The sequence below is a fragment of the Asticcacaulis taihuensis genome (assembly GCF_900100255.1).
GTDB classification, from domain to species: domain Bacteria; phylum Pseudomonadota; class Alphaproteobacteria; order Caulobacterales; family Caulobacteraceae; genus Asticcacaulis; species Asticcacaulis taihuensis.
Window position 1 is genome coordinate 1251361 of record NZ_FMTS01000001.1, and the last position, 55870, is coordinate 1307230.

A 55870-nucleotide genomic window follows, 5' to 3' on the forward strand; every position below is an offset into this window, starting at 1 on the left:
ACCGTTTTAGCCTGCTCCCTGTCCGCCGAAACCCCAGGCCAGCCCTCCCGGCCGGGTCGTTTCGGGACGAATATAGGGTTAACATGGGATTAAGTGGGATGCAATGACTCTGACTGACACCAAATGAGGATTCAGAGCATAAAAATGCCCAATAGTGGATAAGTATAGAACAAAGCAAAAACATTTATACTTACGCCTGTACGCTACGGGGATACTGGAATCATAAATGCGACCGATCATCCCGTAAGGACGAGCGGCCGCATTGCAACACCGTGAGTTGTAGGCGATTATACTTAACAGATATTTAAAACGCCGTTATGCCCAACTTAGGGAAAAGGGCCAGATGACCTGTAAGCCGGGTTCTGTTCAGGGATTACTCCCCTTGGCGATCATTCCTCTTGGCCGGCCATTACTGGACGGCTCACGCAACCTACCCGAACGGTCCGGGGCGGTAATGCCCTGCCCTTGTCACCAAAGGCGCGCCGTTCCTATTTGGTCTTGCTCCGGACGAGGCTTGCCATGCCGTCCCCGTTACCGGGAACGCGGTGCGCTCTTACCGCACCCTTTCACCCTTACCTCAGCAGGCTGAGGCGGTCTGCTCTCTGTGGCGCTGTCTCTGGGGTCACCCCCGGCGGGTGTTACCCGCCGTCCTATTACCGTGGAGCCCGGACTTTCCTCAGGCGCCCCGAAGGACGTCCCGCGATCACCCGGTCATCTGGCCCGCAGGTCTTCTAGTTTAGTTCTTGGGTTCGATCAATGGCGCAATGACGAGCGCCAGCCAGCCGAGGATGGCGATGCCGCCACCGATCGGCGCCAGTCCCGGCAGGACCACGCCGGTGGTCGCATGAATGACAATCTCGAAGGCGAACACACCGCTACCGGTCAGCATCAGCGCCATAGGCAGGGCACGGCGCCAGCCGGAGACCAGCGCTGTCGACAAAATACCGATCACGGCCGCCGCATGGAACAGCAGGAATTGGCCGCCGATGGCCAGGCTGCCGGTTTGTGGCGGATGCGAACCCGCCGCCAGCATGATCACGCCCGCCAATCCCCAAAGGGCGGCAATGGCCAGAATGATACGTTGACCGGTCATCTAAACCTCCATCAAAGCAATATGGCGCAGAAGAGCCATCAGGGTGACGCGCAGTTTCGCGTCGGCCCGCCCCTGCAAATCCGTGCCGATCTGTTCCGGCACCCAATGGCGCTGAAAGGCGGTGACAATGGTCGCCGTCTCGTCATCATAGGGCCCGCCGGCGAGGATATTATAGCCCAGTTTGCCGAGCGCCGATTGCAGCGAAAAGACGCCCAGGCCGGTATCCCCTTCGCCCAGCGGCGGCCCCATGGCGGTTTGTCCAGTAGACGGATTGGCTGGCGGCATATCCGGCGTCACCCAAAGGCCATGACCATGCGCCGCCAATTCGGCCCACGGAAAGCGCTCACCCGGATCTTGCTTCCGCTCCGGCGCGACATCGGAATGGCCCAGAATGCGGTGATCCGGGATTTCCCAGCGCTCGCGGATGCCATCCAGCAAGCCGATCACGGCGTCGATCTGCGCCATGGGGAAGTCACGATAGCCAAACTCATGGCCGGGATTGACGATTTCGATACCAATGGAACAGCCATTGATATCAGTCTCTCCCTTCCAATAACTGATCCCGGCGTGCCAGGCCCGGCGCTCTTCGTGGACCAGACGGAAAATTCGGCCATCTTCCTCGACCATATAGTGCGCCGAAACCTTGGCTTCCGGATCACACATACGCGCTAGTGCTGCCTCGCCGCTCTTCATGCCCGTATAATGGAGAACCACCATGTCCGGCGGTCCCTTGCGTTCGTTGAAATTGGGGGATGGGGTTTCGATCATATGCTGGTCTTAACGGCAATCCCGCATCTGGCCAAATAAAAACGCCGCCATCGTGAGACAGCGGCGTTTTTGAAATCTCATAGGGACAGGCTTAGTAGACGGTCCAGGTCGAACCGGTTTTGCGCGCTTCATAAACGCCCTTGCCGTCCTCGGCATGAATGCGCACCTTCGCCTGTCTGCGCGTCAGGAAAGCCGTCAGCCCCATGACGCCGATAACCGCCGCGCCGACAACGGCTACTGAGGCTGCGAAGATCGCCAATACAGCCAGTCCGGCCACAACCGCGAGTCCCAGAAGCGTCATCGCCACGCTGGTAACAACGCGGGCGATCAGGTTCTTGCGACGGACCTCTCCCCAGGGCTTATAGCTGCGGGCGAAACGGATGAAGGCAGCATCACGCTTGGTCATGAAGGCAAAACTCCAAACACTGAGACAATACGCGTCTCTTACGGGTAAAGATTGGCACGAATAAGTCTCGCGTCAACCTCCAGAAACGTTTCATGACGAAATTATTAAGGCTTTCTTGACACTTCAGGGCCGTCTCTTACCGTCCCGCAGCATAAAAATCCCGCAAATATCGCCAGTTAAGCGAACTCAAGCCAGAAGCGCCCGCTCCTTCACAATCTGGTCATAAGCCGAATTGATAAGGGCGGTCTTCTGCGTATACAGGGTCTCGAAATCGATCGGCAGGCCGCGCGCGCGGATGCGATCCGGGTGGAAATCGTTGAGTCGGGCGCGCCTGGCCACGCGGATATCGTCGTCCGAAGCATCGGGTTGCAGCCCCAGGACATAATAGGGATCATCCTCTCCCAGCGGCACATAGCCGGCGCGGATGCGGCGATAGGCCGGCGCCTTGATGCCGAAAAGCTCGGCCACGGTCTCCAGGTAGGTCTCTTCCTGATGGCTGAGGTGGCCATCGGAAACGGCGATATGAAAAAGCCCTTCCAGCACATCCTCCAGTATCTGCGGGCAATTGCTGTAGCGTTTGGCCAGGCGGCGGGCATAGGATTCAAAACCCAGGCTGGTCTGACGCGCCAGGTCATAGAGGCGCATGACATCGCGCATCGCCTTTTCATCAGGCTGGAAGACATGCAGGAAAGCGGTCTGCTCGACATCGTGCGCCAGGCCATCGGCCATGGCAAGCTTGGCGCCCAGCGCCGTCACCGCCGTAGCAAACGCCGGATCGGCGCCCGGCGGCCCCTTTGGGCATTCGGTGCATTCGGCGGCATCGAATTTACGCACCGCCAACTGAGCCAGGTTTTTCCAGAACGACATCATTACCCACTGATTATGGAGAGCGATCTTAGCTTAAATACGGCGCAAGATGTGCTTAAGTTTCTGTAAGACTCGCAAAAAAACATACCTAATGGCGATTTTATGCCTTACTTGCTGTATAGATTAGCCTTCCGGCAGAAGCCATGTGCGCTTTTGCCGCAATATATTCAGGGTTCAGACCAACCCTAACCGCCGTCGGAGCCGAATTTGCGCCTGCTGAAATCGTCTGTTCTTTCCCTGTCCGTTTGCGCCTTCGCCGTGTCCGCTGCCCTGCCGGCGGATGCCGCCGTTAAAAGGCGCCCGGCCGCCACACGAACAACGGCGAAAAAGACAACCGCCAAACCGGCGATCCCCGCCGCGACCGATCCGGCCGTGACCGGCCGCAATGCCGACGGCAGCCTGCACGCGCCCAATCTCGATGATGCCCCCAAGGACGACTTTCTGCGCGTGGCCTGGTGCCATGGCGTACTCTCCGGCAATATGGAAGTGGCCGAACTGGTCGATTCCGTCATGCCGGTCGATGATCAGATCCAGATGATCGGTATGTCCTATCTGCGCGCCTATGAGGCGGCGCTCACCCTCTCCGGCAAGGGCAAGGACGAGGCCCAGCACAAAAAGGCCGAAGAGGTCCGTGACTTCGGATACAATGAGTGGGCCGCCACTCGCGCCGCCCCCACAAAGGAAGCCGCCATGGCCTACGCCAACTGGCAGTTGCCGGGCGATTGCGAACACGCCGCCGTGCGTCTTTCAGGCCACCCTAACCTGTTTGCCGAGATGGCCACAGAGGATGAACTGGACGCCATCGCCCTGGCGCTCAATTCCGGCGGCCCGCATGATTACAACGAAAGGCCGAAACCGGTCCTGACCGCTTCCACGGCGCCGGTCGATGGCGATGGCCCTCTGGCCACCAATACCCTGGCCCGCCGCGCCACGGCCTCGCGCGCCCTGCCCGCCGTACCGAAGACCGACACACCGGCCACGGACGCCGAAACCACCTACGCGACGCAACAACCGCCCGATCCGAACCATGTCGAGAAGCGTAGCTGGTCGGAAGGTCTCGGATATCGCCTCGGCTGGACGAACACACCGAAAAAGAAAGTCAACTGACCACTTCATACCGATCACCGGTAAAATTGTAACCTACTCCATTGCAATTATGCTGCAACGCACCTAATCTCGACTCGGTTTAATCGTTTTCCTGATCGGTGTCTCAATGGATATCTTTCCCGCTTTGTCTTCCGAGACAATTGGCACCATAGTGAGTGATATGGACAGCCGTGGCTTTGGTGTGGCTGAAAACTGCATTTCAGCAGACGCCTTGACCGATTTGCGCCAATTCATCGCCGAAGCCGTGGAGAGAACCGGAGGGGAGTATATCGCTTTTTCATCTGCCGAGGTGGAAGGCACATACCTCCAGGAATTGGCGCGTTACCCGAATTTCCAATCCCTTTGCCGGCAGATTTATAGTATCGGCACGCGCCAACCTGCGCCGCCGGTCGCATTTTACAATATTCTGCGTTGCCTTGCCGGCCGTACCGGCGAGCAAAACGCCTACGTCTTTCATTACGATTCCTATGTGCTGACCATTTTAGTACCCATTCTGATCCCGAACGAGGGGCAACCCGGCGACCTGATCTTGTTCCCGAATACGCGCCCTATACGCAAGACCTATCTTGGCAACCTCATCGACAAGATTCTGCTCGATAACCCCGTGTCTCAAATGCTTTTGCGCAAAGGCGTGCAATCCGGCCGTATAAAGCCTGAAAAGGTCCGCATGATTCCCGGCAACGTCTACTTCTTCTGGGGCTGTCGTTCGATTCACGCCAATGAACCCTGCGACCCGGACAAGATCAGGGCAACAGCACTTTTCCACTATGTCGACTCTCACGCCCAAAGCTGGCTGCGTAAGACACTGCTAGGCCTGCGTCAGCGCAAGCCACAGTTGCCCAGGCCGACGCCCACTATCCAGCCGGCGTAACCAAGGCCCGGGTGACTGAGGCTACGTAACTAAAGCCCTAATTGAGGAACGTAATTCAAGATCGGCGACAGCCAGCGCTCGGCCTCATCGACCGCCCAGCCCTTGCGGCGGGCATAGTCCGCCACCTGGTCCTTCTCGATCTTGCCGACACCGAAATAGTGCGCCTTCGGATGGGCGAAGTAGAGCCCCGAAACCGAAGCCGGCGGCGTCATGGCCAGGCTCTCCGTCAGTTCCATGCCGGTGCGCGCACGGGCATCGAGCAGGTCAAACAGCGTCCATTTCTCGGTGTGGTCGGGCTGGGCGGGATAACCCGGCGCCGGACGAATGCCTTTATACTTCTCGGCGATCAGGTCCTCGACCGACAGCTTTTCATCCGCTGCATAACCCCACAGCTCGCGGCGCACCTTCTTGTGCAGCGCTTCAGCAAAGGCTTCGGCCAGACGGTCCGCGAGAGCGGTAGACAGGATGGCGTTGTAGTCGTCCCCCTTGGCCTTGAAGGCCCTGGCGATCTCCATTTCCCCATGACCGGCGGTGACGGCGAAGCCGCCGATCCAGTCGGGCGTCCCTTTCGGGGCGATGAAATCCGACAGGGCGGTATTCGACTGGCCTTCGCGGGTCTTTTTCATCTGCTGACGCAGGGTCTGGAAGCGCGCGATGACCTTTGAGCGGCTCTCGTCCTCATAGACCTCGATATCGTCGTCCTCGGTAGCGTTGGCCGGCCAGAAACCGATCGTGCCGCGCGCCTCGAACCACTTCTCTTCAAGGATTTTCGCCAGCATTTCGCGCGCATCCTTGTAGAGGCTGGTCGCCGCCTCGCCGACAATCTCATCCTCCAGGATGGCCGGGAACTTGCCCGCCAGTTCCCAGGTGGCGAAGAAGGGCGTCCAGTCGATATGGTCGGCCAGGTCATGCAGATCGTAAGGCGAGAAGGTCTTCAGTCCCAGGAAAGACGGCGCGACAGGCGGTTCAGCGGTGAAATCGATTTTGAATTTATTGGCTCGCGCCTCTTCCAGCGACGACCGCGGCTGCGAATTACCCTTGCCATAGGCCAGGCGCACCTTCTCATAATCCGCCTTGGTCTCGGCCTTGAAGGTCTCTTTTTCATCGCCCAGCAGGTTCGACACCACGCCGACCGCGCGCGAGGCGTCGAGTACATAGACCACCTGGTTATTGGCATAGCCCGGTTCGATCTTGACCGCCGTATGCGTCTTGGAAGTGGTCGCCCCGCCGATCAGCAGCGGAATATCGAAGCCCTGACGCTGCATCTCGCGCGCCACGAAGACCATCTCATCCAGTGACGGCGTGATCAGGCCCGAAAGGCCGATCATATCGACATTGTGCGCCTTTGCCTCAGCCAGGATGCGATCCGCCGGCACCATGACGCCGAGATCGATGACCTCGTAATTGTTGCACTGAAGCACGACGCCGACGATGTTCTTGCCGATATCGTGGACATCGCCCTTGACGGTCGCCATCAGCACCTTCCCGGCCGCCTGATAGGCGCCCCCGGCGGCGACATGCGCCTCCTTCTCAGCCTCCATATAGGGCATGAGATAGGCGACGGACTGTTTCATCACGCGGGCGGATTTCACCACCTGCGGCAGGAACATCTTGCCGGCGCCGAACAGGTCGCCGACCACGTTCATGCCGGCCATCAGCGGCCCTTCGATGACGTGCAGCGGCCGCGCAGCCGCTTTCCGCGCCTCTTCCGTATCGGCGTCGATATATTCGGTGATGCCATGCACCAGGGCGTGTTTCAGGCGCTCGGCTACCGTGCCTTCACGCCAGGCCAGATTAGCCACCTGCACCTGGCCTTTTTCGCCCTTGTACTTGGGGGCCAGATCAACGAGGTATTCGGTATTGCTGACATTATGACGCTGTGGCCGGTTAAGGATAACGTCTTCGACCGCCTGACGCAGTTCGGCATCGATATCGTCATAGACCGGCAGGTCGCCGGCATTGACGATGCCCATGTCCATACCCGCCTGGATGGCGTGGTAGAGGAAGACCGAGTGGATCGCCCGGCGCACCGGTTCATTGCCGCGGAAGGAGAAGGAGACGTTCGACACGCCGCCCGAAACCCGCGCATAGGGCAGGGTCTGCTTGATGGCGCGGGTGCCCTCGATGAAATCGACGGCGTAATTGTTATGCTCGTCAATACCGGTCGCCACCGCGAAGATGTTCGGATCGAAGATGATATCTTCCGGCGGGAAACCGACCTCATCAACCAGAATATGATAGGCGCGCGTGCATATCTCGATCTTGCGCTCGGCGGTATCGGCCTGGCCGGCCTCATCGAAGGCCATGACCACCACCGCCGCGCCATAACGCATACAGGCACGGGCGTGGGCCTTGAAGATATCGACGCCCTCCTTCATCGAGATCGAATTGACGATCGCCTTGCCTTGCACGCATTTCAGCCCGGCCTCGATCACCTCCCATTTGGACGAATCGATCATCACCGGCACGCGAGCGATATCGGGCTCGGCCGCCATCAGGTTCAGGAAGGTCGTCATGGCTTTTTGGCTATCGAGCAGCCCTTCGTCCATATTGACGTCGATGATCTGCGCCCCCGCCTCGACCTGTTGGCGCGCCACCGCGAGCGCCTCGGTATAGTTGCCCTCGACGATCAGCTTCTTGAATTTGGCCGAACCAGTGACGTTGGTGCGTTCGCCGATATTGATAAAGGTGGGGGTCAAGTCAAAGCCTCATCAGTCGCCCGGAGCAGACCGAGCCATGTATTATAAGAGCCGTGGTCCAGATACAGCTCACGAATTTCGGAATCGCCGGTCGAGATGCGCCTGAGTGCCGCCCGCGCCAGGCCGGTGAGATCGGCGGGCGGCGGTCCCATCGCCTCAAGGATCATCAGATAATCCTGCGCAGACACATCGCTCTTGCCGGTTGCCACGGTCAACAAGGCCGCCGCCGCCCAGGCCCGCGCGCCTTCGGCCAGTTCGGCATAGTCTTCATTGGCCAGAATCGCATTGAAAACGAAGCGGACACTTTCCCATGACGGCACATCTTCCAGTTCCATCATCAGGTCTGCGGCGTCGTCATTGTCGAACGGTCCGGGGCCCCAGGCGCTCATAGCTACTTGACCACCTTCCGGATCGCCAGGTCGATCTGACCATGCAGGAAATCGATAAACTCGATGCCCTGCGCCTTCAGCGATTTCGGATAGAGCGAGGCCTTGGTCAGGCCCGGCAGGGTATTGGTTTCCAGATAGATCGGGCCTTTATCAGAGACGATGAAATCAGACCGCGAATATCCCCGGCAAGACATCGCCTTGTGCGCCTTGACCGCCAGGCGTTGCAGTTCGGCATTGATGGCGGGATCGAAGCGTGCCGGGCAGATTTCCTGCGTCGTTGATTTCAGATACTTCCCGGCATAGTCGAAGGCGCCATCGCCCGGCACGATCTCGACAGGCGGCAGGGCGATCACTGAACCATCGGCCTGCTCCAGCACGCCGCAGGTCGCTTCCGGGCCGGTGATAAAGGGCTCGATAAGATAGGCCATGCTGGCGGATTCGCGCTTCACGGCGGCGATATCCTGCGAGGAATTGACGTAGATCAGGCCGTAGCTTGAGCCTTCCTGCGCCGGTTTGGCAATCAGGCGGCCATAGTGGGCCAGCGCCTCATCGGCCTCATCCAGCGTCACGCTGGAAGGCGAATGCACACCCGCCAGGCCGGCGAACAGTTTGGCCGCCGTTTTGTCGAACGCCAGGTGCGAGGCCGCCGAGCCGGAGCCGGTAAAGGGCACGCCGCGCGCCTCGGCCAAAACCTGGAACTGGCCGTTTTCCGCCGTGCCGCCATGCAGGCCCAGCACCAGGACGCGATCCTCGGCCGCTGCGGTATCGAGCGCCTCAGCCACAGTGCCGAGCGTGGCGCCATCGGCCTTGAACGGCACCTCGAACGGCTTTTCGTGACCCAATAGCCGTTCCTGCGACGTTATATGCACCGTGCCGTCCAGATCCCAAAACCACAGGTCAGCTTGCGGCAAGGCCGTGGTCAGGGCCTGGGCCGAGGCTACGGAGACGAGGCGCTCGCGGCTGGTGCCGCCGAAAAGGATGGTCGTTTTCATGTCAGTTCGAAAGGCTCAAGGCCCGCCAGCCTGAGGGCCTTGGGGCGTTCGGGTATCTGGCGCGGCGTGATGCCGCTGACTTCATCAGCCACATGCTTTATGTGATCCGGCGTGGTGCCGCAACAGCCGCCCAGAATATTGACAATACCATCCTTGGCCCATTCGTGCAGTTCGTGGGCCGTTTCGTGCGGCTGCTCGTCATACTGGCCCATCGCATTCGGCAGGCCGGCATTAGGATAGGCGGCAACCAGACAATCGGCCACGCGCGCCAGTTCGGCGATATGCGGACGCATCAGGTCGGCGCCCAGCGCGCAATTGAACCCAACAGCGAACGGCTTGGCGTGGCGCACGCTGTTCCAGAAGGCTTCGGCGGTCTGGCCCGAAAGCGTGCGGCCGGAACGGTCGGTGATGGTGCCGGAAATCCAGATCGGCAGGGCTTCCTGGCCTTCATCCTCAAGATCAAGAATAGCCTTGATCGCCGCCTTGCAGTTCAGCGTGTCTGTGATGGTCTCGATCAGGTAGAGATCAACCCCGCCTTCATAAAGCGCCGCCACCTGCTCACGATACGCCTGATAGACCTGATCGAAAGTCACCAGGCGCGCACCCGGATCGTTCACGTCCGACGACATGGACAGCATCTTGTTGAGCGGCCCGATGGAACCGGCGACAAAACGCGGCTTGTTAGGCTCCTTCGCCGTCCATTCATCGGCCACCTTGCGGGCGATCTTCGCGCCTTCGCGGTTGATATCGATGACCGCCTGCAGGTCGAGGTGATAGTCGTCCTGCGCGATGGTGGTCGCCGAGAAGGTATTGGTTTCGGAAATATCGGCACCCGCCGCATAATACTGGTTATGCAGGTCGGCAATGATATCCGGCCGGGTCAGGCACAGGATATCGTTATTGCCCTTCATCTGGCCCTTATGGCCCTTGAAGCGCTCGCCAAGGAAATCTGCCTCGTCCAGCCCCCGGCGCTGGATCATTACGCCCCACGAACCATCCAGAATCAGGATGCGCTCCTTGGCGGACTGCTTTAGCGCAGCAATGCGTTCGATACGGTTCATTACTGTATTCCTGTGTAAAGGAAGCAAGAAACCCCACCACCACATCTCGCCGCTTCGCGGTTCGTGCGGTCCCCCTCCCCGGCATAGCCGGGGAGGTTCAAGAAAAATGTACCTCCCCAACTTGTTGGGGAGGGGGACCACGAGCCAAAGGCGAAGTGGTGGTGGGGGGGCTTACTTGAGATAATCACGCTGAGACCGCCTTCAATCCCAGTATCCGGCCGATGGCAAAGACCAGGTCGGCTCGGTTCAGCGTGTAAAAGTGGAAGTTCTCTACACCTTCGCGTTCCAGGCCCAGACACAGTTCTACCGCCACGGCCGAGGCCAGCAGCTTGCGCGTATCAGCATCTTCATCCAGCCCCTCGAACAGTTCGCCCAGCCAGTCGGGAATAGCGGCCTCACAGGCGGCAGCCATGCGGCGCAGCCCCTTGAAGTTAGTCACCGGCATAATGCCCGGCGTCAGGTCGATTTTGATCCCCGCATCGGCCACAGCATCACGGAAACGCAGGAAGGTGGCCGGCTCGAAGAAGAACTGGCTGATACCGCGCGTCGCCCCGGCATCGACCTTCTGGCGCAGGACATCGAGATCGAAGGCGAGCGACGGCGACTGCGGGTGTTTCTCAGGATAGACCCCGACGCTGACCTCAAAATCGCCGATCCGCTTGATGGCGGCCGTCAGTTCGGTAGCGTTCTGGTAGCCGTCATTGCGGGGCTTGTAATCACCAAAACCTGAGGGCGGATCACCGCGCAGGGAAACGATGTGGCGCACGCCGGCCTCCCAATAGGCACGGATCACCTCGTCGACCTCCTCACGCGAGGCATCGACGCAAGTTAAGTGTGCGGCCGGCTTCAGGTGCGTCTCATCGAGAATGCGCTTCACCGTACGGTGGGTCCGTTCGCGCGTCGAGCCGCCGGCGCCGTAGGTGACGGAGACAAACTCAGGATTGAGCGGCGCCAGGCGGCGGATCGACTCCCACAGGGTCGTTTCCATTTCTTCCGTCTTCGGCGGGAAGAATTCAAACGACACTTTCAGGTTCTGCCCGCCAGCGGCGAGCGAACGCGCAATGGGAGCGAGATCGGATTTCAGATTGGGATTCAGCGAGGGGCTCATATCGGGAAATTCTCAGTGTGTGCCTGTTCAGGCAAATTCAGGGGTCAGCTCTTGATGGCGAGCCAGATCTTGACGGTCAGGCCAGCCTCTTTCGGCGGCAGCGAACGGGTGACATCCAGCTTGAGACCGGCGGTTTCGAACCAGTGGTCCATGTCCTCGTCCAGCATACCCAGCCGGCGGTGCTGATATTGCTCGCGCATGATTTCGAGATCGTGGTGCGCGAAGTCGGCAATCAGCAGACGCCCTCCGGGTTTCAGCAGCCGCGCGGCTTCGGCGATCGCCCGGCCGGGATCAGCCAGGAAGTGCAGCACCTGATGGACCACCACGAAATCAGCCGAAGCCGCCGGCAATCGGGTTTCGTAGATATCGCCATGGCGGAAATCGATGGTTTCCAGCCCGGCATCATGTGAACGCGCCCGCGCCACATTGAGCATGTGCTGCGACAGATCCAGGCCGATGGCTGTCTTCGCATCGCCGCCCAGAAGCGTCAGCATACGTCCGGAGCCGGTGCCCAGATCAACCAGGTGCGCATAGGGCTGGCGGGCAGCCAGCCGCAGGATCTCGGCTTCGACATCCGCCTCGGCTACATAGTGGCTGCGGATTTCATCCCATTTCGGCGCGATGGTCTCGAAATAGCCTTCCGCCGATTTGCGCCGGTGACTGCGGACCCCTTCGAGCTGTTGCAGGTCTTCGCCATAGGCATCGTCCAGCGAAGCCAGAATGACATCGACCAGCGGCCGGATGGACGGCGCGGACGACAGGCGGTAAAAGACCCAGGCGCCGTCAGGGAACCGTTCGATCAGCCCGGCTTCGCTCATCAGCTTGAGATGGCGCGAGATGCGCGGCTGGCTCTGGTCGAGAATAGACACCAGTTCCATCACCGACAGCTCTTCGCGCGCCAGCAGGCGCAGCAGGCGCAGGCGCGTTGGCTCACCCGCAGCCTTCAGGGCTTCGAGGAGCGTATTGAACCGGATCTTGGACGTGTAATCATCAGCCATATAATCATATAAAGATATCTTTATATGATGTGCAAGTGTTTTTTCCACCCGGCGAATAGCCTATAGTCGCTGCGTCAGCATAGCGCATGGCAATCGGGGGCGCCATACCCCATTATAAGACCCTGAAACAGACGAGGTTATACTATGAGAGACGGCGTTGGTATCGGCAAGGCCCTGCTGCGCGGCTTGCAGCGAAAATGCCCTTGCTGCGGCAAGGCGTCCGCCTTTCGCGGCTACCTGAAGGTGGTCGATGCCTGCCCGAATTGCCAGACGCCGCTCAGCCTGTACCCTACCGATGACGGCCCGGCCTATATCACCATGATTCTTATCGGCCATCTGGTGATTGCGCCTGCCTTCATGTTCGGCTTTTTCTACGCCTATCCGGTGCAGGTTCTGGTGCCGGTGCTGGTCGGCTCTATCGGCCTGCTGACCCTTCTGGCCCTGCCCTTCATCAAGGGTGCCTTCTTAGGGCTGATGTGGTATTTGGGCCTCAAACAGGCGCGATAATACCTTGACAAGACTTCCCCTTAGGCGCGAAATACGCATCCATAATCCGCAATAAAAGGGAGTTGCGTCATGGCTCACAAGTTCGAAATCCGCAAGAACAAGGCCGGCGAATTCGTTGCCTACTTCACCTATAATGGGGAGAGTATCTGGTGGACCGAAGGTTACAGCTCCAAGGCGTCCGCCAAGAACGCGATCGAATCGGTCCTGAAAAACGGCCCCAAAGCCGAAATCGACGATCAGACGGACTAACTGACCGGAAAACGCGGCTTCACAGAGCGGCCGCGCTTATCTCACATCATGCCGAGTGCATCCTGGATCAGGGCTATCGAGCCCTGGGCTTCTTCGGTGCATTCCATGGAAAGCCGATCGATCTCTTCCTGGGCGAAACTGCGCATCAGCATGGCCGCCTGCGGTGACAGCGCCATCAGGGTGCGCGTCGAGGCGCGCGCCAGGGCAAGGGCGGCATCCACGTCAACCAGGTTCGCCGTGTCGCGGGCGACAGCGAGGGCATAAAGACGCGAGGCCACATCCGGGGAGGAATTTGACATCATTTTCTTTTTGGACATAGGTGAACACAAACTCAAACCAGGCCGGAACAGAGGATGCTGAAACACACACGACACATCCAGGCCGTACACAACGCATACGCTTAATTGCCCCCGATATAGCGAAAGATTGTGACTAAAACCAGCCTTGCAGCCGGTTACCGCTTTCCGCCACGGCACTGTCATCCTTTTGTAATACATCGAATAATTGCATTACCTGCGAGAGAAATTCCAATTAGTCGCGTGTAATAACGAATTTATTTCAAGATAGCGGTAACATTCATGGAAAAATTCTACATTATGAGATTTTTTCCCGTCATGACCATGACATCTCGTAACAAAAAAGGCGAAAATGCGGCAATTATACGCCTGAAAATCGCCTGAAAACCGAATCCCTGGCCATAATCCGCGCCCGCCTGCGCAAATTCCGCCGGAACCGTCTCCCGCAGGCCACAATCTGCAAATCCAGGCGCATATTGCAAAATACTGCAAACCCGCTTTACCGCCTCCGGCAGCAAAAGGCCGCCATGTCCGGCGAACACGGCGGCCTTCACATCGGGCAGACTTTAAAGGGTTTAGCCAATCTTCTGGGCCAGGCGTTCCTGACCATCACGGATCAGTTGCGCCGCCGCTTCCGGCTCGACCCAGCCGATGACATTGGTCATCTTGTTCTTTTCCAGATCCTTGTAGTGCGCGAAAAAGTGCGTGATCTGGTCGATCAGGATGGACGGCATCTGGCGATAGCTCTGCACATTGGTATAGTAGGGATGCAGCTTGTCGACCGGGACAGCCAGGATCTTCTCGTCGCGGCCGGCCTCATCTTCCATGATCAGGGCGCCGATCGGGCGCACGCGAATGACCACGCCGGGATAAACCGGCGTCGGGCCGACCACCATCACGTCGCAGGGATCGCCGTCATCGGCCAGGGTGTGCGGGATGAAACCGTAATTGCCCGGATAATACATTGAGGTGTACAGGAAGCGATCGACGAACAGGGCGCCGGAATCCTTGTCCATCTCGTACTTCACCGGCATACCGCCCTGCGGGATTTCGATGACCGCGTGGACGTCCCACGGCGCGTTCGGACCAACGGAGATTTTATCAATATTCATTGCGTGACTTTGATTTGGAGCCAAAAAGGTGCGCTTTCATAAGCGCTGCCCCCTGTTCGCACAAGCGAAGAAAAGTAAATTCACCAATCTTTCTGACGAATCACATGACGAAGTCCGGCAAAGACACTTATAAAGTGTCGTCAAAAGCCACATCTTCGCTTTACAGGCATCCCGATGTCCATTCTGAATACCCTGGTACGCGCCGCGCAGGACAGCCCGCTCGATATAGCCGGCCTTGTCATCTTCATGTTCTGCTGGCTGGGTTATGAGCCCTTCCTGCGGCGGATATCCAAAAGCCGGGGCCTGATCACCAAGGATCTGAGCGTGGTGCGCCGGGCGTGGATGCGCGAAATGACCGTGCGCGAGGTCAAGCTCTACGATTCCAACCTGATGGCGCACGCGGTCAATTCGGCCACCAATTTTTCATCGGCCAACCTGCTGCTGATCGCCGCGGTCGCCGGCGTCCTCTTCGGCGGACACCTGCCGCTGAAGTCGCTGACAACCCTCGGCCTCGATGTCTCCTCCACCCAGCTTTTCCAGATCAAGATGGCCCTGGTGCTCATCTGCCTGTCGCGCGGCCTGCTCGATTTTATATGGGCCCTGCGCCAGATGAATTATTGTGCCGCCGCCATGGGCTCCCTGCCGGAAAACATGGACGTCGATACGGCCGCCAAGTTCACCAACGCCATTACCAATGTGCTCGAACCGGCGATGACCAGCTTCTCGCAAGGTGTGCGGGCCTACTATTTCTCGCTGGCCGCCACCGCCTGGCTGTGGGGACCGATCTATCTTGCCCTCGCCAGCATAGGCGCCGTCGCCCTGCTCGGCTGGCGACAGTCGCGCTCGCAATCGGCGCGGGGCCTGCGGCAACTGCGCGAATTGCTGGAAGAGCATCCCTACCCGACCCCGCCGCGTCCCATCGCCGCAGAGGTCCAGATCAAGGAAAAAAATACCGCACCGCACAATGTGCAGGGCGGCTATTGAGGCATTGCCTCACGCGCAAAACCCGGCCCCATCTCGAATTGTAACGATATGTGATCATATTATGTTACATTTCGACTTGTATTCTTTCGCACCGCAAACTAAATTCAACCTGTTCGGCGCCTTCCTGGCGCTGATGCCCTTCCTGGGCGTTTCCTCCCTGTAAACTTGGCCGCGCCGTAGAGCGCGGCCTTTTTTTTGGCTGCAAACAGAAACCGGCGCCATCACAAACCCGTTACCTACAGGTGTTTGAGCGTATCCGTCAGTGTCTGGAAAACCGTCCGTAGACGGATGGCGCCGGCGTGCGGTTCCAGCCGCCCTTCATCCATATAGATGGCACGGTTGATCTCGATCTGCAGGGCTTCGATTCCCGCAGCGGGCCGGCCGTAGGTTTCGACAATATAGCCGCCAGCGAAGGGTTTGTTGAGCCCGACACGCAGTCCCGCCCCTTCCAGGACGCCACTGACGCGCCGGACCAGACTTTCGGAACAGGTTTCGCCATGGCGGTTCCCCAGCACGATATCCGGCTTTTGTTCGCCATTGCGAAACTGATTGAGGGCGGCGCTTGGCATGGAGTGCCAGTCGATCAGTATGGCGGGACCGGTTCGGCGCGCTTCCGCCAGCAATCCTTTCAGCGCCTCATGATAAGGCCGGTGGATCAGGTCGAGCCGGCGATTGACCTCTTCCATATCGAGCGGCTGGCGATAAATGTCCTCTTCCGCGCTCAGGCGGCGGGCGATCACGCCGAAACCGGCCTTGACGCGCGCGCTCAAGGCAAGCGCCGCCTTGGGCAGTTCGCCGCGTATCAGCCGGGCATCGAGTTCCAGCGCATTGCGATTGACGTCGCAAAAGGCGCGCGCATACCGGCTGGTCAGGCCATAGACGCCGAGTTCCGGCGTGATCCCCACCAGGTCATCGACAAAAGCATCTTCGCTGACGCGCAGGCCCTGCGGGGTCTGCCGGGCCTCGGCGATAAAGCTTTGCGGGTAATAGCGTCCGCTGTGCGGCAGGCTGTAGACCAGCCGGCTGGCCTTGCGCGGCCTGACCACGACCGGTGCATGATCGGGACTGTGTACAAGGTGCCAGGGTGTCGTGAGGAGATCGCTCATATTAGCACTTTAGTAGGACATTCCTGCCACGTCTTCACCCCTAATTTACATTCCACCTGCAAACATGGTGACTTCTGCGCCAAGGCGCATATGATAAGGCGCCTTGGGGTTTTTACATGACCGATCCGATGAAGAAGATTCTCCTTGCCGAAGATGAGGATTCCGTCCGTAGCTTCCTGTCGCGCGCCCTGCAGCGCGCCGGCTATGAGGTGGTAAGTTGCCCTGACGGCGATACCGCTATCCTGGCGCTCGATCAGGGCCCCTATGATCTGCTGCTGACCGATATCGTCATGCCCGGCGCCGATGGTATCGAGGTAGCCAAGCGCGCCGCCCAGTTGCAGCCTGATCTCAAGATCATGTTCATCACCGGCTTCGCCGCCGTGGCGCTCAATGCCCAGAAGGCGTCTCCCAACGCCAAGGTGCTGGAAAAGCCCGTGCATCTGCGCGAAATCGTAACCGAGGTCGAGCGCCTGATCGCGGCTTAAAGCCGGTTTTTCACTTTTCCCCGAAAAAAGGGATTTCGGCGCTTGCTAAGCGGCAAGGGCTTGGCTATACACCCGGCTCCGGTTCACCGGCCTTGCGAAGATGGGCGCTTAGCTCAGCGGGAGAGCACTACCTTGACATGGTAGGGGTCACAGGTTCAATCCCTGTAGCGCCCACCATCTTCGCAGTTAAATACAGGGCCTTCGGGTAATCCGTGGCCCTTATTTTTTGCCGCTGTCTAGTGGCGAACGACCGGCATCTTCCCCTTACGTACCGAAGCGTCACAAACTTGCACTTTCAACCCATAAGTGCTTATTGTTGGCAAGCAGTTAGCCGCGCAGGTAGTCTGCTTCGGCCGGCATGCATTAGACTGGGGGCACCATGAATCAAGTTCTGGACAAAATCCGCAAAACTGTCCGGCTGAGCGCAAGGCTTCATCCTATTAAGGAAAAATTTCGAGCTATTCGTGACAAAAAATTGATCGAGCAGGCCCATGACACGGTCAAAAATGCCTATACTGATCCGCGAATTACTTATCCCAGTTACAAATCTTTTGATGACTATATTGATGTCGATCATCTCAAGAGCCTGGAAACAGGTCTCCGTGAGCGCCTGGCGCCTCGGTCGGACGACACCGCCTTCTGGACGGGCCCCTACACTTTGAAACTGCTGGATGATCGTCTGCCTGGTTCCAGGATGATCGAGCTGGCAGTAAACACCAGCCCTGCCGCCAACTATTTTGACCTCGATAAGGCCGAAGTCTGGGCGCCTTCAGAACACGCTGAACACTTCCCTGAGGTTATGGAATTTGTCCGCACCCTGCCCTTCAAAAGTATCGGCCGCATTTTAATCATGTACGATTTCAACGGTCGGGCGGTCACACCGCACAGGGACCACGACAAAACCGAATTATCGCATGAATTTATCTGGTTCCGCCCCACCCTGACAAAGCCATTTTTCGTCATGAATCACAGTACCGGAGAGCGGCAGTATGTTAAATCATACAGCGCTTGGTTCGATACCGTAAATCAGTTCCATGGCGCGGATGCCACTGACGGGTTTTCGATTAGCCTCCGTGTCGATGGTAAATTCAACGATGAATTGCGCTCCAGAATTCCCGTACCGGATCAGAACGCGGCCTCAACAGCCGCGCTGTGGGCCAGTGTAGGCGACAGGTTGCCGACTTAGATACCCTTCCTAAACAGACGACAATAACGGAATTGAGTAAGGCTTACTGCGCCGAGGCGTAGGTATCGGCCAGGGCCGATGCCTGGCGCATATCGGCCTCGTTCAGCAGGTGGCTGCCGTCCATGGTCTTCATCAGGCTCTCACCGTCCGGATCGCCGTCACCCGCCGCCAGAAGCGCCCAGGCATAGGCTTTCACCCTGTCCTGAGGCACGCTTTCGCCGGCATAATAAAGCCCCGCCATACGACTCTGCGCCAGGGGAAAGCCCTGTTTCGCCGAGGCTTCCACCAGCCCCAGCCCCTTGGCCGTATCCTTAGCAACGCCGTGTCCGGCCAGGTACATGTTGCCGAGATTGTAACGCGCCGGCGCATTGCCCTGGTCGGCGGCCTTTTGATACCAGTCACGCGCCGAGGCGAGATCCTGGAGCACGCCCTGCCCCGCCTCGAACATGGTGGCGACATTGAACTGGGCGATATCGTAACCCTGCTTCGCCGCCTTCAGATACCAGTCGAAGGCGGTCTTCAGGTCAGCTTCGACGCCCAGGCCATTATCATAAGCGACGCCCAGATTATACTGCGCCCCGACATAGCCCTGCTCGGCCGCGATACGCGTCCAGTGGAGGGCTTCCTTGTAATCGACCGGTGTGACATCATAGCCCTTGGCGTACATCAGGCCCAGTTCGGTCTGCGCTTCCGGATTGCCGGCATTGGCCGCCTTTTTGTACCAGTCGAACGCCTTGGCATAGTCCTGCCCTATGCCATTGCCGGTGAAATAATCGTCGGCCAGTTGCACCTGGGCGCTCACATCACCGGCCTGCGCCTGAATTTGCAGCGTGGCGATATCGGCTGTTTCGGCCTTTATATTCTGATCGGCAACGGCTTGCGGCGGCAGGACGCCGGAGGTCTGCGCCAGCACCGGCGTAGAGAAGACCAGCAGGGCCGCAAGGCCGATAAGAGGGTAAGGTTTCATGACGTATCTCGCCGTTCGTTATGGCCAGTATATGGCGCCTCAAACCAAATTCTGCCAGTATGGAGCGAGCAACATTATCGCATCGCAACATCATTGCCACGCACCTGCGGCATCACGGCCACAGCTTGACGCGCTTTCTGTGCGATTCTGGCCGGATATAGTCGTAAATCGCCAGCCCCGCATCAGGATCGCTGAAGGTCCGCCAGCTTGTTTCGGCCACGGCGATCCCGGCGTCATGACGGCCATCATGCCAGTGCTCCTCCAGTGAGGCACGCCAGAATTCATAGTCCTTTGACTGGATCTCGCGGCGGTTGGCCCGGTTGATGATATGGACCAGGCTGACCCGGCCGCTGTAGAGATCAGTCGGCTCATCGCTGCCGCACAGGCTTTCCAGTACGTCTGCCGGCACATATTTCGCCAGTTCGCGCACCGCCTGGCGCAGGCGGTACTTTTCCAGGAAGGCGTCGGTGTTCAGGCGCGTGCGGCTGGAATAGGTGATGTCCTTCATCCGCTCCTGCACCTCGTCCATGGTGGCCGGCTCAGGCCCCTCGGCGCTGAACAGGTCGATCTGGAAGATCAGCGTGTCCTTCGCCACCCCGGCATCGAGCACATAGGACAGCGGCGTGTTAGAGACCAGCCCGCCGTCCCAGTAGGCTTCGCCATCGATATGGACGGCCGGAAACCCTGGCGGCAAGGCGGCGCTGGCCATGACATGTTCCGGGCCGATGCGGCGGTCGCGGCTGTCGAAATAGGCGAAATTGCCGGTCTTGATATGGACCGCCCCAAGACTCAGGCGCATGGGCCCTGAATTGATGCGGTCGAAATCGACATGACGCTCCAGGCTTTCGCGCAAGGGCGCCGTATCGTAGAAGCTGGTCGCTTCCGGCGTGCCCGGTGTGTTGAACCAGGGCGGCAGAAACCATGGCCGGTAGAAATTCTGCACACCGGCTATCAGGCCCAGAAATCCACTCATCTGCCGGAAGGTGAAGTCGCTGATATCGTGCGCGCGGGCCAGGCTTTCGCCCGGCATGACGGTGGCGATATCCTTCCAGAACTGGCGCAGGTGGGAAATGCGGTTTTCCGGTGCATTGCCGGCGATGATGGCGGCATTGACGGCGCCGATAGAAATGCCGGCCAGCCAATCGGGCTCGACGCCGTTTTCATGCAGAACCTCATAAGCCCCGGCCTGGTAGGCGCCGAGCGCGCCGCCGCCCTGAAGGACCAGAACGGTCTGGTCATAGGCGGCGGTCAGGCGCTCGGCTTGCGATCCCGTCGCGGTCTGCTCGAAAGACATGATGGCCCCGCTTTCATCTGAAACCGAGTCTTATATTGCGTCGCAACACGTCTATTTCAAGGCATCAGTTCAGGCCATAGACCACACAGGCTTTCGCCTCCAGTCTTTGCAGCGGCGGCGTCTGGATAAACGGGTTTTGCAGGGCCTTGGCTTCGAGATATTCGGCGGAACCCGGCACATATCCTCCCATATCGGCCATGGCAGCAGGGGCTACCATAGGCGGTGGTGGTGGTGCAGACCTTTCGTAGGCAACGGCCTGCGCTTGCGTATTATCCCAGGCACTATCCGGTGCCCGCGCCAGAATATCCGTCTCACACGCCCGGCCGGTTGGGTCGATCACCTTGATGCCGCCAAGCTTGCCACCCGCCGCCGTCGCCGATTGCATGGCGCGCGTATGGGCATCTTTCACCGCTTCAGTATAGAGCCAGGTATTGGTCTCGTTATCCGGCTGGAGATTGAAATTGATCGGTGTGGAGGAAGTGGGCGCCGCTGCCAGAACCAGGGCGTAGGCCCGTTCCAGCAGGGCCGTATCGCGCACTTCGACCGCCAGATTCAGCGACACCTGATATTTCTCGATCTTATCGCCGCGCTGATCTTCGATGCGGTTGCCGTTCTTGTCGCGGTACTGCTCATAAAGGGCGCGCATGGAGAAGCTGGTGCTGATCCGCACCTTGTCCTTGCCGAGCTTGTCGAGCGCCTGATTGAGGCCCTTCGTCTGGGCAATGGCCAGGTTCTGCGCCTTTTCGGCGGTATCGGCCACGGTCAGGAAGGTGGCGGAAAAATTGGCGCGATTGGCCGGGATTTCGGTGAAAACGTAACCGGTCTGGGTGATGACGCTTTCCTTCATCCACCACGGCGCCCGGTCATAGGGTAAGGCTTGCGGCACCGCCGTCTGGGCCGTTGCGATACCTGAGATGAAAAGACCAGCCATCGTGGTCATCAGTATCATTTTACGCATATTACCCTCCCAAATATGTCAATCCCGACACTAAGCCGTCGCCTTGCGGCAAAACTGAGACCGCCGACTGTTTAGAGATTTTTTATGTCTGGCGCGAAATAAGTCCATCGAAATTTACCGATCGAGGTGTCTAGCCTGCCGCATGTCCTATCCCTTCAGCCACGGTGTGTTTGACGGCATCAACCCGACGCTTTTCTATGCCGGGATGATACTTGTGCTTGTGGTCACCCTGGTTTTGGCGATCCGCGACCTGTGGCCGGAGCCCCTCCAGTTTTCCCGCAAACCCACGCCCTACCTTCTGGCATGGCGCAAGGCGCACAAAGGCAATGCCAAAGCGTGTATCGATTGCGCCGACATGCTCGAAAAAGGCACGGGCGGCGCCTGGCATGATCCCGGCCGGGCGCGTCATTTCATACAGCGGGCGCTCGATATTTACCGCCGCGAAGCACACAAAGGCAGCGGCTACGCCTGGCTCAAGATGGCGGAAATCCATAACCGTCATCATAAGGGGGCCGGTTTCGCCGACAAGGCCGACCGCGCCTATCACACAGCGTGGAAGCTGCATATGCGGCAGGCGGCAGAAGGCAATATCGACGCCCTGTTCTATGCCGGCTACCAGTATCGCTACGGCATGGGCATCACGGCCGACCTCGACCGGGCGGCAGACTATTTTGAAGCCGCCGCACAAGGCGGTCATGCCGGCGCCATGAAACACCTGGGCGATCTCTATCTGTTGGGTTTCAAGGGCAAGCCGGAACCAGTCAGGGCCGCTCAGCTTTATCGCCAGGCGGCCCTGAAAGGCGACACCGAGGCGCTGGAGCGCGTCGGTGATAGCTATTTCGGCAGTTCCGGCGAGGCCCACAGCCGCGAGCACGCCTATTTCTGGTACGCCCAGGCCGTGCGCCGTGGCCGCGAAACCGCCCGCGACAAGCTGCGCCGCGTCTCGGAAAACTGGTCACCCAAACACCTGCGCGAAGTGCAGGAGCGGCTGCAAACCTGGTCGCTGGCTTAGGGCTTCCACCTCAGATCAAGCGTATGCGGATAGTCTGGATTAATGACCAGTGGCGGGATCTTCACCTTGCCAGCGGTATGGGTCGGAGCCTCGAAGCGCGACAGACGGCGGCCTTCGGCCTCGTTTTCGTTGAGCGGCAAGGTATCGTAATTGCGCCCACCGGGGTGCATGACGTGGTATTTGCAGCCGCCGAGCGACCGTTGCAGCCGGGTATCGAGCACATCGAATTTCAGCGGCGTATTGATCGGCAGGTTAGGATGCAGGGACGACCACGGATTCCACGCCTTATAGCGAATGCCGGCCACCTGGATATTGCCATCTCGCGTCGCCGAAAGCGGCAGACGCAGGCCGTTGCAGGTCACGACATGCTGCGAGGACACCGCGCCCTTCAGCCGGATTTCCATGCGCTCGACCGATGAGTCCACCCCGCGCGACGTGCCGCCGCCGCTCTGTTCCTCGCCCATGACCGGCCAAGGCTCCAGCGCGTTTTTCAGTTCCAGCGTAATGTCGCCGATCTGCACAGTGCCGACTGTCGGGAAACGGAAATCGAAGAACGGAATGAACCAGTCCGGCGAGAAATTGAAACCGCTGCCGCGCAAATAGCCCAGCACTTCCATCATGTCTTCGTGGACATAGTGGCCGAGCATGAAGCGGTCGTGCAGTTGCGTGCCCCAGCGCACCAGTGGCGCGGTATAAGGCTTTTGCCAGAAGGCGGCGACCAAAGCCCGGATCAGCAGGGCCTGTATCAGGTTCATCTGCGGATGCGGGCTCATCTCGAAGCCGCGCATTTCCAGCAGCCCCAGCCGCCCGCGGTCACTGTCCGGCGAATAAAGCTTGTCTATGCAGAATTCGGCGCGGTGGGTGTTGCCCGTCAGGTCGACCAGCAGGTTGCGCAACAGACGATCGACCAGCCAGGGCGAGACCTCCCCGCCGGCCGGGATGGACTTGAGCGCGATTTCCAGTTCATAGAGACTTTCGTGGCGCGCCTCGTCGATGCGCGGCGCCTGTGAGGTCGGCCCGATATAGAGGCCGGAAAACAGATAGCTTAAGCTCGGATGGTTCTGCCAGAAGCGGATCATAGAAGCCAGCACGTCCGGCCGGCGCAGGAAAGGCGAGTCTTCCGGCCTCATTGCCCCCATGACGATATGATTGCCGCCGCCGGTGCCGACACGCTTGCCATCGATCATGAACTTGTCGGCGACCAGACGGGCCTGGGTGGCTTCTTCATAGACGGTGGTAATGATGTCCTTCAGTTCCGGCCAGGACTTCGCCGGCTGGATATTGACCTCGATCACCCCCGGATCGGGCGTGACCGACATGCTTTCCACACGGTGATCACGCGGCGGCGAATAGCCTTCGATCACCACCGGGGTTTTCAGCACTGATGCCACGGCTTCGATAGCGTGAATCAGGTCGAGATAGTGCTCGATATAGGTCAGCGGCGGCAGGAACAGGAACAGCTTGCCCTGACGCACCTCGGCGCAGATGGCCGAGCGGATCAGGCCGTTTGGATCAATTTCTCCTCCCTTGCGAACCTCTTGGCGAAGCGGGGGAGGTGCCGAGCCTGTCGAGGCGGAGGGGGCCTTTTGGCGTGGCAAGCCCCCTCCACCACTTCGTGGTCCCCCTCCCCCGCTTTGCAGGGGAGGAGAAGAGAGAGTTTCCCCGTAAGAATCGACCGCCTTCCTGGTATCCGCCAGCGGTTCCATCTCGGCAAAGGGCGAGCGCGGCGGGAAGAGATGCTCATCCACCAGCGCCTGATCGACAAACGGCAGCGCACCCAACGGCAGGCGCAGGCCAACCGGTGAATCACCCGGTATCAGCATCATCTTCTCGGCACGAAATTTCCAGCGATTGCTGATCCAGCTATCCGTCTTGGCCGAAAAAGCCAGAGGCAGGACATAGCCGGTGGGCTTGCCGACATTCTCATCCAGTTTGGCCTGCAGGCGCTTGCGTTCGGCGGCCTCAAACACATCCGCCTTGAGCATTTCCCCCTCCAGCGGGATGCGCTGCTCCTTCCAGAGCAGGTAGGGAATATCCTCGTAAGCGGGCAGGACGTAATCATCACCCACGCCCAGCACAGCCGCCAGCTTGCCGAGAAATTCGCCCGCCAATTCCGGTTTGGCATTACCCTTGGTCTCAGGATCAGCCAATAGCGCCGGATCGAGCCAGATCGGCTGGCCGTCATGACGCCAGTACATATTCATCGCCCAGCGCGGCAGGATTTCCCCCGGATACCACTTGCCCTGCGCGTGTTGGGCCAAAGCGCCATTGGCAAAGCGCCCGGCTAGCCGCTGGAACAGGTCATAGCCCAGCTTCTTCTTGGTGTCGGAAAGCGCCGAAAAATGCCACTCGTCACCGAGGCGGTCATCGAGCGACACGAAGGTCGGCTCGCCGCCCATGGTCAGGCGCACATCCTGCGCTTCCAGCTTCGCATCGACCTTGCCGCCCAGCGCATCGATATCCGCCCATTCGGCCTCCGAATAGGGCCGGGTGACGCGGCGGCTTTCATAGATGCGCGTCACGCTCATCTCGTGGGCGAAGGTCGATTCCGCCTTTTCGTGAGCGCCGGTGATCGGCGCCGCCGAAGTCGGATTCGGCGCGCAGCACAGCGGAATATGCCCCTCACCGGTGAACATGCCGGAGGTAGCGTCGAGCCCAATCCAGCCGGCGCCCGGCAGATAGACCTCATACCAGGCATGCAGGTCGGTAACATCTTCCGAGACACCGGAAGGTCCGTCCAGTGACTCGACATCGGCCTTGAGCTGGATCGAGTAGCCGGAGACGAAACGCGTCGCCAGCCCCTTGTGGCGCAGCACCTGGCAGGCCAGCCAGGCCATGTCGCGGCAGGAGCCCTGCAACAGATTGAGCGTCTGGGCCGGGGTCTGCACACCGGCTTCCATGCGCAGGGTGTAATTCAGGTCGGCATTGAGCTTCTGGTTGAAAGCGACCAGGAAATCGACCGTGCCTATTGGTTCATCCGAAATCGACGCAACATAGTCCATCAGAACCGGATCGCGGTCCTTGATCTCCAGATAGGGCGCCAGTTCGTCCTTCAGGGCCTCATCGTATTTGAAGGGGAACTTCGTCGCCGAATCTTCGAGGAAAAAATCGAACGGATTGAAGACCTTGATCTCCAGCACCAGATCGACCGTCACCTTGAATGACGAGGTCTTTTCCGGAAAGACGATGCGCGCCAGCCAGTTGCCGAAGGGGTCCTGCTGCCAGTTGATGAAGTGGTTGGCCGGCTCGACCTTCAGCGCATAGGACTGCACATGCGCCCATGTGTGCGGCGCGGGACGAAGACGAATAACCTGGGGACCGAGACTGATCGGACGATCGTAGCGATAATCCGAAACATGATGCAGCGCAGCCAGAATACTCATCGAACAAGGTCTCCAATCAGACTCCGAAGACGAACAGTCTTCGGCAAGGGCGACCGCCCGCCGCGCCCGATGGCGCGAGCCCGGCGGCGACTGAGCCAAAAGCGTTACGGAATCGCAAAAAAAGTGTCATCTACAAGTCTTTAGGGACTAGACAGCCGCAAATTAAAAAAGTCTAGTTGCAATGCAACAATGCGTGAAAAAGACGCTTTTTCACTGGGGCAGCATGGGAAGCAATTTCTTTGAGCGCGATTTCGAGTGACATCCTGGCTTTCAGTTTCGACGGTTTGAGTTCGCCGGCGATCGACCTCAAGTTCCGCAAGGCGGGCGTGAAGGGCGAGCACACACTGGGCTGGGGCCTGACCTGGTATCCGGGCGATACCAAGGCCGCCATCGTGGCGAAAGACCCTTCCGCGCGCGATACCAAGTCCCTGCATGGCGCCATGCACGACTGGGACAGCTTCCGCTCCACCGTCTTCTTCTGCAAGGTACGCGGCGCCGCTTCCGGCTATACCCATCTCGAAACCCAGCCGTTCTCGCGCAGCTTTGCCGGCCAGGACTGGGTGTTCATGCATAATGGCGATCTCGACAAGACTGCCATGCAGAAGCTGCATTTCAACAAGTCGATCTTCCTGGAGCCCATGGGCCGCACGGATTCGGAGTTGGCCTTCTGCTTTCTGCTCGGCAAGGTGCAGGACTATGGCGCGCGGACGCTTGCCGATATCGACCATCAGGTGCTTCTGAGCTGGTTCCTGCAACTGGACGACATGGGCAGCGCCGACATGGTGATCTCCGACGGCACCAGCGTGGCCGCTTTCTACGGCTCCCAGTCGGAAAGCCATCTGTACTACGGCCGCCTGACCCCGCCGCACGGCGAGCGCGGCTATCATTCGGACTCAGCCTCCTTCGCGCTCAATAATCCGCGCGATACCTTCCGCACCGGTCTGGTCTTTTGCTCCTCCCCCTTCCGTGAAGGCGACTGGAAGCCGATGCAGAAGGGGCAACTGATCATTGCCCGCCGCGGCGCCCTGGTGTGGACCAACAAGAAGGACGGCAAGACCGCCCCGGCGCAGCAGCCGGTGCATGAGCAGGAAGGCCACCTGCAAGGGTCACGCAGCATACAGCCCAACCTGTTCGCCGATCAGCAGGCCCAGGCCCAGCAGCTCTCCATCCTGCAATCCCTGCAACAGATGAAGTCGGTGCAGCACAATATCCTCAACGCGCGCTCCCTGACCCACGCGCCGGACGGCTCGCCCCTCACCTACCGGCTGTACGACGTCATCCACTCGACCGAATATACCTACGAGCAGGAGGTCGAGCACTCGACGCACAGCTTCCGCCTGATGCCGATGGAGGATGCGCTGCAGGAGGTGGTCAATTCCACCCTCAGTATCTCCGCCGAGGGCGAGGATATGCGTTTCGAGGATGTCTTCGGCAACCAGACCATTCATTACAGCATCATCAAGCCCTACAAAAAGCTGACCATTTCCTGCCGCTCGCTGGTCAAGATCTATGGCCGGTCCGCTGACGATCTGTCACCGGAAAAGCGCCAGCATTTCATCCCGCTCTCCCTGATGCCGTGGCAACAGGTGATGATGGAGCCATATCTGCGCTCGCCCGAACTGCCGGAAACCCAGATTTCCGAACTGCTGGTCTATGCGATGAGCTTCGCTGAGCGTAACGGCCGCCATCTGATGGACACGCTGAACGACATCAACCAGACCATCTACCGCGATTTCCGTTATGTGCCGGGCTCAACCTCGCTGAAGACGACACCGTTCGATGTCTATGCCTCGCGCGAAGGCGTCTGCCAGGATTTCGCAAACCTGTTCATCTGCCTGGCGCGCCTGCTCGGCATCCCCGCGCGCTATCGCGTCGGCTACGTCTTCACTGGCGCCGACTACGAAAACAAGATGCAGTCCGACGCCAGCCACGCCTGGGTGGAAATCTATATCCCCTATCTCGGCTGGCGCGGCTTCGATCCCACTAACGGCATTCTGGTGACACAGGATCATATCCGCGTTGCCTGCGGCCGAAACTACCTGGATGCGACCCCCACGGCGGGCACCATCTACCGCGGCGGCGGCAAAGAAACCCTGCGGGTCCAGGTCACGATGAATGAGGTTTTTGGATAAGTAAACGCCCTGCCTCATGCCCGCGTATCTGGTCCTGAGGCGATATATTACCGGATCAGACTGTGGCGCTAGAGACCTACAAGACCGACGGCTTTTACGACGAACTGTTCGCATCGGATGGCATGGCCCACCTCAGCGCCCATCCGCTGGTCGAACAACTGGACACCCTCTCGCGCGCCGAACTGAAGCGCCGGCAGAAACTGGCCGAGGACATCCTTTACCAGTCTGGCAATACCTTCAATGTCTATGGCGACAAGAAGGGCACCGAGAAGATCCTGCCCTTCGACATCATTCCGCGCATGGTCTCCGGCGCCGACTGGGCGAAGCTCGAACGGGGCATAGCCCAGCGCATCACGGCATTGAATCTCTTCATCCAGGACATCTATAACGATCAGAAAATCCTCAAGGACAAGGTCATTCCGTCCGAGCTGATCTTCTCCTCGGCCTGTTATCTCAAGCCCTGCGAGGGTTTGAAGCCGCCCAAGGGCGTGTGGACGCATATTTCCGGCACCGATTTCGTGCGTGACGGCGACGGCGAGTTCTATGTGCTGGAAGACAATCTGCGCTGCCCCTCCGGTATTTCCTATGTGCTGGAAAATCGCGCCGTGTTGAAACGGATCATGCCGGCGGCTTTCCATACCCTGAAAATCCGCCCGGTGTCGGATTACGGTGATCATCTGTACAAGACGCTGAAGCACATCGCGCCGGATGGTCGTGACGATCCCAATATCATTGTCCTGACCCCCGGCATCTATAACTCCGCCTATTTCGAGCACGCCTATCTGGCCCAGCAGATGGGCGTACCGCTGGCGCAAGGGTCGGATCTCGTGGTCGAGGACGACAAGGTCTATATGCGGACGACCGCCGGCCTGAAGCGCGTCGACGTCATCTACCGCCGCATCGATGACGAGTTCATTGACCCGCAGATTTTCCGCAAGGAGTCGCTGCTCGGTGTGCCCGGCATCATGAACGCCTATCGTAAGGGCAATGTGGCGCTGGCCAATGCGCCCGGCACCGGCATTGCCGACGACAAGGCGATCTATGCCTATGTGCCGAAGATCATCAAATACTATCTCGGCGAGGATGCCATCGCCAACAATGTGCCGACCTATATCTGCGAGGACGATAAGGAGCGCGAATATGTGCTGGCCAATCTCGACAAGCTGGTGGTCAAGGCGGTCAATCTCTCCGGCGGCTACGGAATGCTGATCGGCCCCAAATCCACCAAGGCCGAGCAGAAGGAATTTGCCGCCCTGATCAAGGCCAGGCCGCGCGACTATATCGCCCAGCCAACGCTTTCGCTTTCGCGCGCACCCACCCTGATCGGCAACAGCATCGAAGGCCGTCACGTCGATTTTCGCCCCTATTCGCTTTATGGCGAGGAGATATTCACCCTGCCCGGCGGCCTGACCCGCGTGGCCCTCAAGAAGGGCTCTCTGGTGGTCAATTCCAGCCAAGGCGGCGGCTCGAAGGATACCTGGGTGCTGGAAGACGAAGGGGAGGCGAACTGATATGCTGAGCCGTGTCGCCAACTCCATCTACTGGATGGCCCGTTACCTCGAACGCGCCGATTGCGTGGCGCGCTTCATCGACGTCAACACACACCTGATGCTCGATCTCGCCCTCGATCAGAACGCGGCGCAGTGGTATCCGCTGATCGCCACTTCCGGGGACGACGAAGATTTCAACCAGCGCTACACCCAGGCCGACGAGCGGGCCGTGGTCAGGTTCATGACGTTCGACCAGAAGAACCCCAACTCCATCCTGCAATCCATCTTCCGCGCCCGCGAAAACGCACGCACGGTGCGCGAGGTCATTCCGGTTGAGATGTGGGAAAAGATCAACGAAATCTATCACCTGACCCAGAGCCAGAGCCGTAAGCGCTCAGTGGCCGACCTTCAGGACTATTACCGCGAAATCCGCCAGTCTGGGCACCTGTTCACCGGCCTGATGCACAACACCATGAGCCGCGACATGGGCTGGCAGTTCGCCCATATGGGCCAGATGCTGGAACGCGCCGACAAAACCGCCCGCCTGCTGGATGTCAAATACTTCCTGCTGCTACCGCATAACGATGTCTGGAAGGACAGCGCCTATGACGCCGTCCAGTGGGGCGCTGTGCTCAAATCGGTCAATGCGCTGGAAATGTACCGTCAGCAGTTTCACACCATCAATTATAGGGACGTGACCCAGTTCCTGCTGTTCTCGAAAGCCTTCCCGCGCTCGGTGCAGTTCTGCCTGGAAGACGCCGAAGCGGCGCTGAAAACCCTGACGAACGGGAACGGTGACAGCAAGGCGGCCCGTGAAATGGCAACCCTTTGCCGGACGATCCGCACCTCCGACACCAGCCATATCATTTCGACCGGCCTGCATGAGTTCATCGATATCTTCCAGGCCAATCTCAACCTGGTCGATGAAGCGATCTATGAAAGCTATTTCGAAAATTAGCGTGTTTGCCTCAGGCGATCCGGACGTATGTGAAAAGTTCGCGGCCATGAATTTGACGGGCGAAAAGAACGGCCGGGCCAGTCCCCAAGCGTCCGGCGGCCCCTTCGTTCCCTGACGAAACCTGATGTCTGGCCCTCAAGATTGATCTTACAATTTTAAACGATAAGCCTTATAGAATAAAAGTGAATCAGAACGCCTGCTGGTTGAGCGAATAACCGCAGGGCGCCTAAATCAAGCGTCAGACAAGGCGCGATAAAAGAACAAGCCCGTGGCGGAATATCAACACGGGAAAGACAATATACTTACCCCGGAGGGGTTGCTTATGGGTGCGGATCAAAGGGGCGGGGATGAACAGGTGGGCACGGTCCGACTGGAGCCCAGGGGACACGCGCTCGGCGATTCACTTTCCGGCACCAATTTAGAGCGCGCAGGCGACCACAATCAGCGCGTCACCCTTCAGGCCATACGCGCCGCCGGGGGCCCGATTACCCGCGCCGATATCACCGAACTGACCGGCCTCACCGCCCCGGCCATTGCCAATATCACCAAGCGCCTGCTCAATGAGGGCATGATCCTGAAGGCCGGTCGCCAGTTGGGCGGCCGTGGCCAGCCAGCCACCAAACTGGTGGTCAATCCGGATGGCGCCTTCTCCATAGGCCTTAATATCGACCGCGACCATATCGCCATCGTGGCGCTCGATTTCGTCGGCAATGTACGCGCCCGCGTCTGCCGTGAGGTCCACTTCGCCATGCCCGATGAGGTCGTCGCCTTCTTCAAGGCCGAGGTCGATAAGATCGTGGCAGACAAGGCCATCGACATGGACCGCCTGATCGGCATTGGTATCGGCATCCCTGACGATCTCGGTCGGGTGCCCGTAGCCAATCGCCCCGACGCCTACCACATCTGGTCGGAAATCGACGTCGCCGCCCTGTTCGCCGAGGTTCTGCCCGTGCCGGTTTATGTCGAAAACGACGCCGCCGCCGCGTCGATCGGTGAAATGCAGTTCGGCCATGGCCTGAGGCATCGCAGCTTTATCTACACCATTATCAGCGCCGGCCTGGGCGGCGGACTGGTGATAGACGGGCACTATTATCGCGGCGCCGACGGCCGTTCGGGCGAGATCGGTTTTCTGCCGGTGACCGATGAAAACGGTCAACCGCAAACCCTGGAAGACATGGTCTCGCTCTATTCGCTTTACGATTACCTGCGCAAGGCCGGCATCAATGCCTCCACGCCCGAAGACCTGGAATCCTTGGGCGATTCCGCCAAGGCCCGCGTGGACGCCTGGCTCGATCGCGCCGCCGACAAGCTGTTCGAGCCCTTCCTGGTCATGAGTTGCGCCATCAATCCGGAAGCCCATTTTATCGGCGGCCGCCTGCCCGCGGCCTATATCGAACAGCTCTGCATCCGCCTGAACCGGAAATTCGCCGCCTATCAGGGCCGTATCAAGACGCTTCCGCCCGTCATGCGCGCCGATCTGGCCGTCGATGCAGCCGCGCGCGGCGCCGGTATCCTGCCCTTCAATGACCGCTTCCTGCCGATCCGCGAAGCCCTGATGAAGACCGGCTGATAATGGGAAGATTACTGATGTCAATACTCCTGACTTTTGTGGGGATGACCTGCATCTTCATAGCCATTCTGGCATGGCTATATGCTCATTAGCTACCAGCGCAGAAGTTTCCCACCCAGCAATGCCGCAATTCCGGTAAGGATTGCCACGGCCATGCCGTAGACCAGCAGCAGATAGACCGGGGCATCCCCCTGGCAATGCAGGGCATAGGTCGCCGCCATCAGCGAGGCCGTGGCCAGACCGCTCAGGGCGCCGAGGCTCAACGGATGCGAGGTCGCCGACCGCCTGAGCCACAGGCGCCACAGCACGATCAGGCCGGCCATACCGCCGCACAGGATGGTCATATAACAGATCAGTACGCCGTCGCTGAGATTGACCATGGTGCCTGCCCAGCCATCATGCTGAAATTCGACCAACAGGGCGCCGAACACAATCGCGCCGATGATCAGTACCGGCATCAGATAGCGCAGTTTCGGCCGCCCTTCCGGACGGACCAGGCCGGACGCTCCCAGAAGGGCGCTGATCCCAAGCGCCAGGAACATCAGCGGCTTCACGACCGGCATATGGCTGCGCGGCCATTCGCCGCCCATCAGCGCCGTCAGTTCCGGGCGCGGTCCATAGAAAAACCAGATGTAAAGCACGGCCACGATCAGGCCGGCCAGCGCCCCAAGCCACAACGGCCAGCTGCGCAACGGTTTCACGGGCTTCAGGCCATCGGTCAGACTGTCAATTATATCACTCATTGACGCCTCCCTTGATGCCGACAAGCGATTGCAGCTTTTTCAGTCCGCGATGGACGGTGACCTTGACCGCCGAAGCGCTCTTTCCCGTCTGCCCCGCCACCTCCTCGACGCTCAGGCCATCCAGCTTGTGCAGCTTGATGATCCGCGCCTGGTCCTTCGGCAACTGCGCCAGCAGTACCGCCACATCACGTGCCGCCAGGTCGGGCTGCATCCCGTCCTCCAGGCCCAGTTCCTCGTTCAGTTCGACATGGATATGGCGACCGCTCTTGCGGACAAAATCGATCAGCTTGTGGCGCGCCACCGCCGCGATCCACGGCAGGAAGGGCGAGCCGGAATCATAGGTGTTGCGTTTCTCATGCAAGCTTAAAAGCGTCATCTGTACTAAATCTTCACCATCGCTGCCCATCAGGCGCCGCCGGAAATAGGCCACCAGCCAGGGTCTCAGGGCTTCCAGCAGGGAACGGTATGCCGCGGCATCACCGGCCTGCGCGCTGCGCATAAGGGCCTGCCATTCACTGATATTATACGGGGCCATGCGCGCTAAGGTTACATCTCAAAGGACTTGACATCCGTATGGACGAAGTCGTCACCCTTGAACAGTAGCGGCGTATTACGCTCGATGGCAAGGGCATAGGCGAAGCAATCGCCGAAATTCAGCCCTGCCTTGTGGCCGGTGCCCTTGCCGTAGCGCCGAAAAACCTCGAAAGCGATATCGGATTGCGTGGCGGTGACGGGTTCGATTGTGATACCCATTTCCACCAACAGAGCATCCAATTCGCCGGGCAATGCCGGATGACGCCCGTACAGAACCATGCGGGCCTCCAAAAGACTCGCCGCACTCATCACAAGCTGACTGCAATTGAGCATGACCGCTTTAAAAACCGCACCTTCCGGTTCTTTAGTCAGTATAGCCACGAGCGCCGACGTGTCGATTGCCAATCCCGTCACGAGGGCAGGCCGTTTTCGTCGTATCCGATAATTTCTTCGGGCGTGCGATTGTCAAGCACCTGATAGCTGGCGGCACGGTCGATGATCTCGTTGATGCGAGCGAGCCGGGCCGCCTTGTCCTCTTCGGGCGCCACGCGACGCAGGCGTTCTTCAAGCGCCACGATCACTGCCGTGGTCAGGCTTTCGCCGGTCTTTTGCTGAATTTGCCGAGCCAGGTCGTGCGCCCGGTCGTTCTTGATGTTCAAGGGCATGACGGCCTCCTTTCCTCCATTATACACAAAATGGAGGAATTTGAAACTAACCGTCGAACAGGTCCGGCGCAATGGGGGGGGAAGCCGGCGGCGTCAGCCCCAGGTGGAGATAGGCCCGCGCACAGGCCGTGCGTCCGCGCTGGGTCCGCTGGATAAAGCCCTGCTGAAGCAGATAAGGCTCGATCATGTCCTCCACGGCGTCGCGTGCCTCGGCGATGGCGGCTGATAACGTCTCCAGCCCCACAGGCCCGCCGCCATAATTTTCAATCAGCGCCTTGAGGTAGCGGCGATCGGAATGATCCAGCCCCACCGGATCGACCTCCAGCCGTGCCAAGGCTTTCGATGCCGCCTTTTTATCGATGATCTCCGCCCCTTCGGCATGGGCGAAATCGCGCACGCGCCGCAGCAGACGCCCGGCCACACGCGGCGTGCCGCGCGACCGCGAGGCGATCTCCAGGGCGCCATCCTCGGAGAGGGGCGTCCCCATCTTACGACCGGCTCCCATGACCACACGCACCAGTTCCTCAGGTGTATAAAATTCCAGCCGCAGCGGAATGCCGAAACGGTCACGCAATGGCGTGGACAGCAGCCCGGCCCGTGTCGTGGCGCCGACCAGGGTAAAGGGCGCCAGATCGATGCGCACGGTGCGCGCCGCCGGCCCGTCACCGATGATCAGGTCGAGCACATAATCTTCCATCGCCGGATAGAGGATTTCCTCGACCGCCGGGTTGAGCCGGTGGATTTCGTCAATGAACAGGACATCATTCGGCTCAAGATTAGAGAGAATTGCCGCCAGGTCGCCCGCCTTGGCCAGCACCGGCCCGGAGGTTGCGCGAAAGCCGACCCCCAATTCGCGCGCCACGATCTGCGCCAAGGTCGTCTTGCCCAGGCCCGGCGGCCCGTAGAACAGCACATGGTCCAGCGCCTCCTTGCGCTGGGCGGCGGCGGCCACGAAGACCTTCAGATTGGCCTTGAGCGGCGCCTGCCCGACGAAATCGTCAAAGGTCTGCGGGCGCAGGGCGCGATCCTGCGCCCGCTCCTCGTAATCATTGTCGGATTCGCCGGATACAATACGCGCCATCTTACTTACCCAAAGCCTTCAAGGCCGCCCGTATCACGGCCGGCAATTCAGCATCAGCCCCCAATTGCGCCACCGCCGTTTCCACCGCCAGCCGGGCATTTTGCTCAGCCACGCCCAGCCCCATCAGTCCGGCCACCGCCTCGCCATTGACCGTAGTTTTGACGACCACGCCCGCCGGTGCATGGATCACCGGGCCGAACTCGGCATTGGTCAGCACCTTCCCCTTCAGCTCGATCACGATGCGCTGCGCCAGCTTTGGCCCCACGCCGGAGGCGCGCGCCACCGCCGTCTTGTCCTCGTGCGCCACGGCCTGGGCCAGTTGCTGCGGCGTCAGTACGTCGAGCACGGCCAGGGCCGCCTTGGGCCCCACGCCCTGCACGCTTTGCAAGGCTTCAAAAGCCTTGCGCTCATCCTTGTTGAGGAAGCCATAGAGCCGTGTGCCGTCCTCGCGCGTCTGGCTGTCGATATGCACGATCACCTCCGCGCCGATCTCCGGCAGGGCGGCGATCGTCCGTACGCCGCAGCGCACGATATAGCCGACGCCGGCGCATTCGATCAACGCCTCCTCCTCGGTGGTTTCCAGCAGCAGACCGCGCAGACGACCGATCACGCGAGCATCCTTTTCAGAGTGTTCATCTTGCGCTTGTGTGCATGGGTAATGGCGCAGGCCAGGGCATCGGCGGCGTCGGCCTTCATGGCGGCATCCGCCTTGGGGAGAAGGCGCTTGATCATGAACAAGACCTGGTCCTTGTCGGCCTTGCCGGCCCCCACCACCGATTTCTTGATATCCAGCGCGGCATATTCCGCCACCGGCAACCCTGCCCTGGCCGGTGCCAGCATGGCGGCGGCGCGGGCGTGACCGAGCTTGAGCGTCGATGACGGGTTCATATTGACAAAGGTCTCCTCGATGGCCGCTTCGTCAGGCGTCCATTCGGCAATCACCGCCCCCAGGCTCTCGAAAAGGTACAGCAGACGCACTGCCAGATCGAGATCGGTCGGCGGCTCAATGACGCCATGCGCCACCCACGAGAGTCGTGCGCCCTCGACATCGATCAGCCCCCACCCCAGACGTCTCAGTCCCGGATCAAGGCCCAATATGCGCACAACGTTCTTCATATGTTCGCTTGTATCTGCAACGACTGACTCGCGCAAGCCTCTCAGCCCCGATTGGCCGGAAAGTTGCAAGACTGCCGCGAAAAGCCGCTTAATTCGCCTTTTGGCACAGGTTTTGGAAGTTACCGTTGCCATAAAGCCAAAGCTGGGGTTAATGTTTTATGAAGATGAGCGTTGCGGGGGCCGTATGAGCAGTTCGAATCCGACAATGGGTGCCGTAAGCGGGACACGCCGGAGCAATCCGGCGGGCTTTTTCGTGCTGATCGCCCTGGCTGTCGCCCTGGCGGCTTTCGCGCTCTACAAGGGCCAGGCGCCCGTGCGCACCCCCTTCCCGGAAGACTGGATCATCTGGGCCCGCGGCACCGCCACCTGGGCCGGCGCCCTGGCCGTTGGCGTGGTGGTGCTGCTGATCGGCGTCATCGGCCTGATCATCAACCTGCTTAGCAGCGCCCGACCGGCCCGTAAGGCGCACCATAAGCCCGTGCCTGCCGAAATCGAACTGGCCGCCGCGCCCGCCGTCGATCTCCAGACCGCGACGCGCGCCAATGAAAGCCGGAATAGTGAGAGCCGGGGCAATCTGCGCTTCAATGCGCAGAATGTCGCCACCCTTGGTCTTTCCGGCGATCATTTGGAAACCGTTGCCGCTGCGCCGTCTCTTGAGGTCCAGTCGCTCGAACCGGCCATTTTCAGCGATCATGGCGCCTTTTCCGATAACGCCTCCGACAGCTTCATGACGCGCATGCCGGAAGCACCAGTCGAAGCTGCCATCGAAGCCCCTACCCAAGCCCCACTCCAGGCCCCTGGCGAAGTCCCTGCCTTCGATGCCACAGCCGCCCTTTCCGAGACGCACGGCCTGCACATCCACACACCCACGGCCGAAATCGTGCCGATCCGCCCGGATATAGTCCTGCCGGCGGAGGCCGAACATGATCCGCTGGCCGCCGCCCTGCTGGCCGAAACGCCGGATGTAGTTACCCATGCTCCGCAAGGCGATATCAACGCCGTGATCAGTTCGGCCATGCGGTTCGCACCACAAAGCGAGCCGCAGCCGGAAGCGATGGTTCACCCTGTCGAGGCCGTGGCCGAAACCATTGCCACGCCCGCTGCCGAGATCGTCCCTGATGTCGTGCCCGCGCCCCCAGTAGAATTACCCCCAGAATCACCACCGGCAGCACATGATGACGAGGCCGAAATCCGCCAGGCGGCCCGTACTGCTTTGTCTGTCTGGCCGGATTCCACCCGCGCCATTGCCGCTGACGAACTGAGCGCGCGGATATCGCACCTCTATTACGATAAGTCCCCGGCCAGCCAGAAAGCCTTCCAGCTCATCGCCTCCGGCGATCTGTCCGCCGCCGCCGCCGCCCTCGCCGCTCAGGCGGACGCCCTGGCCGAGGCCGGCAATCACGCCGCCGCCGCCGAATTGTGGCGCGTCTCCGGCGCCCTGCATATGGGCCGTGACGACAGCAAGGCCATGGCCGCTTACGAGCATGTCTCGGAACTCGATCCGAATGACGCCAATATTCATCTCTACCTCGCGCGCCGCTACCAGATGGCCGGCGATATCGTCCGCCAGCCCGCCGTCATCGCCCGCGCGCTTGGCGTGATCAGCGATCCGGCCATCCGCGCCGAACTGCTCGCGCCCTATGCCGATCTCAAGCTAAAGGCCGGCGATGCCAAGGCCGCCGGCGATGCCTTCGAGGAACTGAGCCGCCTGCACGAGACCGAAGCCTATCTGCGGCCGGATGATGTCGGCGTCCGTTCAACCCTGGCCATTACGGTGGCCCGCCTGGCCCAGGCGCGCGAGATGCAGGGCGCCTTTGAAGAAGCCGGCCCGCTGTACCGCAAGGCGCACAAGGTTTTTGCCGACCTCTCGGCCCTGAAACCGGAGCATCCCGGCCTGCGCGCCATGGCGGACAATGCCCTGCGCGACGCCCAGCGCTTCAATATTGCCTGATCGGCCTATTGACCTTTTACGCGGCTAACCGGAAACAGGACGATCTGTCTTCCGGAGTTTGCCGTGTTCAAGATCTCTCCCGCCTTCGCCACCATTGGCCTGCTGGTCTGCTCAAATCTCTTCATGACCCTGGCCTGGTATGGCCATCTCAAGTTCAAGATGGAAAAGCTATGGGTGGTCATTCTGGTGAGCTGGGGGATCGCCTTTTTCGAATACTGCTTCCAAGTGCCGGCCAACCGCATCGGCTACGGCACCTTTTCCGCGGCACAGCTCAAGACCATCCAGGAAGTCATCACCCTGTCAGTCTTCGTCATCTTCTCGGCCGTCTATCTCGGTGAGCCGTTGAAATGGCAGACGGCAGTGGGCTTCACCCTGATCGCCTGTGGCGCGGGTTTTGTTTTCTATAAGCCGTAATCCTTTCTCGTCATAGCCTTTTAAAATCGCCGCCCCGTCGGCGTTTTTTTGTGCGCCAGAGAACCTTACTACTATTTAATGATATATACCTTGCATCAACAGGTAGCTTGTCATATTCAATGATCAAGCCGCCGCCTCCCCGGTTGCGACACCCAGCGCCTCAAAGGAAACAGAGATGCCTGAAACCATTGATATCCAATTGAAAAAAGGTGTGCTTGGCCTGTGCGTGCTGGCAGTGCTGGCGCGTAACGAGAGCTACGCCTATGAGATTGCCAGCCATCTCTCCGATGCCATCGGCATGGGAGAGGGCACGATCTACCCGCTTATGCGGCGGATGCAGACCGACGGCCTGGTCGCTACCTATATGGTGGAATCGCCGGCCGGTCCTTCGCGCAAATATTACAAGCTCACCGATGCCGGCCGCGCCGCGCTCGAAGCCCAGCGCGACGAATGGCGCGGCTTCGCCAGCGCTGTCGATGCCCTGCTTGAGCCGCTCCCCGCCACCCCTGCTCCTTTAGAAGAGGCTTAAAGCCATGACCCGTATCGAATTTCTGGACCGGCTGTGCAAGGGTCTGAAGGGCCTGCCGCCTGCCACCCTCAAGGAAATCATGGCCGACTACGAGGCCCACTTCAAGGACGCCGCCGAGGCCGGCCGCGCCGAATCCGAAGTGGCCGAGGCCCTGGGCGACCCGGATCGCCTCGCCCGCGAACTGCGCGCTGAAGCCGGCGTCAAGAGCTGGGATGAAGCCAAGACGCCCTCCAATGCGAGTTCCGCCATCATCGGCATACTGGGCCTGGGCGCCATCGACATCCTGATCCTGCTGCCGCTGGCCGGCGGCGTGATCGGCACCCTGATCGGCATTTTCGCCGCGGCCATTGGCGCCTTTATTGGCGGCGGCGTGCTATTCGCCGCCGGTCCCTTCATGGGACTGCCCGGCGGGATCGCAGCGGCGCTTCTGGGCGGCTTCGGCGTCATGGCCCTGGCGGCCACGATCGGCGCCATCACCCTGGCCCTGACCATCTGGCTCGTTAACGGCCTCGTCTGGTATGCGCGCCTGCACTACCGCGTACTCAAGCCCGCCCTCGAAGCTTAAGGAGAAGCTCTCATGATCCGCAAACTGTTTCTCTTCTCCGGCGGCGCCTTCCTGGTGGCGCTGGTTTGCCTGGCCGGGGCCGCCGCCCTGGTCTCCAACGAAGTCGGCACCAAGGGCTGGAATATCGGCCTGATCAAGGATGGCGACCATCTGCGCATAGGCAAGGGCGAGGCCGGCAAGCCGGAACCGAGCACCAGCAAGACAATTGCCTGGACCGGCGGCGACCTGCTGGCCGTCGATCTGCCCGCCGATGTCGTCTATACGCAGGGCCCGGCCGCTTCGGTCACCATCACCGGCCCGCAGTCGCTCGTCAACCGCATCACGCTCGATAATGGCCGCCTGTCGATCGCCGATGGTCCCGAACACCGCGAAAGCGTCAATTTCACCTGGGGTAAGGATGGCTTCGAGGCCCGCACCAGCCACCAGGGCGCCCGCATTACCGTCACCGCGCCGAACGTGAAGCGCTTCGAAATGACCGGCAGCGGCGATCTCGACCTGCGCGGCTATGACCAACCGTCGATCGATATCAGCATCGCCGGGTCCGGTTCGGTCCATGCCGTGGGCCGCACCCAGGCCCTGAAACTGAACGTCTCCGGCAGCGGCAGCGCCGATCTGGCGGCTCTGGAGACCAAGGACGCCGATGTCAGCGTCAATGGTTCCGGCGATGCCACTATCCATGCCACCGGCAATGCAAAGATCGACATTTCCGGCTCTGGTAATGTCGACCTGGCCACCAAGCCGGCCAAGATCGACACCACGATCTCCGGCTCTGGTACGGTGGATAACGGCGACGACGCCAGCGATAATTAAGAGCTGACATCAACCCTGCCCAAGGCGCCGGTCCGCATGAGCCGGCGCTTTTTTTGCACTTACGACGACATAAGAATGCAATCTGGTTTTACCGACGACAGGGCGGCGCGGGGATAATCTCTTTCGATGACACCATTCTTACCTGGTTGCTTTAAGGCCCCTACCGCGCTTTTGCACATATGCCGTTATTTTGTCCCTGTCATTCCCCGACACGCAGACGAAGAGAGAGTGCGATATGGTAACCATCAATAATTCCCAGCCGCCGGCCCAGGTCAATAACAGCAGCAATGCCGGGCTGATCATCCTGGCCCTGGTCATCCTGGCCGCAGTAATCGGCGGCATCTGGTACTTCACAACCTATGGCCCGATCGAATCCACCCACACCAATACGGTCGACCGGACGATCACCCGTATCGAAAAGGCCCCGGCCGCCGTGGGCAATGCGGTCGATAACGCGACCAGCAACCCCGCCAATACCACCGCGCCGTCGAATACCGAGCCGGACCCGGCTCAATAACGCGTTCAAGGATTAATAAGAAAAGCGCCGGCGGAAACGTCGGCGCTTTTCTTTTATGCTGTGGGCTAGGCCGTTCCGGTGAGGCGAAAACGGTTGGCTTTCGAGCACCCGCCGCGACGTGTACTCTTGTACACGAGCAAGGGCGCGCAGGAAGACGGCGGTTTGCAGCCCTCCGGAACGAGACTAGCGACTAAATTTCTGGAACTTGATCCGGTGGGGGATCAAGCTATCCGTGCCGAGACGACGCTTCTTGTCTTCCTCGTACATTTCGAAGTTGCCCTCGAACCATTCTACATGGCTGTCGCCTTCGAAGGCCAGGATGTGCGTGGCCAGGCGATCGAGGAACCAGCGGTCGTGGGAGATGACCACGGCGCAGCCGGCGAATTCTTCAAGCGCCTCTTCGAGGGCCTGAAGCGTTTCGATATCCAGGTCGTTGGTCGGTTCGTCGAGCAGGATGACATTGCCGCCGGCGGCCAGGGTCTTGGCCAGGTGGACGCGGTTGCGCTCACCACCAGAGAGCAGGCCAACCTTCTTCTGCTGGTCGCCGCCCTTGAAGTTGAAGCCGCCGACATAGGCGCGGGAATTGATTTCCTTCTTGCCGACCACCATGATGTCGGTGCCGCCGGAAATGGCCTGCCAGACGGTATGGTTCGGGTCGAGGTCGTCGCGCGACTGATCGACATAGGCCAGCTTGACGGTTTCGCCGAGCTTGATCGTGCCGGCATCCGGCTTTTCCTGGCCGGTGATCAGCTTGAACAGGGTCGACTTGCCGGCGCCGTTCGGGCCGATGACGCCGACAATGCCGTTGGGCGGCAGGCGGAAGGTCAGGCCCTTGAAGAGCACCTTGTCGCCATATTCCTTTTCCAGATCAGTGACTTCCAGAACGACATTGCCGAGGCGCGGGCCGGGCGGGATCTGGATGGTGGCGAAGGTCTGGGCCTGACGCGAATTTTCCTGTTCGCGCACCATGTCCTCATAGGCGGCCAGACGGGCCTTGGACTTGGCCTGACGGGCCTTGGCGCCGGAACGCACCCATTCCAGTTCCTTGGTGAGGGCGCGCTGGCGGGCTTCGGATTCCGACTGCTCCTGCACGACACGCTTCTGCTTCTGCTCCAGCCAGCCGGAGTAGTTGCCTTCATAGGGCACACCCTTGCCGCGGTCGAGTTCGAGGGTCCACTTGGTCACCTGGTCGAGGAAGTAACGATCGTGGGTGACGAGGATGACGCAGCCGGGGAAGTTTTCCAGGTGGTGCTGGAGCCAGGCCACCGATTCCGCATCGAGGTGGTTGGTCGGCTCATCCAGCAGCAGCATGTCAGGCTTGGAAAGCAGCAGGCGGGCCAGCGCGACGCGGCGCTTTTCACCGCCGGAGAGCTTGGTGACGCCGGAATCGTTGGGCGGGCAGCGCAGGGCGTCCATGGCCATTTCGATGCGGCTGTCGATGTCCCACAGATCGCCGGCGTCGATCTTTTCCTGCAGTGCGTTCATTTCTTCCATGAGCTCGTCGGAATATTCCTCGCCCATCAGTTCGGCCACCTTGTTGAAGCGGTCGAACGTCTTCTTTTCCTCACACCAGTCGATGACGTTTTCCCAGACGGTCTTGGTCTCGTCGAGATGCGGCTCCTGCTCCAGATAGCCCATCTTGGTGCCTTCGGCGGCCTTGGCCTCACCGGAGAATTCCTTGTCGATGCCGGCCATTATCTTCAGCAGGGTCGATTTACCCGAACCGTTGACGCCGACGACGCCGATCTTGGCGTCGGAATAGAAGGAGAGCCAGATGTTCTCGAAGACCTTCTTACCACCGGGGTAATGCTTGGTCAGGCCCTGCATCTGGAAGATATATTGTTGCGCCATGGGGAGCTTGCGCCCTTCTCAAAAGAATGCGTTTTTAAGGATGCTGTCGTTTAGCGGCTTAGGCGCAAAAGCGCAATAATTAGATGCAGCCTTGCAAAGGGACTTGGAAATGGCCGATTTCATCTTTTTAATGCACGATACACCGAACGAAACGCCGAACCAAACAAGCGGCTGGCCGGCCTATCTTGACGGTTTGGCGCGCGGCGGCCATTTGCGCGGCGGCAGCGCTATCGGCAGCGGCGCCGCATTTCGCAAGAACGGCGCTGCTTCTTCGATTACCGCCCACCTGACCGGCTTTATTCGTATCGAAGCCGACAGCCTTGCCGCCGCACAAACCCTTTTGGCCGGTAATCCGGTTTACGAAGCCGGCGGAATCGTTGAAATCCGCGAATTACCCGAAACAGACTAAGCAAACACCGCCTTCATCAGCTTCTCTAAATTTTCCGCGTCTTCTTCATCGTAGGTGCTGAAGCTTTCCGAGTCGGAATCGAACACCGCGATCAGGTCGCCGGACGCATCGAACACCGGCACGACGATCTCGGAATTGGAGCGCGAATCGCAGGCGATATGATCCGCGAAAGCATGGACATCGGGCACCACCTGGGTCTGGCCGGTGGCCGCCGCGGCGCCACAGACACCCCGCCCAAAAGCGATGCGCAGACACCCCAGGGTGCCGTTATATGGCCCCACCACCAGTTCATCGATCCCGGCGGTTTTCTTAACCTTATCCACGACATAGAAGCCGGTCCAGAACCAGGAATCGAAGGCCTGATCGAGCAGGGAAACCACGGTCGCCATGCGCGCCACGACATCCGGCTCCCCGTCCAGCACGGCCACCGCGTCCCTTATAACTTCTTGATATTTTTCGCCTTTGGACATCATTGCCAAAGCCTCGTTAACCATATAACTCAATATTGTCTCCTGATTTTTCCCCTGACGCGGGCATTTCGGGACGGGGTTTGCGGGCTTTGGCGCGCAAAACGCGAAATCGGCGCGGGCTGGAGCTTATTAACACTTTTTTCTGGCCAAGACACCGCTTTTGACGCATGATGACTATGCGCGCGTACAGGTGCAAGTGGGGTATGGGTTATGAGGGGGTTCCGCGCGATTTTGGCGCGACAATCCGGCAACGCTCGACAAGATTAAGTCAGTCACTAGCTGCATTGGGGGGCCAAAGCTTGACACTCTTCGTAATCCTTACAAAAGATGTATTAACCATATTTATGCCGACTTTGTCGGAGCGATGACTGATGTCAGAATGTGATCAGGCAAGATCAACCCGGTCAGCCTCAAATGGGCGCACCGGCGGGGTCTTTAAAGGCCGGAAGGCGCTCGCCCGTGCGGGGGTGACGCTGATGGTGGGCCTGTGCGTCAGCATGTCCCTCTCCGGCTGCGACATGCGTGACTGGCGGTGGTTCAACCGCAAGGTCGGCATCGACGGCACCTATGCCTGCCCGCGCCCGCCCGATCCCTTCCAGACTCAAGGGTTCAACGGCCAGGAACGCGAAATCCGCTATTATCGCCACCTCGCCTTCAGCAATGATTTCTTTGCCCAGCTCGAACTGGCCAACCGCTACGCGGCACTCGATGCTTCGGATAAAAACCTCGAAGACCATATCGAATCCTCGGTCTGGCTGGTCATGGCCCTGGCCAACCAGCAGGGATACGCCCCGGCCAGCCGCGCCATGGACCCGCGCGGCGGCGTCCTGGCCTCGCGTTACGACAAGTGCCGCGCCTTCGAGCGTGAGCGTGCCTATCGGATGCTCGATAACGAGCTGTCGATGATGGATTCCGGCGAGCGCGACAAGGTGCGCGACCGCGTCATCTACATCCAATCCACCCTGGGCGCCGATGGTTTCCGCACGCTTGGCCGGTTGTACGACGATCAGTATGGCCCCATGGGCGAGCCGGCCGATAATCCGCAGGCCATCCGCGCCATGATGCGCGGCCGCAATTACGGCATGTCGAACGTCCGCACCCTGTTCGAACGCTCGGATGTCGATGCCTATCTGTATAACTATAAGGCGTCGGAAACCGGTGATGTCGGGGCCTATGTTCTTCTGAAGGATTTCGAGAAATCGGCGCCTACCCGCGCCAAATACTCCTCCTTCGTCGAATCCAAGGCCCGCCGCTGGGTGGCGCCCTATGAATTCTATCCGCCCGAAGCCCCGCAGGGCGGCGTGCCGCATTCGGATGAAAGCCGTCCGGATGACGCCGCCTCCTACGCATTGTCGCGCATGGAAGAACTGCCCTTCATCCATGTGGTGCGCGCGCTCGATTACCTGAACCTGCTCAATGTCGCCTGTTTCGAGCCGAAGGACGTGCCGAAACAGACGATTGACGGCCTGCGGTCGATGATCGGAATGCCGGGCGGCGAGCGCCTGACCTATCTCGATCGTGTCCGCGCCATTCAGTTGGCGGCCGTGAACGGCGATTCCCGTTCGCAGCTCGTCCTGGCCGTCATGTATTCCGAAGGCGTCGGGGTCGAGGTCGATTATGCCCGCGCCTTCTACTGGTATCAGAAGGCCGAAAGCCAGGGTTCGCCCGAAGCCCGCTACGCCATGTCGACCTATTTCGACCTGGGCATGAAGGGTGTGGCCGACCAGAACAAGGCCGAGTCTGTCGTCATGCAGCTTGATGCGGCGCTGGCCGGCTTCAAGCCCTCCGCCGGCCGCCTGCAAGCCGTGCTGGCGCAAGTATCGCGTACGCCTGAAAATTAATACGCGCTGCCCGCCCTGCCGGGGCAGTGGTTTAAGGAAAACGAAGATGTGGATGCGTAAGGACCGTCAGTTACATTCGCAAAAGGGGCAGGGCCTTGTGCTGAGCCTGGCGATCCTGGTCGTGACCGCCGTCATGTCGCTGTCCGCTCCGCAAGGTGCCGTGGCCGGTTCCAATGTCGCCGCCCGCGTCAATGCGACCATCCGTCCGTGCTTCGGCGTCCTGCTCGATCCCGAACTGCGCACCTGCCGTTCGCAGCGGCGTTATGACGGCTATGGTTATGGTTACGGCTATGACGACTGGAGCCGCCGCTTCCGCAACGGCACGGTCGCCCATTTCGATTGCAGCGAGGGCCCCTACGCGCTCGATCGCCTGCTGGCCCGCCTGCCCTCCGGCAGCACGCTTTATCTGCGCGGCTCGCGCGGCTGGCGCACCTCCAATGGCCTGGGCGCCGCCGACCTGCCGGAAGCCTATGCCAATTACAGTGTCTGCGAAGTCAGCCTGCGCCTGCGCAAATCCATCATCATCCAGCCAGAAACCGGACCGGGCTACGACAGTCACCCGCTGGTCCTGAAGGCACCCCAGGGCGAAAACTGCATCCGCGTCGAGCCGACCGCCGACATGGTCATCGTCCGTAACCTGACCCTGATGTCGACGCGCGGCGCCAGCCAGTCCTGCATCTCGGCTTCAGGCGGTGAATTCACCCTGGAAAACGCCAATCTGCGCTATGATGGCGAACGCTCCGCCGTGGCCATCGAGGCCGGCCGCTTCAACATGTCGGACACCAACCTGATCGCCCGCACGGAAGATGCCGCGCTGGAGATCAACCACGCGGCCCTCTATATCTATAACAGCCGCGTCGCCAGCACCTATAACGGCATCCGCGGCGACATTACCAATGACAGCCGCCTGCTGGGCGTTACCGTGCTGCAACTGGGTGATTGGCAGGGCTTCGAGCGGGGTGAAAACGCCAAGGCGATCGATCTCAGCCTGGAAACCAACCGCAGCATCATCACCATCGACCAGACGAAGACCCTGTTCTATGGCAATGGCCTCTATCTCGATGGCGTCGGCGAGGCCCTGGTCTCCAACTCGCTGTTCTATTCCGATCACGCCATCACCAGCAATCTGGAGCGTGTCCGCATCCTCAACAACTACATCTTCGCCGATGAGGTGGGTATCAATCTGGAGCGCGGCACAGCCTATGTCGGCAACAATCATATCCGGCTGGTACGCACGGCGGCGATCCTGAAAAAGCCGGGCGCCGTGCTGCGCGCCGTCAATAACCACATCGAAACCGAGCGCTGCGAGGATCTGAGCTGGGGCGATGTGCCGCCGGAATTCCGCAACTGCACGCCCTGGCACCAGCAGGCCGCCTTTGGCATTCCCGGCGGTGGCGTCGACTGGAGCATTTACGACCTGCTGAGCGAAGCCTGTGCGGATTCGCCGTCCGACGGCCACGCCGGCGCGGTATGCAGCCGCTTCCACGCCACCACCTTCAAGACGCTGAACAAGGAACGCACCTTTGATGATCGTTCCTACAGCGAACTGATCAAGGCCGGATGCAGCCGCAACATGACCCAGGTGACCGCCGTTTCCTGGCAGCAGTGCCAGGATTATCAGAAGCTGCGCCTGCCGGCAGACACAGGTAAGGTCGATCCGGTCATCGAGGAAGCTTCCTACCGCGCACTGAAGTCGATATGCACGCAAAAACCGGCCGATCCCGCCTGGAGCCAGCGCTGCGATACCTATACTAAGAGCGCCAATGCCGAAATCAACAGCGGCGACCAGTATCCGTTCGAGGATGACGATACCAACCTGGCACTGGCCGATGGCAAGGAATGGCTGTCCCAGGAGCTCTACAGCAATGAGAACAACCTCTATTCGGTAAACGCCGGCACCTTTATGCCGCTGTTCGATACCTACCTGCCGCGCCCGCCCTATCGCATGGCGAGCTCCAATGTGGCCGGTCCCAATTCACCGGATAATCCGGAATCGAGCCAGGGCGCCCCGCCGCCGCGCAATCCCTCTCCGCGCCGCGATGCACCGGCCGTTCCGAACCCGGTGCCGCCAATCCCGCGGATCAACTAAACCAAAAGCCGGACCACCTGGTCCGGCTTTTTTATTACCTAATGCCGAAACGAAAAAAGCCCCGATCGATATCGGGGCCTTTTCAAATGGCTGATTTTAGCGGTCAGTTATCATCGCCGTCATCATGATGACGGCCCCAGTGCCAGCCGCCTTCCTGCTTGTCCTTGGCCTGGAGACCAAGTACCGCACCGGCAACGGCGCCGGCCGCCGCATCATTCGTATCACCGTTTGCGCCACCGATCAGGGCACCAGTCGCCGCGCCCAGAGAAATGGCATTGGAATCGCCGGCATTCAGGCTGGACCCCATGGTGGCGCCAATCACCGCCCCCTGCTGCGCGCCCTTGGAATTATTCGTCACCACGCTGCCGACCACCGCGCCGGCGACCGCCCCCACTATGACCGGATTGGGGCCGCCGCGCACGAAATCAACGCCATAGGCGCCGCGCCGCGTACAAACATAGCTGCCATCACGCGGGTTCTGGGCATAGGGATCGAGACCGACCGAATTGCGGGTGGCATTGGACGACATGACCGGCAGGTCGCTGGTCCGCGTCACGCGGGTTTCGACGTGCGTATAGGGATCATAGGTCATGATCTCCGGCGCCTGGCCGGTAAAATCCGCCCGGCAGGCTTCATCGGCACGCGCCGTATTGATGGCTCTCGGCTCAGGCGTGGTGACGCAGGCGGAGGTTGCCAATCCCGCCCCCAGTGCCAGACCTGTAAGAACTAAACGTGACGCCTTCATCGCATCCCCCGACCATGGCATTAAAGATGGTTAACGGGGCATAGTCGCACACTTTCCGGCTCAAGCAAAGGCTTGAATCGGCGCGAAAACACAATTGAAATAACGGGAGTTACCCAACCGCCACGCTTTTATAAGCAAGCGATAAAGACGCAACCGTGCATTAGCCCAGCGCTTCGTAATCCTCGTCCGAGATTTCGAAATTGCCGTAGACATTCTGCACGTCGTCATCGTCGTTCAGGGCGTCGATCAGCTTCATCAGGGTACGCACCGGATCGCCGGTGATCGGCGTCGTGGCCTGCGGCTTCCAGACGAAACCGGTCGACTTCGGGTCGCCCAGAATCTTGGAGACAGCTTCCGCCACTTCATTCAGGTCTTCAAAGGCGGTGTAGATGGTGTGGCCGCCCTCGTCCTCGTCGCCATCACCCGGATCGGTCTCGACATCGGCGGCGCCGGCCTCGATGGCCGCTTCAAAAATCTTGTCAGCGTCTCCGGCCGTCAGCGGATACTTGATCTCGCCCAGGCGGTCGAACATGAAGGCGACACTATTGGTATCCCCCATCTGGCCGCCGAACTTGGTGAAATAGCTACGGACATTGCCGGCGGTGCGGTTGCGGTTGTCGGTCAGGGCCTCGACGATCAGGCCGATGCCGCCAGGGCCGCGGCCTTCGTAGCGGATCTCTTCCATATTGTCGGCTTCACCGGAGGCGCCCTTCTTGATGGCGCGTTCGATGTTGTCCTTCGGCATCGATTCGGCCTTGGCCATCGAAACCGCCAGACGCAGACGCGAATTCATGGCCGGGTCCGGCATACCCATCTTGGCGGCGATGGTGATATCGCGCGACAGCTTGGAGAAGAGCTTAGAGCGCGCGGCGTCGGCGCGGCCCTTCTTATGCATGATGTTCTTGAATTTACTATGGCCGGCCATGGGTCCTCAATGTCATATGTAATGCCTCCAAACGTCCCTGACGTTTGACAAGGGCAAGTGCCCGCCCGAGCCGATGCGAGGCAAGCCCCCGCGGCGCCTGAGCGGAAAAGATGCCGGTTTCTAAACCGAAACCAGCGCTTTAGGCAAGCTTTGCGAAAGCCTGCCGCCGATGCGGATGGGTTCGATGCGCGTGGCCAGTCCTGTGCGGTCATCGCTCTCGACATAAACGCCGCAGACCGTGGCCGGGCCCGATGCCGGACGATAGCGTTCCTTGCCGATCCGCGTGGTAAACCGGCGCAGTGGCTCTTCCTTGTCCATGCCGATCACGCTGTCATAATCGGCACAGGCGCCGGCATCCGTCTGGTAGGCCGTGCCGTTGGGCAGAATCTGCGCGTCGGCCGTCGGCACATGGGTGTGGGTGCCGACCACGAGCGTGGCGCGGCCATCGCAGAAATGCCCCATGGCCATTTTCTCGGACGTCGCCTCGCAGTGCATGTCCACCACGATGGCATCGGCCGCCAGCCCTAGCGGACAGGCATCCAGTTGCTTATCCACCGCGCCAAACGGATCATCCATTGAGGCCATATGCACCAGGCCCAGCACATTCATCACCAGGATACGCTTGCCGGACTGCGTTTCAAACAGATTGGCCCCCCGCCCCGGCGCATCGGCCAGAGGCGGATAGTTGATCGGCCGGATCAGGCGCGGCTCGCGGACAATATAGGTCAGGGCCTCTTTCTGGTCCCACGAATGGTTGCCCAGCGTCAGGCAGTCGGCGCCGGCATCAAAGAGCTGACGCGCCGAATTTTCCGACAGGCCGAAACCGGCCGAGGCGTTTTCCGCGTTGATAATAACGAATTCGAGGTCAAGCTCACGCCTTAGTCGTGGCAGGTGTTCGGTAAGGCCGTCGCGTCCGGCGCGGCCCACCACATCACCAAAAAAAGCAAAGCGCATTAAAAGTCCAGTTTCTAAGTTCCGCTACGGCGGGAACTACACCTTGGAGCGCACCTGAATGACGCCCTGATCGGTAAATATACCGTCAAGCGGCTGATCATGCACCTCAAACGGTATTTCGGCAAGTTGCTGCCCCGAAAAAGCGACCCCGTAGCCTTTTACGTCCTTCTGGGCGCGCAACCGCGCCAGCACGCGATCGTAATAACCACCGCCATAGCCCAGCCGCCAGCCCTGACCATCGAAGGCCAGCAAGGGCATGAACACGACATCCGGCGCAATTTCGTCAGCCTCATCCGCCGGCTGATGGATATCGAATGGCCCGCTGACCAGATGATCGCCCAGGCTGAACCGGCGGAAAATCATGCGAAAGCCGTCCCCTTCCCCCACCAGACAAGGTAAGGCCAGCGCATAGCCGCGTTCCTCGAAAATTTGCAGAAGCGGGAATGGATTGATCTCGCTCTGGATGGGCCAGTAGCCGGCGATGATGGCGTCTCTGTCAGGCCATGCGCGGTGCTCATCGAGATGTGCCTCAGCGATCTCGGCCAGCATGTCCCCCGCCAACGGAGAACTTAAGGCAAAAGCGGCGCGGCGGCGCTTCATTTCGTTGCGCAGCAACGGCTTCTGGTCGGCCATCAGCATAGTCAGTTCTCCGGCTTGCTGTTAACTCTTACCAGACCCGGCATAAAAAAGCACGGTTGAAAGTCAGGCAGGGTGGCGGCGCCATAAGAGCCGTGTCGATGCGTTTAAATCCTCTCAGACCTGACTAGTCAGGTGGGAACCAGGTAACTAGGACCACGGTCCAGATCAGAGCCAGTCCCCGTTCTAAGTGATTAAGGTCAGAAGGAATAGTGATCGCCACGCGAGCCACAGCAAGACCCGCCATGGCTTATATAGGCCGCCATGCCGGCGAACTCAAGAACCTTCGCTCAAAGCAGGGTCGCGGCCACGGGAAGGACGGGCGGCGTCGCGGCCTCGACATTCAGTAGGCTGTCCTCAAAATCGACAAGAATGTCGGCGAATTCCTGCGGCGTCAGCCGCATGTGCGCCATGCGCGCGCCCATGCGGTAATCCCAGAACGAGCCGATATGACTGAGGATGCCGATGCTTTCGCCCAGTTCGAAGAACATCTTCGGGCCGGCGAGCAGGAACTTGCGGAAAGGCGCCGGGTCAGCCCCTTGCGTCAGCGCCAGATAGGCCTCGTCATAGACCTTCAGCGTCTTGCGGGTTGAAACGATGGCGGTGATGATCTTCCTGGCCAGTCGCGGCCTCACCTCTGCCAGGTAATCGCGCGTCGCGGTATCGATCGGCCCTATGGTGCGGTAGGTCTGCAAGCCGTCAACCACCTGCTTGATATCAGCCTGAAGGTGCGACTGGCGCCATTTGAAATATAGAAATCCGCGCCATGAGAACATGCCCTCGGCGAAATCACCGTCGCTCATACGGAAGGTCTGCTTGAGCGGATCGAGGTCGCTGTCGAGATTATTGGCCAGGATTTTTGAGGTCAGCTTTATTGCTGCGGCTTCCATGCCGGCGCCAAAAGCCGTCATGACCAGGTGCTCGATTTCCGCGTTGGCAAAGCCCACCATTTCGCAGAGATCATGCGATGAAATTTTCAGGTAACAGGGATCGGGATTAAAACCGAAACGGGCCAGATGCTCGCGCACCAGGAAGGGATCGAGCGACGGAATTCCGTCCAGATGCTGGAGTATCTGGAGGTCCGGATTGCTGGCCAGGTTTTCGTCACTGAAATACGAGCGGGTGAAATTGACGAAGCCGGACTGGTTGACGAAGATCGATCGCCCCCCCAGGCGCAGATCGCTTGCATCGAAAGGCAGGATGATCTTGGTGGCCGTCCGGCGCGGGTGGGCGAACAGATCGCGCTCGGCCGGCCGCAAGGTGTGCTTGACCAGCAGGGCCTTGTTAAGCTGGGAATTGCGAAAGAACGGATTGCCCGCATAGCCTTCGGTGCGGCCGCTGGTGGCGAATATCTGCGAGAGGTTGAGAACCCGGCTGGTCGATGCCGTTTCGCCGAGATTGGCCAGGTTTCGGACATCGCGCGCGCCCTGGCTGCCTGATTTACTATAGCCAGACTTACTGAAAGATGCCGCCCCCGCGTGCATGAATGAACTTTCTGCTCAGAAATAGCTGGGGCTTTTTGCCGCCAGACTATAAGGTACACTACTGCCCCTGAGCGTAGTCAAAAACAATTAAGGGCTTATAAATTTTCCATAAAGATGCTGCGTAAAATGGCTGAAGCTCCCTCAAAAACGGATGGCGCCTGTAAACAGGCGCCTGGCATTTTCGCTCCCGTGATCGATCGGGCGCGCTGCGAAGGCAAGGCCGATTGCGTCGTCATCTGCCCTTATGAAGTGTTTGAACTGGATATCCTGCCGCCGGAAGATCGCAAGGGCCTCGGCCCCCTGGCGAAGGTAAAGGGCTTTATCAATGGCTGGAAGCAATCCTTCGCGGTCAATGCCGATGCCTGCCGGGCCTGCGGATTGTGCGTCGCGGCCTGTCCGAAAAAGGCGATTACCCTCACGCGTGTTTCCAACGGCGATTAAATAGCCGTTGGCAAGGGCGACCGCCCGTCCGAGCTTACGCGAGGAGCCATGCGGCGCTTGAGCTGAAAAGACTCTAAGACCGCAAGGTCTTAGGAAAAATCCGCGTCGCTGAGCGTTTCGCCGGTCGCTTCTTCCGCGGCTTTGGAGACCGGCATCTCGCGCGAGCGCAGCGGGCGTTCCTGCATCGACCACAGCGCCAGAAAGGCCAGCCCCATAGATACCGCCGCGCCCGTAAAGATCGGCTTGTAAATGCGCGCCGGATCGCTGACGCGGCTCAGTGCATCCGCGGACAGGGCGCCATTGAAGCTGCCACCGAACAGGGCATAGAGTTCACCGAACAGGATCGCGCCGAAGACCGCTACCAGCAGCGCACCGCCCAGGGAGCGGAAGAAGTTCATCACGCCCGTAGCCGTGCCCATTTCGTGACGCTCGACGGCGTTCTGCACCACGACGGTCGCCACTGGGAAGGTCGAGCCGACCGCCGCATTGGCGAAGAAAAGCCCACCGATATAGGCCCAGAGATTCAGCCGGTCACCAATCACGGCCATGCCCGCATAAATCACCGCGCCCGCAAACAGGCCGATCATCGGCATGAGCTTGTAACCCGTACCCTTGCCGCGTGCCATCATCTGGCCCGACAGGATTGACCCGCCGACAACCCCTAGCGCCAGCGGCGTCATCACCATGCCGGCCTGGGTGGCGCCCATATGGTAGATCAGTTGCACATAGAGCGGGTTATAGGCGCTGACCGACATCAGCGCCCCCATGCTCAGGGTGGAGACCAGTATGGCGCGCACGATGACGCCGTCCTTGAGGATGCCGGTCGGGATCAGCGGTTCGGCGGCGGTGCGCAAGCGTAAGGCGAACAGCCCCCAGAAGGCCGCCGAAACGATATAGACGGCCCACAGCGGCACACCCATCACGGCCGCACCGCGCGTATTGATGGCCAGCAGAAGGATAATGGCCGCCGCCGCCATCAGGACCGCGCCCAGCCAGTCAATGCGGTGCGGGCGTTCATATCGCGGCAGTTTCATCAGGCCGCGCGAGACGATCCACAGCGCCACAGCCCCAACCGGCAAATTGACCCAGAAGATCGACTGCCAACCCAGGTGTTCGGACAGCACGCCACCGAGGATCGGGCCGCCCAGGCTGGAAGCGGTGAAAACCGCCGCGAAGACGCCCTGAATCCGGCCGCGCTCCTTCGCCGTGACGATATCGGAAATCACGGTCTGGACCAGCGACATTAGCCCGCCGCCGCCCAGGCCCTGCACCGCGCGCGCGGCGATCAGCACATACATGTTGGGCGACAGGCTGCACAGCAGTGAGCCGAACAGGAAGATGCCGATGGCCATCAGCAGGGTCGTGCGCCGGCCGATAATATCGGCCAGCTTGCCATAGAGCGGCGTCACCACCGTCGACGACAGCAGGTAGGCCGTGACCATCCACGGCAGATGCTGCACATCACCCAGCTCGCGCCCGATCGTCGGCAGGGCGGTCGAAACAATGGTCTGGTCAAGCGCCGCCAGCAACAGCACCGCCATCAGGCCAATGATGATTCGCTGCACGTCCTTCGGTTCCATGGCCGGGGCCGTTGCAGGTTTTGTCTGGTTCATCCGGTCATCCCCGTTATTTCAGTTTACAGACTGTATTATTTTCTCGGCACACGCAAGCCCCGGATAGAGTCTTGACGTCGCGTCGGCTTTTCATCAGACATAGACGGGCAAAAAAACAATATATAACCGTTGGGAGCCGCCTGATGAAACGCCCGATTACCGTTGTCGCCACCGCTGCCTTTCTGGCCGCCCTGCCCTTAACCGCAATCGCCGCGCCCGATATCGCCAGCCGCATGGTCAATCATCCCGCCGCCGATCAGTGGGGCATTTTCGGCACCGGCGAAAAGCACGAACTTGTCAAGGATACCACCGTGCGCGGCGGCGCGGCCCTGCAGGTTACCTCGGCCGGCAAGGGCGCCAATCCGTGGGATATCCAGGCGGGCATATCCAATTCAAAGGCGGTCAAAAAGGGCGATGTCGTCCTGCTGGCCTTCTGGGGCCGGACGGTCACGCCGGGCAGCGCGTCTGTTCCCGCCGTAGTGCAGCAGGCCGCCGCGCCCTACACCCGTATCGGCGAGCAAACCCTGACCCTGACCCCCGACTGGCGGCTGCATTATGTCACCGCTACCGCCGACCGGGACTACCCCGCCGGCACGCTGGGCGTCAGCGTGCAACTGGCGACCGGCGCCCAGACCGTGGCACTGGGGCCGGTTTTCCTGCTCGATTTCGGCCCCGGTTACGATCCGAAATTCCTCCCGCGCAACATTCCGTAAAAAGAGCCTTGTTACTGCAAACGTTATCAGCCCACTTCCTTTTGCAGAGCCTGTTTTTTCGCTTTTGACAGCGCTGTTTTCGTCTATAAACATCCCAAGCCAGTCCGACCGGTTTTCGGTCGCAATAAATATGCGGTGCCGGCAAAGGCGCCCTGCGTTCACATCTTGGGAGATACCTCTTATGACTTCACAAATTAAGGCCCGTTTCGGCCTCCGTTTGCTGGCGACCACGGCTCTTATCGGCGCCTTCGCCCTCACCACCGCCGCACACGCGCAAACCACCAACGCCCCGCCACCTGCGCCGACCGTCCGCACCGATGTGCCGGCCGATCGCCCCTGGATGGATACCAGTCTGAGCGCGGAAGCCCGCGCCGAACTGATCCTTAAGGAGATGACCCTGGCGGAAAAGCTGCAACTGACCTTCGGCTATTTCTCGACCGATGCCAAATGGTCGATCACCCCGATCAAGAACTACGTCTTCCCCAAGGAGGGCCTGCCCTACTCCGCCGGCTTCGTGCCCGGCATCGAACGCCTCGGCATCCCCAACCAGTGGCAGACCGACGCCGGCGTCGGCGTCGCCACCCAGACCGTGCCTGAAGCGGCCCGCACCGCCGATCTGCCGCGCGGCCGCACTGCCCTGCCCTCCGGTATCAATACCGCCGCCACCTGGAACCCCGAAGTCGCCGAAGCCGGCGGCGCCATGATCGGCAATGAAGCCTTCCTCTC

The 55870-nt window shown here is 60.1% G+C and carries 57 protein-coding genes, 1 tRNA gene and 1 other RNA gene (1 of these 59 cut by a window edge); 25 read left to right on the top strand and 34 right to left on the bottom strand.

What is annotated here, in order from left to right; genetic code table 11:
• Positions 1-335: 335 nt before the first annotated feature.
• From rnpB to BLO49_RS05960, 5 genes are all read right to left on the bottom strand, one after another.
• Positions 336-719: RNase P RNA component class A (gene rnpB, locus BLO49_RS05940), an RNA gene on the bottom strand.
• A gap of 17 nt (positions 720-736) precedes the next feature.
• On the bottom strand, positions 737-1093 hold the full coding sequence (locus BLO49_RS05945) for a DUF423 domain-containing protein (protein WP_090645454.1): 357 nt from the start codon (positions 1091-1093) through the stop codon (positions 737-739).
• Entirely contained in the window at positions 1094-1861 is a 768-nt protein-coding gene (locus tag BLO49_RS05950) for an N-acetylmuramoyl-L-alanine amidase (protein ID WP_090645458.1), read from the bottom strand.
• 91 nt (positions 1862-1952) lie between these two features.
• The gene (locus tag BLO49_RS05955) at positions 1953-2267 is read right to left on the bottom strand and encodes a hypothetical protein (protein ID WP_090645461.1); all 315 of its coding nucleotides are present in this window, start codon (positions 2265-2267) and stop codon (positions 1953-1955) included.
• 186 nt (positions 2268-2453) lie between these two features.
• Positions 2454-3134 (bottom strand): TerB family tellurite resistance protein, encoded by a 681-nt coding sequence (locus tag BLO49_RS05960; protein ID WP_090646184.1) that lies wholly within the window; start codon positions 3132-3134, stop codon positions 2454-2456.
• Positions 3135-3341: 207 nt separating this feature from the next.
• Between BLO49_RS05960 and BLO49_RS05965 the strand changes: the two genes are divergently transcribed.
• Both BLO49_RS05965 and BLO49_RS05970 read left to right on the top strand, forming a co-directional pair.
• Positions 3342-4241: a hypothetical protein gene (locus BLO49_RS05965; protein WP_090645464.1), complete on the top strand. Its 900-nt coding sequence runs from the start codon at positions 3342-3344 to the stop codon at positions 4239-4241.
• 106 nt (positions 4242-4347) lie between these two features.
• Positions 4348-5112: a hypothetical protein gene (locus BLO49_RS05970; protein ID WP_181444853.1), complete on the top strand. Its 765-nt coding sequence runs from the start codon at positions 4348-4350 to the stop codon at positions 5110-5112.
• A gap of 29 nt (positions 5113-5141) precedes the next feature.
• Here BLO49_RS05970 and metH read toward each other — a convergent pair whose 3' ends face one another.
• From metH to BLO49_RS06000, 6 genes are all read right to left on the bottom strand, one after another.
• Positions 5142-7811, bottom strand: a complete 2670-nt coding sequence (metH, locus tag BLO49_RS05975) for a methionine synthase (RefSeq protein WP_090645467.1) — start codon at positions 7809-7811, stop codon at positions 5142-5144.
• Complete coding sequence (locus BLO49_RS05980; protein WP_090645470.1) at positions 7808-8200, bottom strand: DUF4259 domain-containing protein; 393 nt, start codon at positions 8198-8200, stop codon at positions 7808-7810. Before BLO49_RS05980 ends, metH begins: the two co-directional genes overlap by 4 nt.
• Before the next feature lie 2 nt (positions 8201-8202).
• Positions 8203-9192: a D-alanine--D-alanine ligase family protein gene (locus tag BLO49_RS05985; protein WP_090645472.1), complete on the bottom strand. Its 990-nt coding sequence runs from the start codon at positions 9190-9192 to the stop codon at positions 8203-8205.
• Entirely contained in the window at positions 9189-10253 is a 1065-nt protein-coding gene (locus tag BLO49_RS05990; protein ID WP_090645474.1) for a homocysteine S-methyltransferase family protein, read from the bottom strand. Before BLO49_RS05990 ends, BLO49_RS05985 begins: the two co-directional genes overlap by 4 nt.
• 184 nt (positions 10254-10437) lie before the next feature.
• Positions 10438-11361: a methylenetetrahydrofolate reductase [NAD(P)H] gene (gene metF / locus BLO49_RS05995; protein WP_090645478.1), complete on the bottom strand. Its 924-nt coding sequence runs from the start codon at positions 11359-11361 to the stop codon at positions 10438-10440.
• Between the two features lie 44 nt (positions 11362-11405).
• The gene (locus BLO49_RS06000; RefSeq protein WP_090645481.1) at positions 11406-12359 is read right to left on the bottom strand and encodes an ArsR/SmtB family transcription factor; all 954 of its coding nucleotides are present in this window, start codon (positions 12357-12359) and stop codon (positions 11406-11408) included.
• Positions 12360-12503: 144 nt separating this feature from the next.
• Here BLO49_RS06000 and BLO49_RS06005 point away from each other — a divergent pair, with 144 nt between their 5' ends.
• Positions 12504-12866 carry a DUF983 domain-containing protein gene (locus tag BLO49_RS06005; RefSeq protein ID WP_090645484.1) on the top strand — a complete coding sequence of 121 codons (363 nt, stop codon included), beginning with the start codon at positions 12504-12506 and terminating at the stop codon, positions 12864-12866.
• Positions 12867-12935: 69 nt separating this feature from the next.
• Positions 12936-13115, top strand: coding sequence for a YegP family protein (locus tag BLO49_RS06010; protein ID WP_090645487.1), 180 nt, complete (start codon positions 12936-12938; stop codon positions 13113-13115).
• A 41-nt stretch (positions 13116-13156) separates the two neighbouring features.
• Here the strand turns inward: BLO49_RS06010 and BLO49_RS06015 are convergent, their stop codons facing one another.
• From BLO49_RS06015 to ppa, 3 genes are all read right to left on the bottom strand, one after another.
• Positions 13157-13414: a hypothetical protein gene (locus BLO49_RS06015; RefSeq protein WP_245678874.1), complete on the bottom strand. Its 258-nt coding sequence runs from the start codon at positions 13412-13414 to the stop codon at positions 13157-13159.
• A 290-nt stretch (positions 13415-13704) separates the two neighbouring features.
• Entirely contained in the window at positions 13705-13953 is a 249-nt protein-coding gene (locus BLO49_RS06020; protein ID WP_139159623.1) for a hypothetical protein, read from the bottom strand.
• 33 nt (positions 13954-13986) lie between these two features.
• The gene (gene ppa, locus BLO49_RS06025; RefSeq protein WP_090645493.1) at positions 13987-14523 is read right to left on the bottom strand and encodes an inorganic diphosphatase; all 537 of its coding nucleotides are present in this window, start codon (positions 14521-14523) and stop codon (positions 13987-13989) included.
• Between the two features lie 174 nt (positions 14524-14697).
• Between ppa and BLO49_RS06030 the strand changes: the two genes are divergently transcribed.
• Positions 14698-15507, top strand: a complete 810-nt coding sequence (locus tag BLO49_RS06030; protein ID WP_090645496.1) for a DUF599 domain-containing protein — start codon at positions 14698-14700, stop codon at positions 15505-15507.
• A gap of 236 nt (positions 15508-15743) precedes the next feature.
• Here the strand turns inward: BLO49_RS06030 and BLO49_RS06035 are convergent, their stop codons facing one another.
• The gene (locus tag BLO49_RS06035) at positions 15744-16613 is read right to left on the bottom strand and encodes an N-formylglutamate amidohydrolase (RefSeq protein WP_090645500.1); all 870 of its coding nucleotides are present in this window, start codon (positions 16611-16613) and stop codon (positions 15744-15746) included.
• Positions 16614-16741: 128 nt separating this feature from the next.
• Here BLO49_RS06035 and BLO49_RS06040 point away from each other — a divergent pair, with 128 nt between their 5' ends.
• The 3 genes from BLO49_RS06040 to BLO49_RS06050 all read left to right on the top strand — a co-directional run bounded on the left by BLO49_RS06040 (position 16742) and on the right by BLO49_RS06050 (position 18284).
• On the top strand, positions 16742-17098 hold the full coding sequence (locus BLO49_RS06040) for a response regulator (RefSeq protein WP_090646188.1): 357 nt from the start codon (positions 16742-16744) through the stop codon (positions 17096-17098).
• A gap of 102 nt (positions 17099-17200) precedes the next feature.
• Positions 17201-17275: transfer RNA gene (locus BLO49_RS06045), tRNA-Val, on the top strand.
• 202 nt (positions 17276-17477) lie between these two features.
• Positions 17478-18284, top strand: a complete 807-nt coding sequence (locus tag BLO49_RS06050) for a hypothetical protein (RefSeq protein ID WP_139159624.1) — start codon at positions 17478-17480, stop codon at positions 18282-18284.
• Positions 18285-18327: 43 nt separating this feature from the next.
• Here the strand turns inward: BLO49_RS06050 and BLO49_RS06055 are convergent, their stop codons facing one another.
• From BLO49_RS06055 to BLO49_RS06065, 3 genes are all read right to left on the bottom strand, one after another.
• Complete coding sequence (locus tag BLO49_RS06055; RefSeq protein ID WP_090645506.1) at positions 18328-19251, bottom strand: tetratricopeptide repeat protein; 924 nt, start codon at positions 19249-19251, stop codon at positions 18328-18330.
• A 112-nt stretch (positions 19252-19363) separates the two neighbouring features.
• A complete protein-coding gene (locus tag BLO49_RS06060; RefSeq protein ID WP_090645509.1) occupies positions 19364-20545 on the bottom strand; it encodes a patatin-like phospholipase family protein in 1182 nt (393 codons plus the stop codon).
• Between the two features lie 64 nt (positions 20546-20609).
• On the bottom strand, positions 20610-21503 hold the full coding sequence (locus tag BLO49_RS06065; protein WP_090645511.1) for an SIMPL domain-containing protein: 894 nt from the start codon (positions 21501-21503) through the stop codon (positions 20610-20612).
• Between the two features lie 142 nt (positions 21504-21645).
• Between BLO49_RS06065 and BLO49_RS06070 the strand changes: the two genes are divergently transcribed.
• On the top strand, positions 21646-22515 hold the full coding sequence (locus BLO49_RS06070; RefSeq protein WP_090645514.1) for a tetratricopeptide repeat protein: 870 nt from the start codon (positions 21646-21648) through the stop codon (positions 22513-22515).
• On the opposite strand, the gene BLO49_RS06075 is transcribed toward BLO49_RS06070, so the two are convergent.
• On the bottom strand, positions 22512-25898 hold the full coding sequence (locus BLO49_RS06075) for a transglutaminase family protein (protein WP_090645517.1): 3387 nt from the start codon (positions 25896-25898) through the stop codon (positions 22512-22514). The genes BLO49_RS06070 and BLO49_RS06075 overlap by 4 nt on opposite strands.
• Before the next feature lie 239 nt (positions 25899-26137).
• On the opposite strand from BLO49_RS06075, the gene BLO49_RS06080 reads away from it, so the two are divergent.
• The 4 genes from BLO49_RS06080 (at position 26138) to BLO49_RS06095 (ending at position 32048) form a co-directional block, all read left to right on the top strand.
• Entirely contained in the window at positions 26138-28030 is a 1893-nt protein-coding gene (locus BLO49_RS06080) for a class II glutamine amidotransferase (RefSeq protein WP_090645519.1), read from the top strand.
• 62 nt (positions 28031-28092) lie between these two features.
• Complete coding sequence (locus BLO49_RS06085) at positions 28093-29541, top strand: circularly permuted type 2 ATP-grasp protein (protein WP_090645523.1); 1449 nt, start codon at positions 28093-28095, stop codon at positions 29539-29541.
• 1 nt (position 29542) lies between these two features.
• A complete protein-coding gene (locus tag BLO49_RS06090; RefSeq protein WP_090645529.1) occupies positions 29543-30478 on the top strand; it encodes an alpha-E domain-containing protein in 936 nt (311 codons plus the stop codon).
• A gap of 322 nt (positions 30479-30800) precedes the next feature.
• Positions 30801-32048, top strand: coding sequence for an ROK family transcriptional regulator (locus BLO49_RS06095; RefSeq protein WP_090645532.1), 1248 nt, complete (start codon positions 30801-30803; stop codon positions 32046-32048).
• Positions 32049-32140: 92 nt separating this feature from the next.
• Here BLO49_RS06095 and BLO49_RS06100 read toward each other — a convergent pair whose 3' ends face one another.
• Genes BLO49_RS06100 through ruvC form a run of 7 tightly spaced genes read right to left on the bottom strand, consistent with a single transcriptional unit; the run spans position 32141 to position 36187 of the window.
• Positions 32141-32791: an NrsF family protein gene (locus BLO49_RS06100; RefSeq protein WP_090645534.1), complete on the bottom strand. Its 651-nt coding sequence runs from the start codon at positions 32789-32791 to the stop codon at positions 32141-32143.
• Positions 32784-33326: a sigma-70 family RNA polymerase sigma factor gene (locus BLO49_RS06105; RefSeq protein WP_245678875.1), complete on the bottom strand. Its 543-nt coding sequence runs from the start codon at positions 33324-33326 to the stop codon at positions 32784-32786. Before BLO49_RS06105 ends, BLO49_RS06100 begins: the two co-directional genes overlap by 8 nt.
• Positions 33327-33337: 11 nt before the next feature.
• Entirely contained in the window at positions 33338-33739 is a 402-nt protein-coding gene (locus BLO49_RS06110; protein ID WP_220083698.1) for a type II toxin-antitoxin system VapC family toxin, read from the bottom strand.
• Complete coding sequence (locus BLO49_RS06115; protein WP_090645539.1) at positions 33736-33990, bottom strand: type II toxin-antitoxin system VapB family antitoxin; 255 nt, start codon at positions 33988-33990, stop codon at positions 33736-33738. Before BLO49_RS06115 ends, BLO49_RS06110 begins: the two co-directional genes overlap by 4 nt.
• Positions 33991-34036: 46 nt before the next feature.
• Complete coding sequence (gene ruvB, locus BLO49_RS06120) at positions 34037-35071, bottom strand: Holliday junction branch migration DNA helicase RuvB (RefSeq protein WP_090645542.1); 1035 nt, start codon at positions 35069-35071, stop codon at positions 34037-34039.
• Position 35072: 1 nt separating this feature from the next.
• Positions 35073-35681 carry a Holliday junction branch migration protein RuvA gene (ruvA, locus tag BLO49_RS06125; protein WP_090645544.1) on the bottom strand — a complete coding sequence of 203 codons (609 nt, stop codon included), beginning with the start codon at positions 35679-35681 and terminating at the stop codon, positions 35073-35075.
• The gene (gene ruvC, locus BLO49_RS06130) at positions 35678-36187 is read right to left on the bottom strand and encodes a crossover junction endodeoxyribonuclease RuvC (protein WP_090645547.1); all 510 of its coding nucleotides are present in this window, start codon (positions 36185-36187) and stop codon (positions 35678-35680) included. Before ruvC ends, ruvA begins: the two co-directional genes overlap by 4 nt.
• Before the next feature lie 184 nt (positions 36188-36371).
• Between ruvC and BLO49_RS06135 the strand changes: the two genes are divergently transcribed.
• From BLO49_RS06135 to BLO49_RS06160, 6 genes are all read left to right on the top strand, one after another.
• Positions 36372-38138 carry a tetratricopeptide repeat protein gene (locus BLO49_RS06135; protein ID WP_090645549.1) on the top strand — a complete coding sequence of 589 codons (1767 nt, stop codon included), beginning with the start codon at positions 36372-36374 and terminating at the stop codon, positions 38136-38138.
• 63 nt (positions 38139-38201) lie between these two features.
• Positions 38202-38552, top strand: coding sequence for a DMT family protein (locus BLO49_RS06140; protein ID WP_281187208.1), 351 nt, complete (start codon positions 38202-38204; stop codon positions 38550-38552).
• A 175-nt stretch (positions 38553-38727) separates the two neighbouring features.
• On the top strand, positions 38728-39081 hold the full coding sequence (locus BLO49_RS06145) for a PadR family transcriptional regulator (RefSeq protein ID WP_090645552.1): 354 nt from the start codon (positions 38728-38730) through the stop codon (positions 39079-39081).
• Between the two features lie 4 nt (positions 39082-39085).
• Complete coding sequence (locus BLO49_RS06150) at positions 39086-39646, top strand: DUF1700 domain-containing protein (RefSeq protein WP_090645556.1); 561 nt, start codon at positions 39086-39088, stop codon at positions 39644-39646.
• Positions 39647-39658: 12 nt separating this feature from the next.
• Positions 39659-40456, top strand: coding sequence for a GIN domain-containing protein (locus tag BLO49_RS06155; RefSeq protein ID WP_090645558.1), 798 nt, complete (start codon positions 39659-39661; stop codon positions 40454-40456).
• A 235-nt stretch (positions 40457-40691) separates the two neighbouring features.
• A complete protein-coding gene (locus BLO49_RS06160) occupies positions 40692-40973 on the top strand; it encodes a flagellar basal body-associated FliL family protein (RefSeq protein WP_090645561.1) in 282 nt (93 codons plus the stop codon).
• Positions 40974-41156: 183 nt separating this feature from the next.
• On the opposite strand, the gene ettA is transcribed toward BLO49_RS06160, so the two are convergent.
• Positions 41157-42824 (bottom strand): energy-dependent translational throttle protein EttA, encoded by a 1668-nt coding sequence (gene ettA / locus BLO49_RS06165; RefSeq protein ID WP_090645564.1) that lies wholly within the window; start codon positions 42822-42824, stop codon positions 41157-41159.
• Between the two features lie 109 nt (positions 42825-42933).
• Here ettA and BLO49_RS06170 point away from each other — a divergent pair, with 109 nt between their 5' ends.
• The gene (locus BLO49_RS06170; RefSeq protein WP_090645566.1) at positions 42934-43233 is read left to right on the top strand and encodes a YciI family protein; all 300 of its coding nucleotides are present in this window, start codon (positions 42934-42936) and stop codon (positions 43231-43233) included.
• Here the strand turns inward: BLO49_RS06170 and BLO49_RS06175 are convergent.
• Complete coding sequence (locus BLO49_RS06175) at positions 43230-43736, bottom strand: GAF domain-containing protein (protein ID WP_415499574.1); 507 nt, start codon at positions 43734-43736, stop codon at positions 43230-43232. The two genes, BLO49_RS06170 and BLO49_RS06175, sit on opposite strands and share 4 nt — an antisense overlap.
• A 338-nt stretch (positions 43737-44074) precedes the next feature.
• On the opposite strand from BLO49_RS06175, the gene BLO49_RS06180 reads away from it, so the two are divergent.
• Complete coding sequence (locus BLO49_RS06180) at positions 44075-45544, top strand: tetratricopeptide repeat protein (protein WP_245678876.1); 1470 nt, start codon at positions 44075-44077, stop codon at positions 45542-45544.
• Positions 45545-45596: 52 nt separating this feature from the next.
• Complete coding sequence (locus BLO49_RS06185; RefSeq protein ID WP_170828216.1) at positions 45597-47633, top strand: hypothetical protein; 2037 nt, start codon at positions 45597-45599, stop codon at positions 47631-47633.
• A 103-nt stretch (positions 47634-47736) separates the two neighbouring features.
• Here the strand turns inward: BLO49_RS06185 and BLO49_RS06190 are convergent, their stop codons facing one another.
• The 5 genes from BLO49_RS06190 to BLO49_RS06210 form a co-directional block, all read right to left on the bottom strand.
• Positions 47737-48378, bottom strand: a complete 642-nt coding sequence (locus BLO49_RS06190; RefSeq protein WP_170828217.1) for a glycine zipper domain-containing protein — start codon at positions 48376-48378, stop codon at positions 47737-47739.
• 160 nt (positions 48379-48538) lie between these two features.
• Positions 48539-49303: a YebC/PmpR family DNA-binding transcriptional regulator gene (locus BLO49_RS06195; protein WP_090645577.1), complete on the bottom strand. Its 765-nt coding sequence runs from the start codon at positions 49301-49303 to the stop codon at positions 48539-48541.
• Between the two features lie 120 nt (positions 49304-49423).
• Positions 49424-50257, bottom strand: a complete 834-nt coding sequence (locus tag BLO49_RS06200; RefSeq protein WP_090645580.1) for a TIGR00282 family metallophosphoesterase — start codon at positions 50255-50257, stop codon at positions 49424-49426.
• A 36-nt stretch (positions 50258-50293) separates the two neighbouring features.
• Positions 50294-50896, bottom strand: a complete 603-nt coding sequence (locus tag BLO49_RS06205) for a 5-formyltetrahydrofolate cyclo-ligase (protein ID WP_090645582.1) — start codon at positions 50894-50896, stop codon at positions 50294-50296.
• A 287-nt stretch (positions 50897-51183) separates the two neighbouring features.
• A complete protein-coding gene (locus tag BLO49_RS06210; RefSeq protein WP_090645585.1) occupies positions 51184-52377 on the bottom strand; it encodes a hypothetical protein in 1194 nt (397 codons plus the stop codon).
• 126 nt (positions 52378-52503) lie between these two features.
• Between BLO49_RS06210 and BLO49_RS06215 the strand changes: the two genes are divergently transcribed.
• Positions 52504-52818 carry a 4Fe-4S dicluster domain-containing protein gene (locus BLO49_RS06215; RefSeq protein ID WP_090646197.1) on the top strand — a complete coding sequence of 105 codons (315 nt, stop codon included), beginning with the start codon at positions 52504-52506 and terminating at the stop codon, positions 52816-52818.
• An 89-nt stretch (positions 52819-52907) separates the two neighbouring features.
• Here the strand turns inward: BLO49_RS06215 and BLO49_RS06220 are convergent, their stop codons facing one another.
• Complete coding sequence (locus BLO49_RS06220; RefSeq protein WP_090645588.1) at positions 52908-54431, bottom strand: MDR family MFS transporter; 1524 nt, start codon at positions 54429-54431, stop codon at positions 52908-52910.
• A gap of 143 nt (positions 54432-54574) precedes the next feature.
• Between BLO49_RS06220 and BLO49_RS06225 the strand changes: the two genes are divergently transcribed.
• Together BLO49_RS06225 and BLO49_RS06230 are read left to right on the top strand one after the other, a co-directional pair.
• Positions 54575-55144, top strand: a complete 570-nt coding sequence (locus tag BLO49_RS06225; RefSeq protein ID WP_090645591.1) for a hypothetical protein — start codon at positions 54575-54577, stop codon at positions 55142-55144.
• Positions 55145-55325: 181 nt separating this feature from the next.
• Positions 55326-55870 carry the beginning of a glycoside hydrolase family 3 C-terminal domain-containing protein gene (locus BLO49_RS06230; RefSeq protein ID WP_090645593.1) on the top strand. 1780 nt of this gene lie beyond the right edge of the window, so the window shows 545 of its 2325 coding nt (coding positions 1-545); its start codon is at positions 55326-55328; the stop codon falls past the right edge of the window.

What these genes read in the sequence shown, in the direction of transcription:
- BLO49_RS05945 (WP_090645454.1), bottom strand. Translation starts at nt 1,093, where the DNA reads ATGACCGGTCAACGTATCATTCTGGCCATTGCCGCCCTTTGGGGATTG.
- BLO49_RS05950 (WP_090645458.1), bottom strand. Translation starts at nt 1,861, where the DNA reads ATGATCGAAACCCCATCCCCCAATTTCAACGAACGCAAGGGACCGCCG.
- BLO49_RS05955 (WP_090645461.1), bottom strand. Translation starts at nt 2,267, where the DNA reads ATGACCAAGCGTGATGCTGCCTTCATCCGTTTCGCCCGCAGCTATAAG.
- BLO49_RS05960 (WP_090646184.1), bottom strand. Translation starts at nt 3,134, where the DNA reads ATGTCGTTCTGGAAAAACCTGGCTCAGTTGGCGGTGCGTAAATTCGAT.
- BLO49_RS05970 (WP_181444853.1), top strand. Translation starts at nt 4,348, where the DNA reads ATGGATATCTTTCCCGCTTTGTCTTCCGAGACAATTGGCACCATAGTG.
- BLO49_RS05980 (WP_090645470.1), bottom strand. Translation starts at nt 8,200, where the DNA reads ATGAGCGCCTGGGGCCCCGGACCGTTCGACAATGACGACGCCGCAGAC.
- BLO49_RS05985 (WP_090645472.1), bottom strand. Translation starts at nt 9,192, where the DNA reads ATGAAAACGACCATCCTTTTCGGCGGCACCAGCCGCGAGCGCCTCGTC.
- BLO49_RS05990 (WP_090645474.1), bottom strand. Translation starts at nt 10,253, where the DNA reads ATGAACCGTATCGAACGCATTGCTGCGCTAAAGCAGTCCGCCAAGGAG.
- metF (WP_090645478.1), bottom strand. Translation starts at nt 11,361, where the DNA reads ATGAGCCCCTCGCTGAATCCCAATCTGAAATCCGATCTCGCTCCCATT.
- BLO49_RS06000 (WP_090645481.1), bottom strand. Translation starts at nt 12,359, where the DNA reads ATGGCTGATGATTACACGTCCAAGATCCGGTTCAATACGCTCCTCGAA.
- BLO49_RS06005 (WP_090645484.1), top strand. Translation starts at nt 12,504, where the DNA reads ATGAGAGACGGCGTTGGTATCGGCAAGGCCCTGCTGCGCGGCTTGCAG.
- BLO49_RS06010 (WP_090645487.1), top strand. Translation starts at nt 12,936, where the DNA reads ATGGCTCACAAGTTCGAAATCCGCAAGAACAAGGCCGGCGAATTCGTT.
- BLO49_RS06015 (WP_245678874.1), bottom strand. Translation starts at nt 13,414, where the DNA reads ATGTCAAATTCCTCCCCGGATGTGGCCTCGCGTCTTTATGCCCTCGCT.
- ppa (WP_090645493.1), bottom strand. Translation starts at nt 14,523, where the DNA reads ATGAATATTGATAAAATCTCCGTTGGTCCGAACGCGCCGTGGGACGTC.
- BLO49_RS06030 (WP_090645496.1), top strand. Translation starts at nt 14,698, where the DNA reads ATGTCCATTCTGAATACCCTGGTACGCGCCGCGCAGGACAGCCCGCTC.
- BLO49_RS06035 (WP_090645500.1), bottom strand. Translation starts at nt 16,613, where the DNA reads ATGAGCGATCTCCTCACGACACCCTGGCACCTTGTACACAGTCCCGAT.
- BLO49_RS06040 (WP_090646188.1), top strand. Translation starts at nt 16,742, where the DNA reads ATGAAGAAGATTCTCCTTGCCGAAGATGAGGATTCCGTCCGTAGCTTC.
- BLO49_RS06050 (WP_139159624.1), top strand. Translation starts at nt 17,478, where the DNA reads ATGAATCAAGTTCTGGACAAAATCCGCAAAACTGTCCGGCTGAGCGCA.
- BLO49_RS06055 (WP_090645506.1), bottom strand. Translation starts at nt 19,251, where the DNA reads ATGAAACCTTACCCTCTTATCGGCCTTGCGGCCCTGCTGGTCTTCTCT.
- BLO49_RS06060 (WP_090645509.1), bottom strand. Translation starts at nt 20,545, where the DNA reads ATGTCTTTCGAGCAGACCGCGACGGGATCGCAAGCCGAGCGCCTGACC.
- BLO49_RS06065 (WP_090645511.1), bottom strand. Translation starts at nt 21,503, where the DNA reads ATGCGTAAAATGATACTGATGACCACGATGGCTGGTCTTTTCATCTCA.
- BLO49_RS06070 (WP_090645514.1), top strand. Translation starts at nt 21,646, where the DNA reads ATGTCCTATCCCTTCAGCCACGGTGTGTTTGACGGCATCAACCCGACG.
- BLO49_RS06075 (WP_090645517.1), bottom strand. Translation starts at nt 25,898, where the DNA reads ATGAGTATTCTGGCTGCGCTGCATCATGTTTCGGATTATCGCTACGAT.
- BLO49_RS06090 (WP_090645529.1), top strand. Translation starts at nt 29,543, where the DNA reads ATGCTGAGCCGTGTCGCCAACTCCATCTACTGGATGGCCCGTTACCTC.
- BLO49_RS06095 (WP_090645532.1), top strand. Translation starts at nt 30,801, where the DNA reads ATGGGTGCGGATCAAAGGGGCGGGGATGAACAGGTGGGCACGGTCCGA.
- BLO49_RS06100 (WP_090645534.1), bottom strand. Translation starts at nt 32,791, where the DNA reads ATGAGTGATATAATTGACAGTCTGACCGATGGCCTGAAGCCCGTGAAA.
- BLO49_RS06105 (WP_245678875.1), bottom strand. Translation starts at nt 33,326, where the DNA reads ATGGCCCCGTATAATATCAGTGAATGGCAGGCCCTTATGCGCAGCGCG.
- BLO49_RS06115 (WP_090645539.1), bottom strand. Translation starts at nt 33,990, where the DNA reads ATGCCCTTGAACATCAAGAACGACCGGGCGCACGACCTGGCTCGGCAA.
- ruvB (WP_090645542.1), bottom strand. Translation starts at nt 35,071, where the DNA reads ATGGCGCGTATTGTATCCGGCGAATCCGACAATGATTACGAGGAGCGG.
- ruvC (WP_090645547.1), bottom strand. Translation starts at nt 36,187, where the DNA reads ATGAAGAACGTTGTGCGCATATTGGGCCTTGATCCGGGACTGAGACGT.
- BLO49_RS06135 (WP_090645549.1), top strand. Translation starts at nt 36,372, where the DNA reads ATGAGCAGTTCGAATCCGACAATGGGTGCCGTAAGCGGGACACGCCGG.
- BLO49_RS06145 (WP_090645552.1), top strand. Translation starts at nt 38,728, where the DNA reads ATGCCTGAAACCATTGATATCCAATTGAAAAAAGGTGTGCTTGGCCTG.
- BLO49_RS06150 (WP_090645556.1), top strand. Translation starts at nt 39,086, where the DNA reads ATGACCCGTATCGAATTTCTGGACCGGCTGTGCAAGGGTCTGAAGGGC.
- BLO49_RS06155 (WP_090645558.1), top strand. Translation starts at nt 39,659, where the DNA reads ATGATCCGCAAACTGTTTCTCTTCTCCGGCGGCGCCTTCCTGGTGGCG.
- BLO49_RS06160 (WP_090645561.1), top strand. Translation starts at nt 40,692, where the DNA reads ATGGTAACCATCAATAATTCCCAGCCGCCGGCCCAGGTCAATAACAGC.
- ettA (WP_090645564.1), bottom strand. Translation starts at nt 42,824, where the DNA reads ATGGCGCAACAATATATCTTCCAGATGCAGGGCCTGACCAAGCATTAC.
- BLO49_RS06170 (WP_090645566.1), top strand. Translation starts at nt 42,934, where the DNA reads ATGGCCGATTTCATCTTTTTAATGCACGATACACCGAACGAAACGCCG.
- BLO49_RS06180 (WP_245678876.1), top strand. Translation starts at nt 44,075, where the DNA reads ATGTCAGAATGTGATCAGGCAAGATCAACCCGGTCAGCCTCAAATGGG.
- BLO49_RS06185 (WP_170828216.1), top strand. Translation starts at nt 45,597, where the DNA reads ATGCGTAAGGACCGTCAGTTACATTCGCAAAAGGGGCAGGGCCTTGTG.
- BLO49_RS06190 (WP_170828217.1), bottom strand. Translation starts at nt 48,378, where the DNA reads ATGAAGGCGTCACGTTTAGTTCTTACAGGTCTGGCACTGGGGGCGGGA.
- BLO49_RS06195 (WP_090645577.1), bottom strand. Translation starts at nt 49,303, where the DNA reads ATGGCCGGCCATAGTAAATTCAAGAACATCATGCATAAGAAGGGCCGC.
- BLO49_RS06200 (WP_090645580.1), bottom strand. Translation starts at nt 50,257, where the DNA reads ATGCGCTTTGCTTTTTTTGGTGATGTGGTGGGCCGCGCCGGACGCGAC.
- BLO49_RS06205 (WP_090645582.1), bottom strand. Translation starts at nt 50,896, where the DNA reads ATGCTGATGGCCGACCAGAAGCCGTTGCTGCGCAACGAAATGAAGCGC.
- BLO49_RS06210 (WP_090645585.1), bottom strand. Translation starts at nt 52,377, where the DNA reads ATGCACGCGGGGGCGGCATCTTTCAGTAAGTCTGGCTATAGTAAATCA.
- BLO49_RS06215 (WP_090646197.1), top strand. Translation starts at nt 52,504, where the DNA reads ATGGCTGAAGCTCCCTCAAAAACGGATGGCGCCTGTAAACAGGCGCCT.
- BLO49_RS06220 (WP_090645588.1), bottom strand. Translation starts at nt 54,431, where the DNA reads ATGAACCAGACAAAACCTGCAACGGCCCCGGCCATGGAACCGAAGGAC.
- BLO49_RS06225 (WP_090645591.1), top strand. Translation starts at nt 54,575, where the DNA reads ATGAAACGCCCGATTACCGTTGTCGCCACCGCTGCCTTTCTGGCCGCC.